The 57,123-nt window shown below is 36.3% G+C and carries 66 protein-coding genes, 2 pseudogenes, 1 riboswitch and 1 other annotated feature (1 of these 70 running past the window's edge); of the genes and pseudogenes, 34 read left to right on the forward strand and 34 right to left on the reverse strand.

Annotated elements, in window-relative coordinates:
* Window positions 1-780: hypothetical protein (locus FS802_RS23675; protein WP_144525530.1), on the reverse strand; the 780-nt coding region annotated here is incomplete at its 3' end.
* A gap of 149 nt (window positions 781-929) precedes the next feature.
* On the opposite strand from FS802_RS23675, the gene FS802_RS23680 reads away from it, so the two are divergent.
* The gene (locus FS802_RS23680; protein ID WP_000800321.1) at window positions 930-1,358 is read left to right on the forward strand and encodes a GNAT family N-acetyltransferase; all 429 of its coding nucleotides are present in this window, start codon (window positions 930-932) and stop codon (window positions 1,356-1,358) included.
* A 27-nt stretch (window positions 1,359-1,385) separates the two neighbouring features.
* On the opposite strand, the gene leuS is transcribed toward FS802_RS23680, so the two are convergent.
* The 10 genes from leuS to FS802_RS23735 all read right to left on the reverse strand — a co-directional run bounded on the left by leuS (window position 1,386) and on the right by FS802_RS23735 (window position 12,786).
* Window positions 1,386-3,794 (reverse strand): leucine--tRNA ligase, encoded by a 2,409-nt coding sequence (gene leuS / locus FS802_RS23685; protein WP_000009480.1) that lies wholly within the window; start codon window positions 3,792-3,794, stop codon window positions 1,386-1,388.
* Between the two features lie 65 nt (window positions 3,795-3,859).
* Window positions 3,860-4,079, reverse strand: a binding site (T-box leader).
* Window positions 4,080-4,267: 188 nt separating this feature from the next.
* Window positions 4,268-5,461: an MDR family MFS transporter gene (locus tag FS802_RS23690; protein WP_088107410.1), complete on the reverse strand. Its 1,194-nt coding sequence runs from the start codon at window positions 5,459-5,461 to the stop codon at window positions 4,268-4,270.
* Between the two features lie 186 nt (window positions 5,462-5,647).
* Window positions 5,648-6,871 (reverse strand): cation:proton antiporter, encoded by a 1,224-nt coding sequence (locus FS802_RS23695; RefSeq protein WP_002167528.1) that lies wholly within the window; start codon window positions 6,869-6,871, stop codon window positions 5,648-5,650.
* 3 nt (window positions 6,872-6,874) lie between these two features.
* Window positions 6,875-7,372 (reverse strand): cation:proton antiporter regulatory subunit, encoded by a 498-nt coding sequence (locus tag FS802_RS23700; RefSeq protein ID WP_098654869.1) that lies wholly within the window; start codon window positions 7,370-7,372, stop codon window positions 6,875-6,877.
* Between the two features lie 34 nt (window positions 7,373-7,406).
* On the reverse strand, window positions 7,407-7,973 hold the full coding sequence (locus FS802_RS23705; protein WP_098654868.1) for a tyrosine-type recombinase/integrase: 567 nt from the start codon (window positions 7,971-7,973) through the stop codon (window positions 7,407-7,409).
* Between the two features lie 346 nt (window positions 7,974-8,319).
* The gene (locus tag FS802_RS23715) at window positions 8,320-10,179 is read right to left on the reverse strand and encodes an FtsX-like permease family protein (protein WP_000897807.1); all 1,860 of its coding nucleotides are present in this window, start codon (window positions 10,177-10,179) and stop codon (window positions 8,320-8,322) included.
* Window positions 10,180-10,195: 16 nt separating this feature from the next.
* Entirely contained in the window at window positions 10,196-10,957 is a 762-nt protein-coding gene (locus FS802_RS23720; protein ID WP_087984865.1) for an ABC transporter ATP-binding protein, read from the reverse strand.
* A 241-nt stretch (window positions 10,958-11,198) separates the two neighbouring features.
* Window positions 11,199-12,221 carry a DUF418 domain-containing protein gene (locus FS802_RS23725; RefSeq protein WP_098654867.1) on the reverse strand — a complete coding sequence of 341 codons (1,023 nt, stop codon included), beginning with the start codon at window positions 12,219-12,221 and terminating at the stop codon, window positions 11,199-11,201.
* A gap of 136 nt (window positions 12,222-12,357) precedes the next feature.
* Window positions 12,358-12,507, reverse strand: coding sequence for a hypothetical protein (locus FS802_RS23730; RefSeq protein WP_001129345.1), 150 nt, complete (start codon window positions 12,505-12,507; stop codon window positions 12,358-12,360).
* A gap of 15 nt (window positions 12,508-12,522) precedes the next feature.
* Window positions 12,523-12,786, reverse strand: coding sequence for a YtzC family protein (locus FS802_RS23735; RefSeq protein ID WP_000840865.1), 264 nt, complete (start codon window positions 12,784-12,786; stop codon window positions 12,523-12,525).
* Between the two features lie 111 nt (window positions 12,787-12,897).
* Here FS802_RS23735 and mnmL point away from each other — a divergent pair, with 111 nt between their 5' ends.
* From mnmL to FS802_RS23780, 7 genes and pseudogenes are all read left to right on the forward strand, one after another.
* Complete coding sequence (gene mnmL / locus FS802_RS23740; protein WP_000868026.1) at window positions 12,898-13,857, forward strand: tRNA modification radical SAM protein MnmL/YtqA; 960 nt, start codon at window positions 12,898-12,900, stop codon at window positions 13,855-13,857.
* Window positions 13,854-14,426, forward strand: a complete 573-nt coding sequence (mnmM, locus tag FS802_RS23745; protein WP_000764504.1) for a tRNA 5-(aminomethyl)-2-thiouridylate-methyltransferase MnmM — start codon at window positions 13,854-13,856, stop codon at window positions 14,424-14,426. Before mnmL ends, mnmM begins: the two co-directional genes overlap by 4 nt.
* A 264-nt stretch (window positions 14,427-14,690) precedes the next feature.
* Window positions 14,691-15,524, forward strand: coding sequence for an ABC transporter ATP-binding protein (locus tag FS802_RS23755; protein WP_098654866.1), 834 nt, complete (start codon window positions 14,691-14,693; stop codon window positions 15,522-15,524).
* Between the two features lie 18 nt (window positions 15,525-15,542).
* A complete protein-coding gene (locus tag FS802_RS23760; protein WP_098654865.1) occupies window positions 15,543-16,223 on the forward strand; it encodes an ABC transporter permease in 681 nt (226 codons plus the stop codon).
* 24 nt (window positions 16,224-16,247) lie between these two features.
* Entirely contained in the window at window positions 16,248-16,916 is a 669-nt protein-coding gene (locus tag FS802_RS23765) for an aspartate/glutamate racemase family protein (RefSeq protein WP_098654864.1), read from the forward strand.
* A 2-nt stretch (window positions 16,917-16,918) separates the two neighbouring features.
* Window positions 16,919-17,444, forward strand: a pseudogene (locus tag FS802_RS23770) (hypothetical protein).
* Window positions 17,445-17,559: 115 nt separating this feature from the next.
* Window positions 17,560-18,861 carry a PepSY-associated TM helix domain-containing protein gene (locus FS802_RS23780; RefSeq protein ID WP_000867818.1) on the forward strand — a complete coding sequence of 434 codons (1,302 nt, stop codon included), beginning with the start codon at window positions 17,560-17,562 and terminating at the stop codon, window positions 18,859-18,861.
* Between the two features lie 35 nt (window positions 18,862-18,896).
* Here the strand turns inward: FS802_RS23780 and FS802_RS23785 are convergent, their stop codons facing one another.
* The 3 genes from FS802_RS23785 to FS802_RS23795 all read right to left on the reverse strand — a co-directional run bounded on the left by FS802_RS23785 (window position 18,897) and on the right by FS802_RS23795 (window position 21,076).
* Window positions 18,897-19,109 carry a hypothetical protein gene (locus FS802_RS23785; protein ID WP_000811315.1) on the reverse strand — a complete coding sequence of 71 codons (213 nt, stop codon included), beginning with the start codon at window positions 19,107-19,109 and terminating at the stop codon, window positions 18,897-18,899.
* Window positions 19,110-19,170: 61 nt separating this feature from the next.
* Window positions 19,171-20,235: a tetraprenyl-beta-curcumene synthase family protein gene (locus FS802_RS23790; RefSeq protein WP_001102481.1), complete on the reverse strand. Its 1,065-nt coding sequence runs from the start codon at window positions 20,233-20,235 to the stop codon at window positions 19,171-19,173.
* A 37-nt stretch (window positions 20,236-20,272) separates the two neighbouring features.
* Window positions 20,273-21,076 (reverse strand): alpha/beta hydrolase, encoded by an 804-nt coding sequence (locus FS802_RS23795; protein ID WP_000267433.1) that lies wholly within the window; start codon window positions 21,074-21,076, stop codon window positions 20,273-20,275.
* Between the two features lie 74 nt (window positions 21,077-21,150).
* Here FS802_RS23795 and FS802_RS23800 point away from each other — a divergent pair, with 74 nt between their 5' ends.
* The 3 genes from FS802_RS23800 to FS802_RS23810 all read left to right on the forward strand — a co-directional run bounded on the left by FS802_RS23800 (window position 21,151) and on the right by FS802_RS23810 (window position 23,493).
* The gene (locus FS802_RS23800; protein ID WP_098654863.1) at window positions 21,151-21,663 is read left to right on the forward strand and encodes a gamma carbonic anhydrase; all 513 of its coding nucleotides are present in this window, start codon (window positions 21,151-21,153) and stop codon (window positions 21,661-21,663) included.
* Window positions 21,664-21,804: 141 nt separating this feature from the next.
* Window positions 21,805-22,338 (forward strand): phosphatase PAP2 family protein, encoded by a 534-nt coding sequence (locus FS802_RS23805; RefSeq protein ID WP_000868584.1) that lies wholly within the window; start codon window positions 21,805-21,807, stop codon window positions 22,336-22,338.
* A 12-nt stretch (window positions 22,339-22,350) separates the two neighbouring features.
* Window positions 22,351-23,493 (forward strand): glycosyltransferase family 4 protein, encoded by a 1,143-nt coding sequence (locus FS802_RS23810; protein WP_001261611.1) that lies wholly within the window; start codon window positions 22,351-22,353, stop codon window positions 23,491-23,493.
* Window positions 23,494-23,775: 282 nt separating this feature from the next.
* Here FS802_RS23810 and FS802_RS23815 read toward each other — a convergent pair whose 3' ends face one another.
* Window positions 23,776-24,378: a molybdenum cofactor guanylyltransferase gene (locus tag FS802_RS23815; RefSeq protein ID WP_097860436.1), complete on the reverse strand. Its 603-nt coding sequence runs from the start codon at window positions 24,376-24,378 to the stop codon at window positions 23,776-23,778.
* On the reverse strand, window positions 24,375-24,884 hold the full coding sequence (locus FS802_RS23820) for a MogA/MoaB family molybdenum cofactor biosynthesis protein (protein WP_000115584.1): 510 nt from the start codon (window positions 24,882-24,884) through the stop codon (window positions 24,375-24,377). Before FS802_RS23820 ends, FS802_RS23815 begins: the two co-directional genes overlap by 4 nt.
* Before the next feature lie 331 nt (window positions 24,885-25,215).
* Between FS802_RS23820 and FS802_RS23830 the strand changes: the two genes are divergently transcribed.
* Together FS802_RS23830 and FS802_RS23835 are read left to right on the forward strand one after the other, a co-directional pair.
* Window positions 25,216-25,395: a hypothetical protein gene (locus FS802_RS23830; RefSeq protein WP_098654861.1), complete on the forward strand. Its 180-nt coding sequence runs from the start codon at window positions 25,216-25,218 to the stop codon at window positions 25,393-25,395.
* A 6-nt stretch (window positions 25,396-25,401) separates the two neighbouring features.
* The gene (locus FS802_RS23835; RefSeq protein WP_088107412.1) at window positions 25,402-25,581 is read left to right on the forward strand and encodes a hypothetical protein; all 180 of its coding nucleotides are present in this window, start codon (window positions 25,402-25,404) and stop codon (window positions 25,579-25,581) included.
* 41 nt (window positions 25,582-25,622) lie between these two features.
* Here the strand turns inward: FS802_RS23835 and metK are convergent, their stop codons facing one another.
* Window positions 25,623-26,822 carry a methionine adenosyltransferase gene (gene metK / locus FS802_RS23840; RefSeq protein ID WP_000163111.1) on the reverse strand — a complete coding sequence of 400 codons (1,200 nt, stop codon included), beginning with the start codon at window positions 26,820-26,822 and terminating at the stop codon, window positions 25,623-25,625.
* A 169-nt stretch (window positions 26,823-26,991) separates the two neighbouring features.
* Window positions 26,992-27,113, reverse strand: a riboswitch (SAM riboswitch).
* Window positions 27,114-27,341: 228 nt separating this feature from the next.
* Between metK and pckA the strand changes: the two genes are divergently transcribed.
* Entirely contained in the window at window positions 27,342-28,928 is a 1,587-nt protein-coding gene (gene pckA / locus FS802_RS23845) for a phosphoenolpyruvate carboxykinase (ATP) (RefSeq protein ID WP_000108819.1), read from the forward strand.
* Window positions 28,929-29,242: 314 nt separating this feature from the next.
* Window positions 29,243-29,440 carry a hypothetical protein gene (locus FS802_RS23850; RefSeq protein ID WP_078182819.1) on the forward strand — a complete coding sequence of 66 codons (198 nt, stop codon included), beginning with the start codon at window positions 29,243-29,245 and terminating at the stop codon, window positions 29,438-29,440.
* Window positions 29,441-29,554: 114 nt separating this feature from the next.
* Here the strand turns inward: FS802_RS23850 and FS802_RS23855 are convergent, their stop codons facing one another.
* A complete protein-coding gene (locus FS802_RS23855; RefSeq protein WP_000624934.1) occupies window positions 29,555-29,938 on the reverse strand; it encodes an ATP synthase subunit I in 384 nt (127 codons plus the stop codon).
* A 291-nt stretch (window positions 29,939-30,229) separates the two neighbouring features.
* Here FS802_RS23855 and FS802_RS23860 point away from each other — a divergent pair, with 291 nt between their 5' ends.
* The gene (locus FS802_RS23860; protein WP_000639042.1) at window positions 30,230-30,451 is read left to right on the forward strand and encodes a hypothetical protein; all 222 of its coding nucleotides are present in this window, start codon (window positions 30,230-30,232) and stop codon (window positions 30,449-30,451) included.
* 28 nt (window positions 30,452-30,479) lie between these two features.
* Here FS802_RS23860 and FS802_RS23865 read toward each other — a convergent pair whose 3' ends face one another.
* Entirely contained in the window at window positions 30,480-31,385 is a 906-nt protein-coding gene (locus tag FS802_RS23865; protein ID WP_001255388.1) for a DMT family transporter, read from the reverse strand.
* Window positions 31,386-31,581: 196 nt separating this feature from the next.
* Complete coding sequence (locus tag FS802_RS23870) at window positions 31,582-31,905, reverse strand: iron-sulfur cluster biosynthesis family protein (RefSeq protein ID WP_000289559.1); 324 nt, start codon at window positions 31,903-31,905, stop codon at window positions 31,582-31,584.
* A 123-nt stretch (window positions 31,906-32,028) separates the two neighbouring features.
* Between FS802_RS23870 and FS802_RS31255 the strand changes: the two genes are divergently transcribed.
* Complete coding sequence (locus FS802_RS31255) at window positions 32,029-32,193, forward strand: hypothetical protein (protein WP_088610036.1); 165 nt, start codon at window positions 32,029-32,031, stop codon at window positions 32,191-32,193.
* A gap of 215 nt (window positions 32,194-32,408) precedes the next feature.
* Complete coding sequence (locus tag FS802_RS23875; RefSeq protein ID WP_098251601.1) at window positions 32,409-33,578, forward strand: collagen-like domain-containing protein; 1,170 nt, start codon at window positions 32,409-32,411, stop codon at window positions 33,576-33,578.
* A gap of 263 nt (window positions 33,579-33,841) precedes the next feature.
* Here FS802_RS23875 and FS802_RS23880 read toward each other — a convergent pair whose 3' ends face one another.
* The gene (locus FS802_RS23880; protein WP_001030580.1) at window positions 33,842-35,062 is read right to left on the reverse strand and encodes an ATP-binding protein; all 1,221 of its coding nucleotides are present in this window, start codon (window positions 35,060-35,062) and stop codon (window positions 33,842-33,844) included.
* Window positions 35,059-36,315: an ATP-binding protein gene (locus FS802_RS23885; protein ID WP_000678737.1), complete on the reverse strand. Its 1,257-nt coding sequence runs from the start codon at window positions 36,313-36,315 to the stop codon at window positions 35,059-35,061. The genes FS802_RS23880 and FS802_RS23885 overlap by 4 nt, the downstream gene beginning before the upstream one ends.
* Window positions 36,316-36,499: 184 nt before the next feature.
* Between FS802_RS23885 and FS802_RS23890 the strand changes: the two genes are divergently transcribed.
* The gene (locus FS802_RS23890) at window positions 36,500-38,530 is read left to right on the forward strand and encodes a catalase (RefSeq protein WP_098654860.1); all 2,031 of its coding nucleotides are present in this window, start codon (window positions 36,500-36,502) and stop codon (window positions 38,528-38,530) included.
* A gap of 16 nt (window positions 38,531-38,546) precedes the next feature.
* On the forward strand, window positions 38,547-39,356 hold the full coding sequence (locus FS802_RS23895) for an alpha/beta fold hydrolase (RefSeq protein ID WP_098654859.1): 810 nt from the start codon (window positions 38,547-38,549) through the stop codon (window positions 39,354-39,356).
* Window positions 39,357-39,563: 207 nt separating this feature from the next.
* Here FS802_RS23895 and FS802_RS23900 read toward each other — a convergent pair whose 3' ends face one another.
* The 3 genes from FS802_RS23900 to FS802_RS23910 all read right to left on the reverse strand — a co-directional run bounded on the left by FS802_RS23900 (window position 39,564) and on the right by FS802_RS23910 (window position 42,519).
* Entirely contained in the window at window positions 39,564-41,708 is a 2,145-nt protein-coding gene (locus FS802_RS23900) for an LTA synthase family protein (protein WP_141546057.1), read from the reverse strand.
* Between the two features lie 272 nt (window positions 41,709-41,980).
* Complete coding sequence (locus FS802_RS23905) at window positions 41,981-42,211, reverse strand: hypothetical protein (protein WP_000227436.1); 231 nt, start codon at window positions 42,209-42,211, stop codon at window positions 41,981-41,983.
* An 11-nt stretch (window positions 42,212-42,222) separates the two neighbouring features.
* Complete coding sequence (locus tag FS802_RS23910; RefSeq protein ID WP_000384368.1) at window positions 42,223-42,519, reverse strand: DUF3986 family protein; 297 nt, start codon at window positions 42,517-42,519, stop codon at window positions 42,223-42,225.
* 120 nt (window positions 42,520-42,639) lie between these two features.
* Between FS802_RS23910 and FS802_RS23915 the strand changes: the two genes are divergently transcribed.
* The 3 genes from FS802_RS23915 to FS802_RS23925 are packed head-to-tail and all read left to right on the forward strand — an operon-like array spanning window position 42,640 to window position 45,222.
* On the forward strand, window positions 42,640-43,647 hold the full coding sequence (locus FS802_RS23915) for an ABC transporter substrate-binding protein (protein ID WP_141546056.1): 1,008 nt from the start codon (window positions 42,640-42,642) through the stop codon (window positions 43,645-43,647).
* An 11-nt stretch (window positions 43,648-43,658) separates the two neighbouring features.
* On the forward strand, window positions 43,659-44,423 hold the full coding sequence (locus FS802_RS23920; protein WP_098654857.1) for an ABC transporter ATP-binding protein: 765 nt from the start codon (window positions 43,659-43,661) through the stop codon (window positions 44,421-44,423).
* The gene (locus FS802_RS23925) at window positions 44,416-45,222 is read left to right on the forward strand and encodes an ABC transporter permease (protein ID WP_098654856.1); all 807 of its coding nucleotides are present in this window, start codon (window positions 44,416-44,418) and stop codon (window positions 45,220-45,222) included. Before FS802_RS23920 ends, FS802_RS23925 begins: the two co-directional genes overlap by 8 nt.
* Before the next feature lie 33 nt (window positions 45,223-45,255).
* On the opposite strand, the gene FS802_RS23930 is transcribed toward FS802_RS23925, so the two are convergent.
* Together FS802_RS23930 and FS802_RS23935 are read right to left on the reverse strand one after the other, a co-directional pair.
* Complete coding sequence (locus FS802_RS23930; RefSeq protein ID WP_000849118.1) at window positions 45,256-45,483, reverse strand: hypothetical protein; 228 nt, start codon at window positions 45,481-45,483, stop codon at window positions 45,256-45,258.
* 213 nt (window positions 45,484-45,696) lie between these two features.
* Window positions 45,697-46,809, reverse strand: a complete 1,113-nt coding sequence (locus tag FS802_RS23935) for a recombinase family protein (protein ID WP_144525517.1) — start codon at window positions 46,807-46,809, stop codon at window positions 45,697-45,699.
* Window positions 46,810-46,902: 93 nt separating this feature from the next.
* On the opposite strand from FS802_RS23935, the gene FS802_RS23940 reads away from it, so the two are divergent.
* Complete coding sequence (locus FS802_RS23940) at window positions 46,903-47,574, forward strand: HAD family hydrolase (RefSeq protein WP_098098282.1); 672 nt, start codon at window positions 46,903-46,905, stop codon at window positions 47,572-47,574.
* A 103-nt stretch (window positions 47,575-47,677) separates the two neighbouring features.
* Here the strand turns inward: FS802_RS23940 and FS802_RS23945 are convergent, their stop codons facing one another.
* The 3 genes from FS802_RS23945 to FS802_RS23955 all read right to left on the reverse strand — a co-directional run bounded on the left by FS802_RS23945 (window position 47,678) and on the right by FS802_RS23955 (window position 49,208).
* Window positions 47,678-48,214: a DUF3267 domain-containing protein gene (locus FS802_RS23945; protein ID WP_098098284.1), complete on the reverse strand. Its 537-nt coding sequence runs from the start codon at window positions 48,212-48,214 to the stop codon at window positions 47,678-47,680.
* Window positions 48,215-48,326: 112 nt separating this feature from the next.
* Window positions 48,327-48,806 (reverse strand): antimutator 8-oxo-(dGTP/GTP)ase, encoded by a 480-nt coding sequence (mutTA, locus tag FS802_RS23950; protein ID WP_000276386.1) that lies wholly within the window; start codon window positions 48,804-48,806, stop codon window positions 48,327-48,329.
* An 84-nt stretch (window positions 48,807-48,890) separates the two neighbouring features.
* Window positions 48,891-49,208, reverse strand: coding sequence for a hypothetical protein (locus tag FS802_RS23955; RefSeq protein WP_000448410.1), 318 nt, complete (start codon window positions 49,206-49,208; stop codon window positions 48,891-48,893).
* Window positions 49,209-49,291: 83 nt separating this feature from the next.
* On the opposite strand from FS802_RS23955, the gene ytzI reads away from it, so the two are divergent.
* From ytzI to FS802_RS23985, 6 genes and pseudogenes are all read left to right on the forward strand, one after another.
* Window positions 49,292-49,441: a YtzI protein gene (gene ytzI, locus FS802_RS23960; RefSeq protein ID WP_000472802.1), complete on the forward strand. Its 150-nt coding sequence runs from the start codon at window positions 49,292-49,294 to the stop codon at window positions 49,439-49,441.
* Window positions 49,434-49,631, forward strand: a complete 198-nt coding sequence (locus tag FS802_RS23965) for a DUF3953 domain-containing protein (protein WP_098096243.1) — start codon at window positions 49,434-49,436, stop codon at window positions 49,629-49,631. Before ytzI ends, FS802_RS23965 begins: the two co-directional genes overlap by 8 nt.
* A 43-nt stretch (window positions 49,632-49,674) precedes the next feature.
* Window positions 49,675-49,905 carry a YczI family protein gene (locus FS802_RS23970; RefSeq protein ID WP_144525518.1) on the forward strand — a complete coding sequence of 77 codons (231 nt, stop codon included), beginning with the start codon at window positions 49,675-49,677 and terminating at the stop codon, window positions 49,903-49,905.
* 28 nt (window positions 49,906-49,933) lie between these two features.
* Window positions 49,934-50,167 (forward strand): annotated as a pseudogene (locus FS802_RS23975) (DUF3953 domain-containing protein).
* Window positions 50,168-50,191: 24 nt separating this feature from the next.
* Complete coding sequence (locus tag FS802_RS23980; RefSeq protein ID WP_000548100.1) at window positions 50,192-50,431, forward strand: hypothetical protein; 240 nt, start codon at window positions 50,192-50,194, stop codon at window positions 50,429-50,431.
* Between the two features lie 11 nt (window positions 50,432-50,442).
* Window positions 50,443-50,673 (forward strand): YczI family protein, encoded by a 231-nt coding sequence (locus tag FS802_RS23985; RefSeq protein ID WP_000475806.1) that lies wholly within the window; start codon window positions 50,443-50,445, stop codon window positions 50,671-50,673.
* Window positions 50,674-50,858: 185 nt separating this feature from the next.
* Here the strand turns inward: FS802_RS23985 and luxS are convergent, their stop codons facing one another.
* Window positions 50,859-51,332 carry an S-ribosylhomocysteine lyase LuxS gene (luxS, locus tag FS802_RS23990; protein ID WP_001141371.1) on the reverse strand — a complete coding sequence of 158 codons (474 nt, stop codon included), beginning with the start codon at window positions 51,330-51,332 and terminating at the stop codon, window positions 50,859-50,861.
* Window positions 51,333-51,460: 128 nt separating this feature from the next.
* On the opposite strand from luxS, the gene yidD reads away from it, so the two are divergent.
* The gene (yidD, locus tag FS802_RS23995; RefSeq protein ID WP_000809334.1) at window positions 51,461-51,697 is read left to right on the forward strand and encodes a membrane protein insertion efficiency factor YidD; all 237 of its coding nucleotides are present in this window, start codon (window positions 51,461-51,463) and stop codon (window positions 51,695-51,697) included.
* On the opposite strand, the gene FS802_RS24000 is transcribed toward yidD, so the two are convergent.
* Window positions 51,694-52,257: a beta-class carbonic anhydrase gene (locus FS802_RS24000; protein WP_000838167.1), complete on the reverse strand. Its 564-nt coding sequence runs from the start codon at window positions 52,255-52,257 to the stop codon at window positions 51,694-51,696. The genes yidD and FS802_RS24000 overlap by 4 nt on opposite strands.
* 224 nt (window positions 52,258-52,481) lie before the next feature.
* Between FS802_RS24000 and cydA the strand changes: the two genes are divergently transcribed.
* The gene (gene cydA, locus FS802_RS24005) at window positions 52,482-53,831 is read left to right on the forward strand and encodes a cytochrome ubiquinol oxidase subunit I (RefSeq protein ID WP_098654854.1); all 1,350 of its coding nucleotides are present in this window, start codon (window positions 52,482-52,484) and stop codon (window positions 53,829-53,831) included.
* Complete coding sequence (cydB, locus tag FS802_RS24010) at window positions 53,821-54,849, forward strand: cytochrome d ubiquinol oxidase subunit II (RefSeq protein WP_000017650.1); 1,029 nt, start codon at window positions 53,821-53,823, stop codon at window positions 54,847-54,849. The genes cydA and cydB overlap by 11 nt, the downstream gene beginning before the upstream one ends.
* Before the next feature lie 166 nt (window positions 54,850-55,015).
* On the opposite strand, the gene FS802_RS24015 is transcribed toward cydB, so the two are convergent.
* Complete coding sequence (locus FS802_RS24015; RefSeq protein ID WP_141546055.1) at window positions 55,016-55,249, reverse strand: spore germination protein; 234 nt, start codon at window positions 55,247-55,249, stop codon at window positions 55,016-55,018.
* Window positions 55,250-55,331: 82 nt separating this feature from the next.
* On the reverse strand, window positions 55,332-56,105 hold the full coding sequence (locus FS802_RS24020) for an S-layer homology domain-containing protein (RefSeq protein WP_001049554.1): 774 nt from the start codon (window positions 56,103-56,105) through the stop codon (window positions 55,332-55,334).
* A 710-nt stretch (window positions 56,106-56,815) separates the two neighbouring features.
* Between FS802_RS24020 and FS802_RS24025 the strand changes: the two genes are divergently transcribed.
* Window positions 56,816-57,123 carry the start of a YdcF family protein gene (locus tag FS802_RS24025; protein ID WP_000273522.1) on the forward strand. The gene runs 727 nt beyond the window's last position, so only the first 308 of its 1,035 coding nucleotides appear in the window; its start codon is at window positions 56,816-56,818; its stop codon lies beyond the right edge, outside the window.

Below are 57,123 nucleotides of genomic sequence, written 5' to 3' on the forward strand. Positions count from 1 at the left end.
CTGGCCTTGATGCGTTTGATAAAGAACAGCTTGCGGATGAATGTGGTGTTGACCGTGGTGATGTACTTGTTGTTGGTGATGGCCATGTTGGCCTTGGTGGTGATGATGACCATGGTGGCCGTGTTGGCCTTGGTGGTGATGATGACCATGGTGACCGTGCTGGCCTTGATGCGTTTGATAAAGAACAGCTTGCGGATGAATGTGGTGTTGACCGTGGTGATGTACTTGTTGTTGGTGGTGGCCGTGTTGGCCTTGGTGATGACCATGGTGGCCGTGCTGGCCTTGATGGTGGTGATGACCTTGATGACCTTGATGACCTTGATGACCTTGGTGATGATGGTGTACATGATGGCCATGTTGTCCCTGGTGATGATGATGTACATGATGACCGTGAACACCTTGCGGATACCCACCTATTCCTCCAGCTACAACACCTACTCCCGGTACCGGAAATCCTGTCTGTACTCCTCCAACGAAAGAAGGAAATGTAGTTGGTGCTCCTACTGGAATTCCTGTCTGTACGCCAGCTACTGATGTTGGAAATCCTCCTGTTACTGTAGGCATTCCAGCCCCTGATGTCGAAAACCCTCCCATTAATGTAGGCATTCCAGTTTGCATGCCAGCTACCGATGTTGGAAATCCTCCTGCTGCTCCACCCATCCAGCTCGGAATTCCACCGTACCCTTGTTGGTCAGCTCCTCCCATTAACATCATTTGTTCATAACTACCCGATCCACCTCCGAAGAAGCCATGTGGTGCATTATTGTCCATCCCTTTCATTCCTTTCACCTCTTCTACTCAATTTAGCCTACCTTTTTTATCATATTTCCTATAGAAGAATAGGTGTTTGTCTTTATTGGAATTCCGCTCCTTTTTCTTCATTCATGATAAAATTAATTAACTGAATATTTTTCTAGGAGGTGTTTCTATTGAAAAACGTAACAAAGGCTTCTATCAATGATTTAGATGCAATCTTACATATTGATATTGATGTAATCGGAGACGATAGTAGACGAGATTATATTAAACACACTATTGATAAGGGCAGATGCATCATTGTAAAAGAAAACAATTCTATTTTGGGTTTTCTAACATATGATACAAATTTCTTTGGTTGTACTTTCCTCTCATTAATCATTGTTTCGCCAGCCAAAAGAAGGCGAGGCTATGCAAGCTCGCTAATCGCATATATGTTAAGTCATTCTCCTACTCAAAAAATCTTTTCTTCAACGAACAAATCGAATAAAAGTATGCAGAAAGTATTTAACGCGAACGGTTTTATACGCAGTGGAATGATTGAAAACTTAGATGAAGGTGATCCTGAGATTATTTTTCACACAAAAAAGCTCAGAGTATAAATACTCTGAGCTTTTATTTAGAATGAATTAGTTTGCAACAACGTTAACAAGTTTTCCAGGAACTACAATTACTTTACGAACTGTTTTTCCTTCGATTTGGTCTTGAATTGCTTCAAGTGCAAGTTGTTCCATTTCTTCTTTTGATGCGTCTTTACTCATTGTTAGTTTTGCGCGAACTTTGCCCATAACTTGAACAACGATTTCAACTTCATCTTCTACAAGTTTAGACTCATCAAATGTTGGCCAGCTTGCATATGTGATTGTTTCATTGTAACCAAGTTTGCTCCATAGTTCTTCCCCGATGTGAGGTGCAACTGGTGCAATCATTTTTACGAAACCTTCTACATATTCTTTCGGAAGTGTTTCAGCTTTGTATGCATCGTTGATGAATACCATCATTTGAGAAATCGCTGTGTTGAAGCGAAGCTCTGCATAGTCTTCTGTTACTTTCTTCACTGTTTGGTGGTAAGCTTTTTCAAGCTCTTTATTTGGTGCATCAGTAATTTTCTCACTTAATTCACCGTTATCTTGAATGAATAGGCGCCATACACGGTCTAGGAAACGACGAGCTCCATCAAGACCATTTTCAGACCAAGCGATTGAAGCATCTAATGGTCCCATGAACATTTCATATAGACGAAGTGTATCTGCACCGTGGCTTGCTACGATATCATCAGGGTTTACAACGTTACCTTTTGATTTACTCATTTTCTCGTTGTTTTCACCTAGAATCATACCTTGGTTGAATAATTGTTGGAACGGCTCTTTCGTTGGAACTACACCGATATCATATAATACTTTATGCCAGAAACGAGCATATAGTAAGTGAAGTACAGCGTGCTCTGCTCCGCCGATATAAATATCAACTGGAAGCCATTGTTTTACTTTTTCAGGATCTACAAGTGCTTCGCTATTGTTTGGATCGATGTAACGTAGGTAATACCAGCAGCTACCAGCCCATTGTGGCATTGTATTCGTTTCACGACGACCTTTTTTACCAGTTTCAGGATCAACAACGTTTACCCACTCTTCAATGTTAGCAAGTGGTGATTCACCTGTACCTGAAGGACGGATGTTTTCTGTTTTCGGAAGAACTAATGGTAATTCTTCTTCTTTCACAGCTGTCATTGTGCCATCTTCCCAATGGATTACTGGAATTGGCTCACCCCAGTAACGTTGACGGCTAAATAACCAGTCACGTAGACGGTACGTTACTTTTTGATTTCCTGCGCTTGTTACTTCAAGCCACTCGATCATTTTTGCGATTGCTTCTTCTTTATTTAAACCATCAAGGAATGCTGAGTTTACGTGTGCACCATCACCTGTGTACACTTCTTTCGTAATATCTCCGCCTTTTACAACTTCCTTCATTGGAAGATTGAATACTGATGCGAATTCATAGTCACGCTCATCGTGAGCTGGAACTGCCATTACAGCACCTGTTCCGTAAGTTGCAAGAACATAATCAGCAATCCAGATTGGTAATTTCTCACCATTTACTGGGTTAACTGCGTAAGCACCAGTGAATACACCAGTTTTCTCTTTCGCAAGTTCTGTACGCTCTAAATCGCTCTTCATTTTAACAGAGTTAATGTAAGCTTCTACAGCTTCTTTTTGATCTGCTGTTGTAATTTCTGCAACAAGTGCATGTTCCGGAGCAAGTACACAATATGTTGCACCAAATAGTGTATCAGGACGCGTTGTGAAAACTGTGAACTTCTCATCTGTACCATCGATGTTGAAGTGTACTTCTGCACCTTCAGAACGACCGATCCAGTTACGCTGCATGTCTTTTAAGCTTTCTGGCCAATCAAGCTCATCTAGATCTTCTAATAGACGATCTCCATAAGCTGTAATTTTTAACATCCACTGTCTCATCGGACGACGCTCAACTGGATGGCCACCGCGCTCACTCTTACCGTCAATGATTTCTTCATTTGCAAGTACTGTACCAAGTGCTGGGCACCAGTTTACAGGTACTTCATCAACGTAAGCTAAACCTTTTTCAAATAGTTTTAGGAAGATCCATTGTGTCCACTTATAGTAGTTTGGATCTGTTGTATTTACTTCACGATCCCAATCGTAAGAGAAGCCTAATGCTTTAATTTGATTACGGAACGTATTAATATTAAGCTCTGTAAATTCTGCCGGGCTGTTTCCAGTATCAAGTGCATATTGCTCTGCTGGAAGACCGAACGCATCCCATCCCATTGGATGAAGAACGTTATATCCTTGCATACGCTTCATACGAGATAAAATATCTGTCGCTGTATAACCTTCTGGATGTCCTACGTGTAGACCTGCACCTGATGGATATGGGAACATATCTAGTGCATAAAATTTTGGTTTTTCTGTCTCATCTGGCGTACGGAATGTTTTATTCTCTTCCCAGTACCCTTGCCACTTCTTCTCAATATTTTGATGATTAAAGCTCATGAGATACCCTCCTTGAAATTCTATTTATTTTCACCGCCCAAAATACAAAAAACCTCTCATCCCCAAAAAGGGACGAGAGGTTATAGATTCCCGCGGTACCACCCTAAATTAATGTACATATATACATTCGCTTAGATCCGTAACGTGGATTAACGGCAATTGCTACTATTAGTTTCACAACTGCAACTCAAAGGCGAGTTCATAACGAAACGTGGATTGACTTGCACCGACCGTCAACTCTCTAAACCAGCTTCTATTACTACTACTCCTTCTCACTGTTATTACAAATATAAGTTAATGTGAACTACCCACCACTTCGTATCTCTAAAGAGCTTACTTGAAGCTAAGGCTTCTCGGTTAATCGTTACTCTTACTAACTAACGAATTCGTCTTAGGACAGCCGAGCTATCTCCCTTGTTCCAAAGGTTGTTTTATTTAAATATATTCTAAAACATGTTACATGTTCCGTCAAACTAAACTGCAATTTTTTCTTCTACTGTTTCTTCTACTTTTACTCGTTTATCATACATGCTCGTTGCAATAATCGCTACTACAAGCATTACCATGATTGCTATAAACAATACTTCCATATTGTATAAATCAACAATTGCTCCGCCAACGACCGGTCCGAACATTTTCCCTACAGTCGCTGCGCTATTTACAACCCCTTGATAAAACCCTAACTTATCTTTTGGTGCAAGTATATTTGCAATGGTCGGAACTGCTGGCCATACGAATAACTCACCGATTGTTAACGTCACCATCGCAACGAGGAACATCGTAAATTGCTGCGCTTGACTTAACACAATAAATGACGCCGCAAAAATGACGATTCCTATCATAATTTGTTGTTTTAAAGAACGCTTCATCCAGCGAATTAACATACTAACAAGTGGCTGCGCACAAACAATCATCGCTCCGTTTATCGTCCATAATAAACTATAATGGCGGAGGCTAATATCTAATTCCCGCATATGAGTCGCAATCGCCCCTTGCCACTGTACATATGTAACCCAGCATAAAGCATATGCTACACATATGATAAGAAGTGCTTTGAATCCTGGTGTAAGTGTCCAGCCTTTTTTCGTTTCGACTTCTTTTTGCACTCCTGGCTCTTTCTTGTCTTCCATACCACGGAATCCAATAAAAGCAATTAAGAAGAAAACAAAGTACAGAACAAAATTGGCTAAGAAAATATAATCAAAACGGTAAGATGCAACTAAACCACCGCACGCTGTTCCGATCGCAATACCAACGTTTTGCCCAACATACATCGCATTAAATGCTCGTCTTCCGCCCTCTGGCCAAACCGTACCGACCATCGCATACATCGATGGGAAGACCATTCCAGAACCAAAGCCGATTAATGCTAACCACACAACATATAACGGCCAACCGTGGAAGAACACAAGACCTAAAATCGATACGAGTGTAATGACAATCCCTACTAAAGTTGATTTGTAACCGCCCCATTTATCAAACAAAACACCGCCGAGCAAGTTTCCGATTACACCAGTAAGCGAGTTGATCATTAATACCATTCCGGCCACAGATAAAGATTTTCCTAGGTGATCATGCAAATAAATTGTATTAAAAGGCCATAAAAAAGAAGCACCCGTGACATTAATAATCATCCCAGCTACTAATAGCCATACTTTCCTTGGCATAGTCTCCCCTCCTATTCTATTTTTCGTTCATCTATAACAGTAAAATTGTAGTCGTTTTTAAATAGGAAGGCAACTGATTAATAGTTGATGAAATTCAGATAATAGCACAAAGACGATTAGAATGTATTCTAATCGTCTTTGTAAAATATTAATCTATAAATAATGGAATCGTTCCCTCGCGAAAGGTTATCCAACTTCCTTTTTACGTTTTGCACTTTCTTTCGCACTCCATTTAAATATTTTGTCTAGTAGAGAGTATATTCTCCCAGACTCCTTCGTTAATAATGGCCCTAGCGACGCCAATATTAAAACATATAAAGCTGAGAATGGTTTAATCGTTGCCATTAAGCCACCCGCTATTCCGAGATTCGCGACAATAATGGAGAATTCCCCACGTGATATAAGTGTTAAACCGATATTCGTAGAAGCCTTATGCGATAACCCGGCTTTACGCCCTGCAATCATTCCAGCTGTAAAATTACCGATGAGAGTAATGAAAACTGCTCCTAATGCCAACCATACTGCTCCTCCAAGCGAAAACGGATCTATACTTAAACCGAAGCTGAAGAAAAATATAGCTCCAAAGAAATCACGAAACGGGACGACGAGATGCTCGATCCGGTCACTATGCTCTGTTTCTGAAAAGACGAGTCCTAACAATAAAGCCCCAATCGCTTCCGCAACATGAATTGTTTCTGAAAATCCTGCTACAAAGAATAAAATAGCGAATATTACGATAATAAAAATTTCGTTTGACGAAATATCTAATACTTTATTTAGGAACGGCGTAGCTTTTCTAGCGATTACAAAGAATAGTAACATATATCCTACTGCGATTAGTACGGATGTAAGAGCACCTACAAATGATGTTGCACCTCCGAGTACTAATCCTGAAACAACTGATAAATATACAGCTAAAAAGATATCATCAAACATAATGATTCCTAAAATTAGCTCTGTCTCTTTATTACCAGATCTTCTTAAATCAACGATTACTTTCGCTACAATTGCACTCGATGAGATTGTAATAATTCCAGCAATAATTAATGTTTCTAGTAAGGGGAAGCCCATGACATATCCATAAAGTAAACCTAATATGAAATTAAGCGATATATGAACACTACCCCCAAAAGCAATCGACTTTCCTGATTTAATTAATTTTTTTATTGAGAATTCTAAGCCTAAATAGAATAGGAGGAATATGACGCCTACACGGCCGAGGAAGGAAATAACTTCTCCGCTTTCAATAAACCTTAAATCGATAAGTCCTAAATCTGGGGCATGAGGCCCCACTAACATACCGAGTATAATGAGAAACGGAATAATCGAGAACTTTAACTTCGCAGCGAGGATAGCTGCAAAAGCTACTAATACTAACGCAGTTCCAACTTCAAAAATTAAAGTATCCATCGATTAGGAATCACCTCCTGCTGAAAGCAATTCATTAATAATTCTTTTCACTTCATGTCTTTCACCCGACAATACGAGCATATCGCCAGCTTCAATAATAGAGTCTGGACCTGGATTAAAGAATTTCTTCATATTCTTTTTCAAAATAGCAATAATCGTTACGTTATACGTTTTTCTGACATGTAAGCTACCAATTGTTTGTTGTACTACTGGTGCACTATTCTCCACCTTAAACCATTCAATTGATAATCCTTCAAAAGCCATCTCAATTGTGTCTAGCGCTTGCGGCCTATATACCATTCCGCCTAATATAGCCGCAATTTGTCTCGCTTCAGAATCACGAAGAGAAATGCTTGAAATACTCTCATCGTGATCCGCATCAAAATGATACATTTCTCTTCGACCATCATCATGAATAACGATAACCATTTTTTCATTACCTTTTGTTATCACTTCGAATTTACATCCAATGCCCGGTAGTTCACTCTCTCTAATATTCATATTTTCCGCCTCCTAAAGTTTTTAGTTACGGCTTTTACAAATCTACATCAATCTCTGTTTTAAACTTCTCATCTTTTGAGATTCCTAAATACTTGAGCGTCTCTGATGGAGTTGCGTGATGAAAATGCTTTTGCAATAGCGCAATCGCTATTCCTCTTTTGTACGCATGAAATCCAAATGTTTTTCGCATTGAATTCGTTCCAATCTTTCCAACAATCCCAACCGCTTCAGCTGCGCTATGGATAACACGATACGCTTGTTGGCGCGAGATTGAATTTGTCGTTTTATTAGATTGAAATACGTAGTTTTCTCTTTGAGCATCAATAGATTGTACGTACTCTAAAAGCGCTTCTTTTACTTTTGTATTTAAATAAATATCTTGTTTAAATTTTTCATCTTTTACAGGAAGAGAATAAAACTCTTTAACAGTTCCATCTTCATTTAATACCTCTTCAAATTTCATACTAAGTAGCTCAGTAATCTTTAATCCAGTGTTGATCCCAATAACAAATAAAAGATAATCTCGCTGCGAGTGCTCTTTTAAATACTTTTTCATATCCTCAATTTGGCTTATATCTTTTAATGCCTCTACAACTTCCATACATGTATCTCCTCATCTTATGAACGGTAATTTTCTCATTATCCTGTCCATTTTACCTTATCATGCTATGAGATTTCCATGTATTATCCATTATTTTCACAATATACTCTTACGACAATTTTTCATTTAGAAATTTATGATTGTACAAATACGGTGTGGGTAGAAAAAATAGGGGGGTACAAATTCAGCTTCTTCCTATAGATCGGATTCCTCCTTTCACTTTTCGGTTACTGATACTCTCATACTATGTTACTTATTTACATTATATTATATATTTCAGTAACATTAAAGTGTTTTTTTTCTGAAAATACAAAAAGCCGAGCACTTTCACTCGACTTTTTCCCTATTAATCTTCTTTTGGAAGAACAATTCCTTTATACAATTGAACTGTAATGAAGTAATAAATCGCATAAATAACTACAAAAATTACGATTGGTACCCAAATACGGAAGTACGGATCAACTAGAATAAATCCGAAAATATTCATACCAACTAATACGTGAGCGATACCTAGAATTGCTGGGAATAAGAATACTAAGAATAGCTCTTTATAAATCGATTTCGTTAATAACTCACGGCGCACACCGATTTTACGAAGCATTTGATAACGCGTAATATCTTTTGATGCACCAGAAAGAATTTTAAACATTAAACAACTTGCCATCATTGCTAAGAATGCAATACCAAGGAAGAACCCCATAAATACTGTTCCACTCGCAATCCCATAGAACATATCGTAAGTTTGATATTTACTGCTCATTCTTTCAGCTGTTACATTTTTATATTTATCTAGCTGCAACTCGTCAAGTTTTTTCCATTCTTTTGTATATGTTAAAAAGTCTTCTGTTTTTCCGATAAATGCTATACCTTCTTTACCATTTATCCCATCGTACATTTTTTGATCTACAATTTTAATTGCATGATCTTCGCTTATATAATAGGGATGAATTGTACTAAAAGCATCTACCCATTCTACTGAAAGCTCTTTAGTATTCGCATCTTTTTCATTCATTTCTCTAGAAACTGCACCTACTGGTAGTTCCGCTGAAACGTTCTTTGTATTCACTAAATCCTTCATCGACTTCATATTCGCCATATCTTTTATTAAAGGACGATTTTTCTCTAAATCTTCTTTTACGTAATAAACATATTTATCATCAACTTTGTAACGATATTCATTTTTCTCTTTAAATGTAATACCATCTAAAATTTTCTTTTCTTCAGCTGTTGGATTATGAACTACTGAATCATATATTACTAAACCATCAACCATTTTTATAACGTTATTTTTAAACGCCATACCACCTGAAATCGCACCAGCTCCAAGCGCTACTAACATCGCTACTGTCGCAAGTACTTTCGTTAAACTATTAATGCGGAAATTTAATTGAGCAAATGTAAAAGCGTTAAGCCCTTTTTCACTACGCTTTTTATTACTTTTTAACTTTTTAATAATAACTGGAAGAAGTGATCCAAATAGCATGTAAGTACCAGTTGTTGTTGTAATTAATGCAATAAGAATTCCCATTTCTCTTAGTTTTTCCATGTAAATCATTGATGCATAGCCAATTCCTAATAAAATAACAGCAAGGATTGCAACGACACCTGTCATTTTTCCTTTTACTGCAACACGCTCTGTTTGTGCATCTGCATGTACAAGTTGCAGTACAGAAATACGTGATAACTTAATACTGTTCATAATTGCTGATAATACAAATAGTGCGAAGAAGAAAATGCAAGTAACAGTCATAGATGGTAGATAAAATGCTTTATAGCCTTCACCAGCGAATTCCAATTGTTTCATTAATAATTGACCGATACCTTCTGCAAGTCCTACACCAACTGTAATACCAATTGCAAGAGACGCAGCACCTAATACAATCGTTTCAATAAACATAAGCAATGTAACTTTATGTTTTTTTGCTCCTAACATCATATACATACCAAACTCTTTTTGACGAAGAGATAATAAGAAAGAGTTCGCATATAAAATATAGAAGAACGTTATAATGGCTAGTAAAAATGAACCTGCTTGGAATACGAATCCAATTGATTGAATAACTGAGTTAGATTCGATAAACGTTTTATTCAGCGCTAACGTTTGGAACATATAAAAAATTGAGATAGACATGACAAGACCAACAAGTAAGACGATATAATCTTTCAGCTTACTTTTCAGCCCCGACATGGAAAGTTTAAATAACATACTGGAACCTCCTTTCTTACGCTTTTTGTGTACCTAAATCTGCAAGTACATCTAAAATTTCTTTGTAGAACTCTTCACGCGTACCACCGCGATGAATTTCTTTATACAGTTCACCGTCTTGAATGAACAAAATACGCTGACAGTAACTTGCACTATACGGATCATGCGTAACCATCATAATCGATACGCCTTGATCTTTATTTAAGTTTGTCATCGCATCAAGTAAGCTCGTTGCATTTTTAGAATCAAGAGCTCCTGTTGGCTCGTCCCCTAAAATAATTGCTGGCTCATGCACAAGCGCGCGCGCTGCTGCTGAACGCTGCTTTTGTCCACCAGATACTTCAGATGGATACTTTTGAAGAATTTCTGTAATCCCTAGCATATTCGCTACTTTCTCTACTTTCGGTCCAATATTACGTGATGAAACACCTTGAAGGGAAAGTGGAAGTGCGATGTTTTCATAAATAGATAAGTTCTCTAATAAGTTAAAGTCTTGGAAAATGAATCCTAACTTTTGTGAACGGAAATCAGAAAGCTCACCTTGTTTCATTTTCGTAATGTCCGTACCCGCAATTTCAACAACGCCGCCCGTTGCTTTATCAAGCGTTGAAATTACATTTAATAATGTCGTTTTACCAGAACCAGATGGTCCCATAATTCCAACAAATTCACCCTCTTGAATTGAGAATGAAACACCTTTTAATGCGTGTGATTGGTTCTCACCTTTTTTACCGTACACTTTTTGAACGTTTTTCACGTCTACAACTGGTTTCGTCATATATATCCTCCTACGCTTGTTTTTCCATTACCTATTTTGCGCCTTTTGGAAGCGAACTGCTATTTGTTAACATTACAATTACCTTACACTTTTGTAATATAAAAAAGGCGTGCTTGTAAGGTTCGTTTTCTTTTGGATCAACCTCATTGATAAATGAAATTTTATCGGCGATTCTCAAAGGAATATCGACTTATCGAAAAAAGATGACAATAAAAATAGACTGTTCCACAAAAGGAACAGTCTATTTCTTTAAAGGTGTTACCGTCCAGTACGTAATAACACGCCAAATCCATTCTAGAGGACCCATCTTAAAGATTTTCATCCAAATTACGCTAAACACAATTTGAATTGCATAAATTGCGATACACACATATAACGTCTGAATATACGTTAAGTTTTCTGCAAAGTTAAATACACTACCAGCAATTAAAATCATTGCAGTTTGTCCGATATAATTCGTTAAAGCCATACGACCGTAGTATTTCAATGGTGCTAACAATGTTTGAACTGGTTTTAACTGAAGTAATAAAATTAATGCTCCTACATAGAAAGCTGAAATAATTGGTCCAACTGTAACACCAATTTTTAAGAATTGACCTGCAGCGTCCATTGTTCCATCTTCATTCATAATTATCATATTTACAAATGGATTAGCAGGAACATGCCCATATTGATACCATATAGCTACTACACTTAAAACAAACATAATGCCTGTAAAAATAGCGACTTGTTTGATTTTCACTGAAAGATTTTCAAACACTTTATACTGCCCTGCAGCAAGACCTAATAAAATTAAACCTAATGGTAATAATTCCTTAGCTGCCATAATACTAAAAGCTATCGTAAGAATAAGACCAATTACTAAATTCACTTCTTTTTTCGCTTTATAAAACGGTAAAACGACTAATCCACAAATTGCGTATAAGGCTAGTGCTTCTCCAGGCTGAAACATTTGATGAATTAAACCAAAAATAAATAGTGCAACTACGCGGCGTAGAAATAGAACGTACCCATTCTTCCCTTTCGCAATTGCTCTTGTAATGAATATATAAAATCCTACTCCAAATAAGAATGAGAAAATCGAGAAGAAACGACCTTCTACAAATAAGTATAGAAACCTTTGATAACTAGCATCTACTGTATTAGGATCTGGCACTTTAATATTCAGTAGCGCTAGAATATTTACTAAAATAATCCCCAGTAATGCGAAGCCACGAATGTAATCTAACTCATCAATTCGTTTGTTTGTAATGTTGTTCCCCATAAAGCAACTCCTTGTCCAAAATTTAATCCTCCCTTACTCTACTGGAAAAGTAAGTTTACAACTATCAGCAAACCTTACAGAAATCTTACATTATTGTCATATAGCAAAATAAAACCAGGTCATATTGCGACCTGGTTTACTCTGATTGTTTTGATCTTTGAGGTTGTCCTTTTTTACTATTACGCTGCTTCACTTGCACAACCGGATCAAGCTCATTTGAAAACTCAGCGTTATGTCCATTTTGCGTTTTTTGCTCTGGATTATTTTGATCTGAACGTTTCGCCATTACATTCACTCCTTATTAGTGCGGTGTAATAATCATTTGATGTTGCAGTTGGCGAATTGCCATGCGTGCTCTATTTAACTGCTCACGTTGCTCATCATTCGCATGTTGCTGCATCGTTTGTAAATCGTTATATGCTTGTTCTAATTGTAACTGCGCATCTGAATACTCCATCGTATTGTAATGCTCTTGTCTCATACCAAGATCTAATTGTTCTTTCGCATATTCCACAGCTTGCTCCGCTTGTGTAATATACGATTCAAGTGATTGACGCTCTGCCATAATTGTCCCTCCTTGCTTCAATTCCCCTTTAGTGTGTCCCTTCCATCTCTACCTTATGAGTATGTTATAATGGATTTTGTTTCATTTTGACTCGGCTTAGGAGGGAAAATAATGAAGGTTCAAAACCCTTTTCCATATACAAACGACAATAAACGTTATCATACATGGAATTACCATTTACGAAATGAATTTGGTGAAAAAATCTTTAAAGTTTCATTAGATGCTGGCTTCGATTGCCCGAACCGTGACGGTACAGTTGCTTATGGCGGTTGTACATTTTGCAGCGCTGCTGGATCTGGTGACTTCGCTGGCGATCGCCGCGATGATGTTATAACGCAATATCATGAAATGAAAGAAAAAATGCGCTCGAAGTGGAAAGATGGCAAATGTATCGCTTATTTCCAAGCATACACAAATACACACGCACCACTTGAAGTGTTAAAAGAAAAATTCGAACCGCTTCTAGCAGAAAAAGACGTTGTCGGTCTTTCTATTGCGACTCGTCCAGATTGTTTACCTGACGATGTCGTTGAATATTTAGCGGCCTTAAATAAACGCACGTATCTTTGGGTTGAACTTGGACTACAAACCGTTCATGAACGAACTGCAAACCTTATTAATCGCGCTCATGACTACCCATCTTACGTGGAAGGCGTAAATAAATTACGTAAGCATGGTATTAGAGTTTGCTCTCATATTATTAACGGTCTTCCCCTTGAAGATTACGACATGATGATGGAAACAGCTCGTGAAGTAGCGAAGCTTGATGTACAAGGAATTAAAATTCATTTACTTCATTTATTAAAAGGAACACCAATGGTGAAGCAATATGAAAAAGGACAACTAGAATTCCTTTCTCTTGAGGATTACGTAAGTCTCGTTGTTGACCAACTTGAAATGATTCCAGAAGACGTAATTGTGCACCGCATCACAGGTGACGGCCCACCTGATTTAATGATTGGTCCCATGTGGAGCTTAAATAAATGGGAAGTATTAAATTCCATCGATGCAGAATTTGTACGCCGCGGAAGCTGGCAAGGGAAATATGCAAATGAGGAGAAACAAAAATGAAATTAGAACGTGTATTACCGTTTGCTCGCACACTCTTGCAAACGACTGTTAAAGAAGGCGATTACGCTGTAGATGCAACACTTGGAAATGGTCATGATACTTGCTTCCTAGCTGAAATTGTTGGAGATAACGGAAAAGTATTTGGATTTGATATTCAAAAAGAAGCAATTGAAAGTTCTACTATCCGTCTAAAAGAAAAAAAACTTTTCGAGCGTACTGTTTTAGTTCACGATAGTCACGATACACTTGCATCCATATTGCCAGAAGATGCGAAAGGAAAAGTAACAGGCGCAATCTTCAACTTAGGTTACCTTCCAGGCGGAGACAAACACATCGTTACAAAGCCGAACTCAACAATCTCGGCAATTGAACAATTACTAGAAGTAATGGCACCTGAAGGAATCATCGTCCTTGTCATTTACCACGGACACCCAGAAGGACAAGTAGAACGCGACGCTGTTCTCAAATTTGCAGAAGAACTAGACCAAAAACAAGCTCACGTACTGCGATATGGCTTCATTAACCAGCAAAATAACCCGCCATTTATTGTAGCGATTGAGAAGCGATAAAGTGAAACTTTAATCAGCCCTCACCAATCGGGAATTTGCTTGAGAATTATATCAACGATTTTTCAATTATATCTATCGTAACTCCCAATATATCAACGATTTTTTCGATATATCTATCATAACTTACAAAATATCAACGATTTTTCAGATATATCGATCGTTCGACAAAACATAACAAAAAAAGACGTGCACTCATTGCACGTCTTTTTCTTATTCTCCTATATAATGGATGTATACAATATTTGAAGAAAGAAGGATAGAACTTTGCTAGTAGAACTAAGGGGAATTCAAAAGAAGTATGGCAAATCACTTATACTAGACAACATTGATTTATCCATTCCAGAAGGAGAAGCACTCGCTATTATTGGCAGGAACGGGACTGGAAAAAGTACTCTACTCAAAATAATTGCAGGATTTATTTCACCTGCGGCAGGGACACTTCAAAAAAAAGAACATATACAAATCGGTTATGTACCTGAACATTTTCCTGAAGGGATTCGTTTTACATTAGAAGATTATCTATATCATCTCGGTCACATTCACGGTTTATCAACAAAATATTTAAAAGATAAAATTCCGATGCTTCTTGAATCTTTTCATTTACATCATGCAAGACATTCCGTTGTACGAAACTTTTCAAAAGGTATGAAACAAAAAACTGGTATTATGCAAGCATTGCTTACGGACGTCCATTTATTAATTTTAGATGAACCTCTTTCGGGGCTCGATCCTAACTCTCAGCAAGAATTAGAACATATTTTACTCTCATTAAAACGACAAGGCATATCTATACTCTTCACATGTCACGAAAAGCAACTACTAGAAAACTTCGCCGATAGAATTGTGACGTTAGCAAATCATACAATCACGGAAAATATCTCTGTGCAAAAATCAGCAGAACAAGTCTATATTGAAGCAATTGTTCACGAAACATTTTCAGCGATAGAACTACGGAAACAATTAGGATTTATACACGTTGTACACAATTCAAATCAAAACCTTATTCAATTACAAATCGAAAAAGAATATACAAACGAAATGCTTCAGTTTTTATTACATAAAAAAGCATCTATCACACTGCTACAACCTAACTTTTAAATCGAAAGAAGGTTTATTATGTTCGCGCTTATTCGTTACCATTTTCTCGACTATACAAAATCGTATAAGTACGTCCCTCCTATTGCGATGTACTTTGTGAGCTTACTTTTTGTATATACATATAAACCGACTCCTATTGTACCGACATACTTAGAAACAACTCTCGCCCTTTATTTATTATCTGCCTGGATTACAGTCACAATTTTTCATACTGAAGACCCTGTACAAGAACAAATTACTATTTCTCATACAAATAATATTTCAGCATTATACGTTGGTAAATATATTACAGCTCTTCTCATTTGTACTGTTTTATCTTTTATATCCGTAATCTATCCAATTTTTTTACAAATGTTTAATGAAGAAATGACAGTTTCTTTATTTTTAGTCGGATTTCTCGCTCACATGTCTTTCTCTATACTAGGAATTTCAATTGCAACTTTATTTACTAGAAATATGATTCAAAAAGCAAGCACAGCTTGGCTTAGCCTGACATTTATATTACTTATAACGATCGCCTCAATCCGGTTTAAGAAAGAGTTTCTATGGTTTTTACCACCTGTCGAAAGCTTCCTAATGCTTGGACAATACAAATATAATATACTGACTCACACGCTATGGCTCACAGCTTGGGCTATCGTATATTCATTTTTATTACTTACTTTATTTCTTTTTGTCATTCGCAAAAAACGTTTTTAATTACATATTAAAGGAGACAAACCAATGATCGGAATACTAGCAGGAATGGGACCAAAATCAACTGGACCATTCGTCGATACAGTTGTAGCAGGGTGCCAAACAATATACGGAGCAAAGCATGATATGGACTTTCCTCATATGATGATTTATTCTTGCCCAACACCGTTTTACATGGATCGCCCTATTAATCACGAAGCAATGAAAAAAGCGATTATTGAAGGGGCACAAAAACTTGAAAGTACTGGCGTAGAATTTATCGCTATGCCTTGTAATACGGCGCATCTTTATTTTGAAGAATTACAACGTTCTATTTCTATTCCTATTTTGAATATAGTCGACGAGACGTTACAAGCTATTCCTGAAACTGCAAAAAGAGTCGCTCTTCTTGCAACAGAAGCGACAATTCAAACTGGTATTTACCAAGACGGGATTGCAAAGCGTAATATAGAGTACATTCATCATGAAAAATGGCAAGAAATGATTAATCAAATTATTACTTATATTAAATCTGGAGAAATTAAAGAAGCTCGCAAATTGTGGAATGCGCTCATTTTACAGTTGGAAGATGAAGTAGATACCGCTATTATCGCATGTACTGATTTGAATGTTGTGGCGAGTGAGGATTTTGTTGATTCCTCCCAATGTCTTGCTGAGGCGGTTGTGAAGATGTATGCAGAAACTATAAGGAGGTAACAATGAACATACCTTTTGAAATGGGATACACATTTGATGAAAACCTTAGAGAAAAACCTATATCCCTTGCTGAAATGAAGCAAGGGATATAGGTTTTTGAAAGAGCATTTACATAAAAGATCGTTATATGGAAAAAACTGCGGCTTAATTGGCGTTTATGAACGAATCGCTGGCAACCTTTCTGAATGTAAGTATTACGTACAGGAAGCAATTGCATATTATACAAATTTAAATAATAAAGAAGGACTCTTTGTTAACAAACTACGTCTCGCACACACATACCATTGGGAACAAAATTTCCATACGGCAAATACACTATTTACCGAACTTCAACATATGTTGCCGAACGTTCCTACTTATGAAGACTTCTTCTACCAACATTACGGAAAAAGTAAATTAGATGAGGGTGACTTCCACACCGCCCTTACTTATTTTCAAAAGGCACTTCAAATTAGGCTACAAAAAGGAAATGAAGAGCTAATTCATTCAACTAAGCTTTGCATTGCGTATTGTATGTCTTGCCGATAAAATCTGCCCTAAAAACTTTTAACTTTCTTCACAATTCTTTCAAAGTAATCACACTTAATCTCGCTATATTAAATAAGTAGTTATTCATATAGGGAAGGTTAGGGGAACTGAAAGTATGAAAGTAAATCGTTCGCTTCATTACATTTTTTGGCGTTGGCATTTTTATGCCGGGCTTTTTATTACGCCGCTTCTTATTACATTGTCACTGAGCGGAATTGGGTATTTATTTCGGGAAGAGGTTGAAGATTTCATCTATAAAGATTTATATTTTGGGAAGAGTGCCCAAACAGAGTCTATTTCGATGGCTGATTCGCTTTTCTTAACAGAGAAAAAATATCCACATTATAGTGTGGCGAAAATTAGTGAGTTTAATGGGGATTATAATACGAGGCTTACTATTGCAAATGAATATACTGGGCAACAAAAATATGTGTATTTAGATAGCAATAATCAAATTGTTGGAGATCAAAATGCAAGTGAAACGTTTGCCAATATAATGAGGGAATTACATAGTTCTCTTTTAGTTGGTGGTACTGTCATTAACTACATTGTAGAGCTTGCGGCATGCTGGACAATCTTTTTAATTTTTACTGGGTTGTATATGAGTATACGCCAGTTCAAAAACACACCAGCATCCAATAGGCGAGAAAAAGCAAAACGACGTCATTCTATTATCGGTATTATATTTACAATTCCACTCATTCTGCTAGTCGCATCTGGATTACCTTGGTCAGGATTTATGGGTAACCAAATTTATAAAATCGCATCGTCGAATGAATCGATTGGATATCCAAAGTTGTATATGGCACCGCCTGAATCGAAGGTAAAAGAATTGCCGTGGGCAACAAGAAAAGAAGCTCCTCCTGAATCGAATTCAAATGAGCCAAAAGCCATTTCAATTGATGAGTTACAAAAAGGAATTGAAATAAAGAAGCCATATGTTATCTCACTACCGGCTGATCCGAAAGGTGTATTCACCGTTTCGAAATCAAGCGGTTCCGGTATTACGGGTATGCATGTCGCACCAAATGAAGAAATAACAGCTTATTTTGATCAATATAGCGGAGAGCTTATTTCCAAAACGGACTATCGTGATTATGGCTTATTTGCACAATGGTTCACTTACGGTATCCCGCTTCACGAAGGACATTTATTCGGATGGCCAAATAAAATATTATGCTTACTAACGACATTATCTTTATTACTTCTCATTTATTACGGAATAAAAATGTGGTTAGCAAGAAAACCAAAAGGAAAATTAGCCGCACCGCCAAAGCAAAGAGATAAGAAAAGCATAATCGTTTTCTTTATCATGATGGTTATACTAGGCGCTGTCATGCCTTTATTCGGACTATCTGTGTTAGTTATTTTCGCGATTGAACTTCTTATATATGTATTTTCAAAAATACGATCATAATAAAAAGCATTTGTACTCCCGTGTACAAATGCTTTTTATTTACTATTTTCTTTTTTTCTACTACTTATTAAAAAGATAATATCTAATATGATAATCAATGCGATGATAATTTGAGCCATATAATCCATTGTAGTAGGACCACCCGCTTTATTCATCATCATATACATTCCAGTTACAAATGAAATGGAAAGTAGGACGAGTAATGTTACTTCAATATTGTCATATAACTTTCGAAACAATTGCTTCATTTTACCACCACCTTTACCATATTATAACAAGAAAACCACTCTACAAGAGTGGTTTTCTTCATCACTGCGCCATTTTCTTTCGGTACATCTTCCCGTTCCAATAGAAGAATCGTGAAGTAAGCCCTCCGTATTTTACAATGCGCCGTGCCATTTTGTGCATATTCTTTTGTGCTGATACTTTTTGATCTGATAAATAAATACCAAGTAACCCTCGGCTTATGAGACGATGAAACTTCGCATGAGGTAAATCACCAATGCTCTTCTCTGCTTCTTCTACAAAATGTTTCATACGATCTAATATCGCTTGCTCGTTTTCATAATAACTACAGAAATTCAAATCCCCGCCTATACGGTCTTCTTCTTGATCGATGAAATAATCAAGTAAAATGTGAAGTCCTTGTACGTAAGGGAAGTATCCTTGTCTAATTTTCGCAATATCTTCATCATGTAATTCATCATGAAATGCATATGCTACAAGACAGAAGATCCCAAGTGTAGAACCGGCACATGCTGAAAATTCAAACCAACTCATCTCTGGTAAGTTTTCTTTATGTGCTTCAAACCATGTTTTTAAGCGTGGTTCTCTTTCTTCTAACTTCACGTGTTTATGAATTTGCAAATCACAATAATAACAAGCAAGTTCATGAAGAACAGGAGCAATTTTGTCATAGTGCTTCGTTTTCTTTAAAACATCTTGGCATGTTTCAACAAGTTCATCTAAATAACCACCATCGTCTTGATCATCACGATAGCGATAATAATTACCGCCACCTTCTACTTCAGGTGATAATGCCATTAACATAGATTCATGCAGTGCGGCAAAATCATTTGGGTCAAGTGATGTACTGCGGTCACATAAATTATCTAAATAATCGCTGATTGTTTGATACGCTACGATAAAACGAATGCATTCCTCTCGGTGCTCATTTGCTAGCAGTGCTAAAATACCACCGCCTTCGCAATGAAACGTTTTATTCTCAATACTTGCGATTGCCTGACTATGAAGCTCATCATTCGGAATATGGTAGGCACGCTCTTTCCACACCGCTAGCTCATGGTGTACTACCGGAAACACATCACGGTATACTTTCGCCATGAGCGTTATGGGATTACTCGGTACGTTCACTTCTTCCTTCATCTCCTCTATTCAATGTACAAATAATTTACTTATTTGTTTCTATTATGTTATTGATGCGTATTTCAGTAAATGACTGAATATAATTCAAAATTTCATCACGCTCATACTCATTTAATAACTCGTGATAACAATTCGGCCATTCTTTAAAAGCCTTATCACTCATTTTAACATTATCAAACCACATGCGGACACGTGTTTTATCTACAAGTTTATCCTCACAAGCCTGCATTAGCAAGAGCGGAACATCTGGAAAATCATCTATTTTTTTATGAGCAATTTCGATAGACTTAATCAATTCACTATACCAACGTACTGATACTTTGCGCAAGAACAATGAATCATTCTCCATCGCGTCCCGAACTTCATGATTACGAGTGGACATTTCCACTGTAAGATTCGTTGCAAATTGCAATTTTGGTGCAACAACATTTAATATTTTTGAGGCAACTTGAAGCGGTGCTGAAGGTCCAGCTACTACGCCTAAACATGGCGAACTTAAAATAATGCCGTCTACATCTTCTCTCTTCGTTTCTTGCATCATACGAATGACAATAAGACCACCCATACTATGACCAAATATAAAAATAGGTAACCTATACTTTCTTGCCTCTTTCACCCACAATTTAACTTCCTCTATGTATTCATCAAATGAATCAATATGTCCTCTATTTCTTGAAGTCGTTCCATGTGACGGAAGGTCCCCCATTACGACGTGGTAGCCGATATGATTCCACATTTCCGCAACGGCTTCGTAACGTCCGTGATATTCCATTGCGCCGTGCACGATAACAACGACAGCTTTCGCTTCCTCTGCTTCATAATTCCACATACGGCTTTCCTCCATTTCACTCTTTCTCATAATTTGATACACTAAAACTAGTCTCTAGGAAAGGAAGGCTTTACATGATATACCCTTACAAAGAAAAAAATCCGAAAATTGCGAGTAGTACTTTTATCGCTGACTATGTTACCATTACAGGCGATGTTTCCATTGGTGAGGAATCAAGTATTTGGTTTAATACAGTCATACGCGGCGATGTGTCACCAACAATCATTGGAGACCGAGTAAATGTACAAGACCAATGTACACTTCATCAAAGCCCGCAGTACCCTCTTATTTTAGAAAACGATGTTACAGTTGGGCATCAAGTTATTTTACATAGCTGTCATATTAAAAAAGATGCTTTAATTGGAATGGGATCTATTATATTAGATGGTGCTGAAATTGGTGAAGGAGCCTTTATCGGTGCTGGAAGCCTCGTTTCTCAAGGAAAGAAAATCCCGCCAAACACGTTAGCGTTCGGTCGCCCAGCGAAAGTCGTTCGTGAGTTAACAGAGGAAGACCGTAAAGACATGGAGCGAATTCGCACACAATATGTTGAAAAAGGTCAATACTATAAATCATTACAGAAATAAATTTCCGCTGCCATAAGATTGGCAGCTTTTTTGATGAAAACTAACTTTTTCTTTACAAAACATTATTACTCCCTCAATAAAATCTTATTAAAATAAAAGCTAATATCTCCATATATATGTAAACGAGGGAGGAGAATTTTCATGAAGGTCAGTGGACTATATAAAATAGAATGTTACATTTTCAAAGGAATTAACCGATACTTTGATCAAAAAACATTAAATATCTTTTTCAGCAATATTACTCATATAGGTGGTGCTACTTTCTCAATCGCACTCACACTTTTCTTTTTAATTTTTGCAAAAGGGACTTTGCATCAAGCTGCAATCGCAACTGCTATTTCTTTAGCAATTAGCCATATTCCTGTGCAAATATTAAAAAGATGGTATCCGCGAAAACGTCCTTATTTAACAATTCAGGATGCGAAATATCCAGTCCATCCATTAAAAGACCACTCTTTCCCGTCTGGTCATACAACAGCCGTTTTCTCTGTCCTTATTCCATTTGTTTGCTATAATCCAAGCTTATTTGCTTTTCTATTACCGTTAGCATTATGCGTTGGTATTTCTCGCATTTATTTAGGGCTTCACTATCCGTCTGATGTATTCGTCGGTATGTGCCTCGGCACTTGCTCTGGCATCATCTCTTTTTATCAATTCATCCCACTTTTCACATAAAGGAGTGATATGATGAGAGTCGCCATTTTTACCGATACTTTTACGCCACAAGTCAACGGGGTTGCGAAAACACTAGAACGATTAACACGTTACTTTCAGAAAGAAAAGATCGCCTATTCTGTTTTCGCCCCTCAGCATACAGCTGAAGATAATTTCGTAGCTAATGTGAACAAGATGAGAAGTATCCCGTTAACAATATTATATCCAGAATGCCGCTTTTCTTTTCCTACTCCGCGCATTAAACGAGAACTTCTTTCCTTTAAACCTGACATTATTCACATTGCCACACCTTTCAACATGGGACTTTGTGGATTGTATTATGCAAAAAAGTTAAACATCCCAGTTGTCGGTTCTTATCATACTGATTTCGATGCTTATTTACGCTATTACAAAATTGAATTTCTCTCTAACATGCTTTGGAACTATTTAAAATGGTTTCATAGTCATATGCAAAAAAATTTCGTTCCTTCTTTTGAAACGTTACACCAACTAAAAAATAAAGGCTTTCAGGCCCTCTCCATATGGGGACGGGGTGTAGATTGCACACTCTTTCATCCATCTTACAATACAGACCTATTCCGAAAAAAATATAATATTACAGCAAAGTATGTCCTTTCCTATGTTGGACGGATTGCCCCTGAAAAAGATATTGATACGTTGCAACACCTTATCGTGCAAACAGCGCGTACTCGAAACGATATTCATTGGCTCATCGCAGGAGACGGTCCTCTAGCAACAAATTTACGTGAATCTGTTCCGAAAACAAATGTCACTTTTACTGGATATTTACAAGGTAAGGATTTAGCTGAAGCATATGCTTGTTCTAACATCATGGTATTTCCATCCGCTACTGAAACGTTCGGAAATGTCGTACTCGAATCACTTGCATGCGGAACACCTGTCATTGGTGCAAATAGTGGCGGGGTTAAAAATATTATTACAGATGGAAAAACGGGAGTTCTTTGCCCCTCCAAACATGCGGATTCATTTCTATCATCCATCCATTCTTTATTGCAAAATGAACAGAAACTAATGCAAATGGGGCTAGCTGCTACGTCTTATGCCAAATCAAAAAGCTGGGATGAAATCTTTCGTGGCTTACTTGACCAATATGAAGAAGTCCTTCAGCATAACGCATCAGAATTACTCGCTTAAACAGAAAAACTCCCTTCAAAAAACGAAGGGAGTTTATTACACAGTTATAAATTTTAGTTTACTAAATGATACATTAGGTGAAATATCTATTTATTTTCATATCCATTATAACAAAAAGATACATAACTAAACATACTTGTAATAAAAACCCATAAAAATTAATATATGGTTATACAGTATTTTTACTGTATGGTGATTTTAAGCGATTCCCCTTAAAATCAACTTACTCACATACCTTTATACAGTAATTGTTCCCCAATTTCTGTATATCAAAAAAACCTTTCATTCATTTGAAAGGTTTTTTTGAGCCTGCACATATTCTTCTTTCGTATTCACATTTATAAACCAATCCGCATTCGCTTGTACATCTTCACCAGCAATATATTTCACATTACATTGCGATAAAAGCTGGCCCATACTTCTTTTTTCTTCCTGAAGCAAAGCATAAATTTTTTCTTTGACACGGTTATGATACGCTGCAAGTAACGGTTGTTTTCTTCCATTAATAATAGGTACAACCGCATCATATTCATAACTCGTTTGCTCTAGCAAAATGGTAAACCATTCATGCGAAACATTCGGCGCATCGCAAGGCATAATAGCGTACCAATCTGCTTCTATATATTCCATTCCTGATACAATTCCAGCAAGTGGTCCATTTCCTTTATAATGCGGAATATCTTCTATAACAGGAACTTGTACGAGTTGCTCTACTCGCTCTTTTATATCGGAGTTACTAATGACCACAACTTCTTGTAACGCAGTTGTCATCACTTTCAAAATATGCTCAATAAAAGTACTACCTTGCCAGCTCGCTAACGCTTTCGGCTCACCGAATCGACTCGACATACCACCTGCCAATACAATTCCAGCATACTTACTCATTGGCGATGCAGCTCAAATGTAATATGACCTAATTCCGGTAAAATTAACTTATTCATCGCAAGACGAACTGCTCCGCTAGACCCTGGCATGGAAAAGACAACTTTGCGCCCAACTGTACCGCCAATCGCTCTACTTAACATTGCGCTGCTTCCGATATCTTCTAAATAACTAATCATGCGGAACAACTCACCAAACCCGACAATTTCTTTATCTAATAACGCTGACACTGCTTCAATCGTCACATCACGTTTCGTAATACCAGTACCTCCATTTGTTAACACGACATCAACATCTTCCCTATGATAACCAGCTAACACTGCTTGCTGAATACTTTCTTTATCATCTTTTACAATTTCATAAGAGGTCACTGTATGGCCTGCTTCTTTTAACAATTCATGTAATAGTTGTCCGCTCTTATCTGTCTCTTCCGTACGTGTATCGGAAATCGTCACGACCTTACAACGCACTTCTTTTGGCGCTTGTTTTTTATGTTCATTGACACTCATTTTTCATCTTCCCTTTCATTTTCTTGTAAAATTATGTATGAAGCAAAGAATTCAACATGATACAATATAAGTACATTTATCCATATAAAGGATCTTATTTATGTTTTATAACATAAAACGATACGTACCCATTATACCATTCCTAATTATTTTATCCCTTTTTCAATGTATCGCTTACGGGTTTGATATTAACTTTTTAAAATTGTATGTGCTTATGACTGATGGTGGTATTCGTTACTATTTGACTAGCACATTAATTCCTCTCGTACTTGCCTATATAGTAGATTTTATTTTTAAACATTCAATCTCTAAATAAGGAGGTCCACATATTATGGAACTTTATAAAAAATTAACAACAACATTTATCCTCTTATTTGTCGCTTCCATTACTGTTGGCTTTTCTCTAAAAGGCGCAATTCCATACGCTACATTAGTAAGCATTCTATTCGCAACACTATTTTTACTAAGCAGTGCCTTTTGCGTGGGTAAAGCACGTCAAATGAAAGGTTGATTACATATGTTCGAGAAGAAACCAATCCTTTGTAAATCATGTGAAAAGGAAATACAAACGTATGAAAAAGCATGGATTCATATGCCCTTTCCAGCAAGTGGTATGACTAATATGAAAAAGTATATTGAGCTAGACGGCGAAGTTTATTGTGGTTCTTGCATCCAAGTAGTAAATAAAACAAAATAAAAAAAGCTTTGCGCTCACGGCGCAAAGCTTTTTTTCATATATTATAGACCAGCTTGCTCTTTTAAAGCTGCAGCTTTGTCTGTACGTTCCCATGATAGATCTACATCAGTACGTCCGAAGTGGCCGTAAGCTGCTGTTTGTTTGTAAATTGGGCGACGTAAGTCTAGCATTTTAATAATACCAGCTGGGCGAAGATCGAAGTTGTTACGAACTAGTTCTACTAGTACGTCTTCAGATACTTTACCAGTGCCGAATGTATCAACTGAAATTGATACTGGTTGTGCTACACCGATTGCGTATGCAAGTTGTACTTCTGCTTTGTCAGCAAGACCAGCTGCTACGATGTTTTTCGCAACATAACGAGCTGCATATGCTGCAGAACGGTCAACTTTCGTTGCATCTTTACCAGAGAATGCACCGCCACCGTGGCGAGCGTATCCACCGTAAGTATCAACGATGATTTTACGTCCTGTTAAACCAGCATCACCTTGTGGTCCACCAATTACGAAGCGGCCAGTTGGATTAATGAAGAATTTCGTTTCTCCATCCATTAATTCTGCTGGAACTACAGCTTTAATTACATGCTCTTTTAAATCGCGATCGATTTCTTCCCATGTAACATCTGGATGATGCTGTGTAGAAATTACGATTGTATCTACACGTACAGGTTTACCATTTTCATCATACTCAACTGTAACTTGCGTTTTTCCATCCGGACGTAAGTATGATAATGTGTCATCTTTACGTACTTCAGTTAAACGGCGAGCTAATTTGTGAGCAAGCGAGATTGGAAGTGGCATTAATTCTTGTGTTTCATTACATGCGAAGCCAAACATTAAACCTTGGTCTCCCGCACCAATTGCCTCAATCTCAGCGTCAGTCATTAGACCTTCGCGTGCTTCTAGCGCTTGGTCAACACCCATAGCGATGTCAGCAGATTGCTCATCGATAGATGTTAAAACTGCACAAGTTTCTGCATCGAATCCATATTTTGCGCGTGTGTAACCAATGCCTTGAATTGTTTCACGAACGATTTTTGGAATATCTACGTAAGTAGAAGTCGTAATTTCCCCCGCTACCAATACTAAACCAGTTGTTACAGTTGTTTCACAAGCTACACGTGCATTTGCGTCCTTTGATAAGATCGCATCTAAAATTGAATCAGAAATTTGGTCACAAATTTTATCTGGATGTCCTTCAGTTACAGACTCAGATGTGAACAGATGACGTTTTTTTGTCATGTGGTAAACCTCCCTACAGTAATTGTATATATTGTACGGAACTCATCCTTAATTTGCCACAAACTGCGACATACATTTATTCTCCCACACAAGCATACAGAAAAACCTTTCCTACTTTACATAGAGGAAAGGTTTAATTTGCTACTTGCATACTGCTTTTTGCCCTTTGCTCTTATCGTTCGAGACCGTTAGCCTCGCACAGGTTTTAGCACCTATTCACCTGTATTTACCACTACAAATGAGGTTGCTGGGCTTCATCGGGCCTGTCCCTCCGCCAGCTCGGGATAAGAGAGTATCCGTCCCAACCTATACTAAAGAAATGATATTCATTTGTCAATTAATATTCACATTTTCCTGAAAGTTTTTCTCAATACGCCTGGAATGAAATATTAATAAGGAAATAATACATTCACACAAACAAAAAGAAATAAATAGTATACATTATTTATATAATTGTGTTATACTCTTGTTGGGGATTACGAGAAATATTTCATTAAATGAAAAGGATGGTATATAAATATGAGTACTGTGAATGTCCAAATTGGTTTACACGAATTATTGAACGGAAGCAATGCACAGATTCAACTAAGTGTTCCGCAATTAGTGGAAAAAGTATTAATGCGAAATGAAGGGAAATTAACTTCTACTGGTGCCGTTTCTGCTTCAACAGGAAAATATACAGGACGTTCTCCTAAAGATAAATTTATTGTGAAAGAAGCATCGGTTGCTGACAAAATTGCTTGGGGAGCAGTGAATCAGCCGATCTCTGAAGAACATTTTAATAAATTATATACTAAAGTTTTAGAATACTTAAAAGAAAAAGAAGAGTTATTCGTCTTCAATGGATTTGCAGGCGCTGACCGCAATTACCGCCTACCAATTCAAGTTATTAACGAATATGCATGGCACAATTTATTTGTACATCAATTATTTATTCGTCCAACTGAAGAAGAATTAACAACTCATGAATCAGAGTTCACAATTGTTTCTGCACCGAATTTCAAAGCTGATCCAGCTGTTGACGGTACAAACTCTGAAGCATTCATTATGGTTTCATTCGAAAAACGTATCGTACTAATTGGTGGTACAGAATACGCTGGAGAAATGAAAAAATCAATCTTCTCTATTATGAACTTCTTACTACCTGAACAAGATATTCTTTCTATGCATTGCTCTGCAAACGTAGGTGAAGAAGGCGACGTAGCACTATTCTTCGGTTTATCTGGAACAGGTAAAACAACATTATCTGCTGATCCACACCGTAAATTAATCGGTGATGATGAGCATGGTTGGTCTGATAACGGTGTATTCAATATTGAAGGCGGTTGCTACGCAAAATGTGTAAACCTTTCTCACGAGAAAGAACCACAAATTTTCGATGCAATCAAATTTGGATCTGTTTTAGAAAACGTTATCATTAATAACCAAACGCGTATCGCAGACTATAACGATACTACTTTAACAGAAAATACTCGTGCTGCATACCCTATGCATGCGATCGACAATATCGTACTGCCAAGTGTTGCTGGACACCCAAATACAATCATTTTCTTAACTGCTGATGCATCTGGCGTATTGCCTCCAATCAGTAAGTTATCAAAAGAACAAGCTATGTATCATTTCTTAAGTGGTTACACTAGTAAACTAGCAGGAACAGAGCGTGGTGTTACATCTCCGCAAGCAACATTCTCAACTTGCTTCGGTTCACCATTCTTACCACTTGATGCATCTCGCTATGCTGAAATGCTTGGTGAAAAAATCGAGAAACACGATGCGAAAGTATTCTTAGTAAACACTGGCTGGACTGGTGGCGAATACGGCATTGGTAAACGTATGAACTTAGGTTACACTCGTGCAATGATTCAAGCAGCATTAAGCGGCGAACTTGCGAAAACTGAAACAGCTAAACATGACATCTTCGGTCTTGAAGTTCCACTTCACGTACCAGGTGTACCTGACGAAGTGTTAATGCCTGAACAAACTTGGGCTGATAAAGCTGCTTATAAAGAGAAAGCAATCGAACTTGCAAGCGAATTCAAAGAGAACTTCAAAAAGTTCGACAGCGTTTCTGAAGATATTATTAACTTAGGCGGTCCAATCGCTTAAGTACAAACTTTCTGTTGGAATAACCCTTTTACTCATATGAATAAGTGTCGTGTAACCGTAAAGTTTCGCGTACTCACCGACAAAACCCAATGCGGCTTAACGGTTACACACACTTACATAAAAAAGAAGCTTACGTTTTTGACGTAAGCTTCTTTCTATATCTTATATAAAGTACAACTTTAATCTCTTCATCTGTGACTTAGCTCATAAAATTGCATACCAACATCTATAAACTTACTGAAAATTCATTTTATAATCATTCGTTTTATAGTTTTTTATGATAAAATTTACATATACAGGAAAGGAAGAGGGCTATGAAAAATTTTTCTCGTACAGGAAAAATATTATTCAGTTATGGAGCCATTCAAATGTTTTGGGGACTTGTGATGCTTAACGTTAATTTATTTGAGCATACAAGTGAAACGATAAAATACATTATTCTAATTACCGGAATATTTTGTTGTATTGTATCTAACTTTTTTAAAGAACCTGAGAGTCATACTACTAAGTGATTTCATGTTAACTTATTGGAAGCGGAAACCTATATTTTATGCAAAGTTACGCTTCCTATTGTACTATCCCCCGCCGGATCCTCTATTTCATCTAAAAAGAGGCTTTTTATCTTTTTAGCTCTTTGTTAATTCTTCCTCATCTTTCATACTATAGTAGCCTAAATTCACAACGATTAAGAAATAGCCACCCAGAATCCCTACTGCAAATGCCCACATAACCATATGATGTTCAATTTCGTACATAATAACAGCACCTAAAATAGCAGCTGCAAACCGATTAAACATACCGAGCGTCGGTGCTTTCGTTTTCTTTACGATACTATCTCCAAGCTTCTCAATTCTTCTCCCTAAAAGCCAAACACAATACATACTTACAATCAGTCCAATTCCAGCACCTAGAAAATGAGCTGAAAACGGCGTTAACATCCATCCTAGTAAAAGAAAACCTAGTAAATAATACGATTGAATTTTAAACGATCTTAATGACATACTAATCATGCTGTTCTCCTCTTCAGTAATTTTTATCTATCCAACAAAAGCTGTATAACTCATTTCTTTCGAGTTCATACTACTTAAAATTCATTTCACTCAAATTAAAAACAACATAAACAGTATGTTTATGTTGTTTGAATATTTTCAGGAAATAATATTATACAAGATTTTAAACATCATATTCTCATAATTTGTGACGTTTTTCCAAACATTTTTCGTCCATTTATGAAAAAAGTGATATCAATCTATGAACATACGGATATGATGTAATAAGTACACAAATAAAGGGGGCGTCTAATGATTTATTTTCTAATGGCTCTCATTCACCTCATTATCCCTGCACTTATTGGACTTTCATTGTATTGGTACACGAAGAATCATAGTATTTTCTACGCTGTCCTCGGTGTTCTTCTTCCAGGTATTATTCTTATCACACTCTTCCGTATTCCATTTTTAAACTTAATTCCACTTATTACTGCTATCTTATTTCTCATCTTCTTACCAAAAATAAAAAAATAGGAAAGCAGATCATAGGTGATCTGTTTTCCTATTTTGATATAGGTTCCCCCGCATTAGAATGAATTTTTACTTTCTCTAATTTCACAAACCATAGACCGAAGAAAATAATAATTCCACCGATTATTTGTTGAAATGATACATATTCATTTGCCCATACAGCTGCAAATAAAACAGCTACAAGCGGCGTTATATACATATATACCATCGTATGTGACGCGCCAATTTTTTGAATACCAACATACCACATCACTAAACCAAATACTGTTACAAAGAAAATGGAATATAGTAAAGCGAATAGTGTCATTCCGTGTGTAATGTGAAATGGCATTATAAATACATGTGGTCCACTTAACAATAAAAGCGGAATCGCGCCAACTAACGCTGACCATGCGGTAACACGTAGTGCTGAATATTTTTTAATTAATGGACCTGCTAAAACAGGATAAAGCCCCCAGCATATTGATGTAATAAGTCCAATTCCGTTACCATAAAAAGAACTAGCAAGCGAATGCCCTGCTACTAAAACTAATGCAGCACCACCAAAGGCAATTATAGAACCGATGAGCTTTCGAGAAGAAAACTTTTCTTGTTTCAAGAAAATCGCAAATACAGTTGTAAAAATAGGTGAAATAGAAATGAGTAAAGAGGCATTTGTAGCGGATGTATATTTGACAGTTTCCATAAATAACGTTTGATACAGTACAATACCTACAACGCTAACGATGATTAATCTAGGTATATCCTTTCGTTCCATATAAACCGACTTTTCAATAAAAAATGTAAGGAGTAACATAAGCGGTGCCGCTGATATCATCCGAAGTGCAGTAAACTCAATTGCTGTAAATTCTAAAAGTCCATATTTAGCAATCGTAAAATTAATCCCCCAAATAATAACGACTGCTAAAATTAATAACTCAATCCCCCATCTTCTCATGCGTATCCCCTCCGCAAATACGATTATACAGAAAATTCAATCATATGTACATTTCATTATGTGAAAAAATCTTTGTGTTGTATGGAGAGGTTTTCTTTGTTTAGTACATGAAATTATATCAGCGATTTTTTAAATATAGCGACTTAGACAATAAAAAAAGATGGTCCAAAAATATTTTGGAACCACCTTTTCTTTCTTACACTCGAACGTGTAACTTCATATTTGGATTATAAAATTGGCTTGGGCTCTTCAGCTGAAAAGTTCCTCCAACTTCATGCCAATCAACTGTTAACTTATCATCCATAAATACAAGCTTTGTGCGATCTGCGATAAAATTCATTACGCTAGATTCGATATCCACATCGCGCTCATCTTTTTCTGCTACAGCTACTAAATCGATAATTCCGCTCATGACACAACCACAACCCTCATTATCGTAAAATAACTTTATATATTTCGTTTCATCCGGAATCGTATCCATAATCTTTTTATATGCGGCTTCTGTTACAGTAACATACATACGCTACTCTTCATCCTCTCTTCTCATATCCTTCATATATTGTACCATCATTTTTCTCTAAAATTATATACAGAAAATTAAGACTAATATACAATATATGTAATAAAGGAGGTTGTATCACTCATGTTCAAATTACTGCGATACCCCATCTTCTTAGGCCTACTCGGTAGCTTTTTTATTTCTAGCGGAATGGTATTACAACATATACTTCCCTATTCTCCTTCTATTGGTTGGATTTTAGGCTTTATTTGTTTCCTAACCGCTTCTTATTTTGCTATGAAAAAATAAGAATCACTTTAAAATCTATTTGCAGCTTAATTTTGACTTGGGTGTTACTTTCGGCCCACAAGAGAAACGTTGGCTCTATAACGATTCAACTCTCCTCTCTATTTTGAAATCTATACACAATACGATTGAACACACAAAAATATAGAATTCATAATATGTATATAGTAGTTCTATTTTTAAAACAAATTTTTCAAAATATAGAAAGGAGAACATACATGTACCCACGTAATTGTTTTAGTTGCGATGGCAGACGCAACAGTGGCTCTAACGGAAACACTGGGCCCACTGGTAGCACCGGACCTACTGGAAACAATGGCTCTACCGGCATTACTGGACCTTCCGGGAACACCGGACCCACTGGTAGTACTGGACCTACTGGCTCTGCCGGGCCTTCCGGAGCTGGTTTCCAAAGTACTACCGCCTTTAGTCTAGCAGCCGCTCCCACCTATAAAAAAGGACAAGTTGTCACTTATACGAGCAGCGGCTATGTTGTAAAAAAAGATGCACCTCAAGGGTTTCCGAATATATCTCCAGATTATATCGTATTAGTAGATAGTGGACCTACTGGGAACACTGGATCTACCGGCAATACCGGACCTACGGGTAATACTGGACCTTCTGGTAGTACTGGATCTACTGGTAGCACTGGACCTTCCGGCATCACTGGACCTACGGGTAATACTGGATCTACTGGTAGTACTGGGCCTTTTGGGAACACTGGGTCTACCGGCAGTACCGGACCTACGGGTAATACTGGACCCACTGGGAACACCGGACCTTCTGGTAGTACTGGATCTACTGGGAACACTGGACCTTCCGGCATCACCGGACCCACTGGGAACACTGGGCCTTTTGGAAACACTGGATCTACTGGTAGTACCGGGCCTACTGGAATTGCCGGCAGTGCATCAGCAAAAAGTATTGTTTTTCAAGGAACAAATGCTGGTTTTCAACGTATAGCAGGTTCTCCTGGAATTGACTCCAATGTTATTCCATATGTCACTGCTGGAGCCGGTAATATAGTTGGCTTTGCTGCATCTATAAATGTAAATAACTTACCTGCTGCTGTTTATACGATTAATATTTGCAGGAATGTCCCAACAAACCTCACTGCCCCTACCTCTAGTTACATCCTATCTACTCTTACTTTAACTACCACTGACAAAATTACAGGAACTATAGTATTTTCAATTAAACCAACGGATACTGGATCAGGACAAATTCAAGTGTTTAATCCTAATCCAACAGTAGGTCCCGCTACTGTAACTTGGACTAGCATTACAACTGGAAACTCAGTTTCGAGAGGAGATGCTATTTCCCTTCATATTACCCCTGGCATTACTGCAAGTGCTGTATATTCTATTTTTTTAATCACTGATATATAGCCCTTACTAAAAAATAATTTATTTAACAAAAAAAGACCCGAGATTCGGGTCAGCAAATAGAAATATAAATGAATTAAAACAAATAACAGACAAGTTCAGTATATACTATCATTGCAAATATATCCATATATTGGGTTTTGGAATTATATACACTATGTTAATATAATTAACTTACCTACCTTTATCAGAATGCCTTACTCTCATCCACAATAAAAAAGGGAGATCACTCTCAAATAAGTGATCTCCTTTTTAAAAATAGTTTTTCATGATATCGGCAATATAACCTTCACCGTCGTTCCAACCCCAACTTCACTTTCAAAACTCATTTTACCGTTGTGGTCTTTAATAATTTTTTCTGTAACTACTAAACCTAAACCTGTTCCCGTTTCTTTCGTTGTGTAAAAAGCTTCATTTAACTTCGGAATTTTGTCTTTTGGAATACCGCAACCCTCATCCTTAACTTGGACAATGATTGCATCTTCTACAGTCACTTTAATCGTAATCGTTCCGCCAACTGACATTGCTTCAATCGCATTTTTAATTAAATTAAAAAATACTTGCTTTAATCGTTTTTCATCGCATGTAATCGACGGTATGTCTTTACTATAAATACCTTGTATGTGCACTCCTTGCTTTAAAGCAGGCTTTCCCATAACTCGGATAACATAAGCGATAATTTCTTCTATATTATGAACTTCTGATTCTAGTGATTTAGATTTCTCAAATCCACTAAGTTCTGTAGCGATTGTATGAATTCGTTCTACTTCTTGTTTCATAATATCACTATATATTTTATCCTCTGGATATTTAATCGCTTGCTTATTAACAAATTTATCTAAGTTAGCTAGCGGTCTTCTAATTTTGTAACCAATAACTGTAGCCATTTTCCCAACAGTTGCTAGCTTTTCTGTTTGTTGTATTTCTTTATCCATCATCTCAAGCGTACGAACGTAAGATTGAAACCTTAAAAACATAATCCAACATATGATAGTAAATACACTATATAACGCCATCGGGATTAAAACGAGTGACGAGTGAATAATGATTCCTATAAGAGCGTATTTCCCAACAAGTATGCTCGGAACTAACCAAAAATATCTTTTATTCACAAAGAGTGGGGCAAATAAAATAAAAAATCCTTCTACTATATTCCCACCATCAAACTCAGCATCACTACCGTAGTAAATCATAAAATTATGGATAAAATCTAATAGGTTATATCCAATTAGAATAATATACTTTACTGCAAATGGGTTTTTCCATTTCATAAAGTATATTCCAGTGCAAAATAAGATCACCATTAGAAAATAAAGCCATAAACCTAAACCATCTTCAAATTGTCCTACTCCTTCTTGCTCTCCTCCTATTAAAGGTACAATAAATTCGTAGGCAAGATCGTATACAAAAAATATAATGAAAAATAAACTTAAAAATATTTTCAGTGCCTTCATTTCTTCATTTTTAAATATATCGTCTTTATTCATATCGTAACTCCTAGCTTTTCTCCCTCTTGGATTTCATTATTTCCACGTTGCTTCGGGAGCATGATATCTATTCTAGTTCCAATATCTCTTTCACTTGAAATATGTAATTCACCAAGATGCTGCTCAGTAACAAGCCGATTTGCTACAGTAAGTCCTAAGCCAATTTTATCTTGTTTCGTTGTATAAAAGGCCTCTTTAACACGAGCTAAATTTTCTTTCTTAATACCGTAACCATTATCAATTACACTTAGCATTACATAATCTTGTCCTTTGTTTTCTAACCGTAACTCTAATGTGCCACCTTGCTCCATTGCCTCCAGAGCATTTTTTATGACATATAGAAAGACTCCTCTTATTTTCCGCTCATCACATTCAACTTCTATCGTCTTTTCTTCCACATTAGAAATAAACTGGACGCTCGATTCATTCATTTTTTCGCGAACAATTGTTACTGCTTGTAATGCAATTTCACCTATATTATGTTTCTTATAAACAGAAGGTTTACATGTAGCAACTTCCATTAACTCACTTATCATATTATTCATATTTTCTATTTCAAAAATCATCTGTTTGTAAATAGGGTCCTCCCCATGCTTCTCTCGTTGTAATTGCGTAAACCCTTTTAATGAAGCAAGTGGATTTTTAATTTCATGTCCCACTGTCGCTGCCATTTTTCCAATTACTGCTAATTTTTGCGATTCACTAGCAATCTTAATACTTTCCTTTACCGCTGAAAGGTATTGTATAAATCGATTTAAAATGATGTATGCCGCTATTAATACGAGTGTATACATAATGAGGAACATAAATCCTTTTACTTCCTTTAATACAAATAAATAAATCACATATTTCCCTACAATAGTCGAAAGTACAAACACAAAATATTTTTTATTTAAAAATATAGGTACAAAGAAGATGAAAATAATTTCTATTATATTTACTCCATCAAATGCCGCCTCATTATAAAGCATATACGAAAGTATATTAACGATTTCTATTCCTATGTATGCAAATACACATGCATATTTAACAAGGTTAGCTTTCTCTTTTTTTATTAAATATACATTCACACCGAGTATTGCAGTTCCGCAAATAACTTGCCATAGTATGCTATGTCCCTTATCCGTTAGCAATTTGTTCTCTAATACGATTGCATAGAAAATTTGGTATGAAACAACAATGACATACAGCACCCATAAAAAAATTTGTGCATTCCTTTCTTCTTCTTTATATGATAGAAAACTTCCTTTCACTTCAACACCCCTTCAAAATAATATCTCGAAGAATACCATTTATTATAATAAATGATTTTCATAGACAAACAAAGATAAATCGAACATTTGAGGGAAATCATTCCAATAGAACAAAGTATCTTCAGACTATATATAAGCATAAAAGCTATAAACAATAATACGTTTATTATGGGAGGTGTTTTATATGAACGGCAAAAAAAATAAAAAAACAGAACAACTGGAATCCTTCACGCGTGAGAATGAAGGAAAGAAAATGACAACAAATACAGGTGTTACAATTTCAAATGATGAAAATTCTTTAACTGTTGGTGATCGTGGCCCTACCCTTCTAGAAGATTTCCTGATGCGAGAAAAGCTTTCTCATTTTGACCGTGAACGAATCCCTGAAAGAGTCGTTCACGCACGTGGATACGGTGCACATGGTATTTTTGAGCTATATGAATCTTTAGAAGAGCTAACAATGGCACACTTTTTACAAGACCCTTCCAAAAAAACACCTCTTTTCGTTCGCTTCTCTGAAGTCGCTGGATCAAAAGGTGCGAATGAAACAAATCGAGATGTACGAGGGTTCGCCGTTAAATTTTATACAGAAGAAGGAAATTTTGATTTAGTAGGAAACAATATTCCTATTTTCTTCATTCAGGATGGCATTAAATTCCCTGATCTTATTCATGCCCTTAAACCTGAGCCGCATAATGAGATTCCACAGGGACAAACAGCACATGATACATTTTGGGACTTCATCGCCAATAACCAAGAATCGGCTGCGATGATGATGTGGATTATGTCTGATCGTGCCATTCCAAGAAGTTTTCGAATGATGCAAGGGTTTGGCGTTCATACATTTCGCTTAGTGAATAAAAATGGAAAGTCACGATTCGTAAAATTTCACTGGAAGCCGAAGCTCGGCATTCACTCATTAATTTGGGATGAAGCGCAAAAATTAGGTGGTGCTGATCCAGATTACCATCGCCGTGATTTATGGGAAAATATTAATGCTGGAAACTACCCTGAATACGAACTTGGCATTCAAATTTTAGAAGAAGAGGATGAATTTAAATACGATTTCGATATATTAGATGCGACGAAAATTTGGCCTGAAGAAGATTTCCCCGTTAAAATCATCGGAAAAATGACATTAACTCGCAACGTCGAGAATGTATTCGCTGAAACAGAACAAGTCGCACTTCATCCTGGAAGTATCGTCCGTGGTATTGATTTCACCAATGATCCGCTTTTACAAGGTAGGCTCTTTTCTTATACAGACACTCAATTGGCACGCGTTGGTACAAATTATCAAGAATTACCGATTAATCGTCCAATATGTCCATTTCACAACAATCAAAGAGATGGTGCATCTAAATATATAATTGATAAAGGAAAAATCGCTTACCATAATAATTCCTTAGCAAATAACACTCCTTACACTGTCCCCGGTACAAAGGGTGGGTTCGTTACATATCCTTCCACTGTATCAGGGCATAAAACGAGAGAAACAGCCGCCAGTTTCAAAGATCATTTCTCTCAAGCACGTTTATTTTGGAATAGTATGAGTAACGTCGAAAAAGTTCATATTATGCAAGCCTTCTCCTTTGAATTAGGAAAAGTAAAAAGTAAATCCGTCCGTCAACAAGTCGTAAATATGATTGGGCATATTAGTAGTGAATTAGCTACGTTAGTCGCTGAAGCGGTCGGAGCAAAAGTCCCAAATATTCAAGAATCGGGCGTTACGAAATCATCGCCAGCACTCAGTATGACAAATACGACATTTAGTCCTAATACATTACGAGTAGGTGTCATTGTTGCAAATGGATATGACGGACAAAACGCGCAATATATACTAAATCAATTCAAACAAGTTGGGCTGCAGCCTGTAATTGTTTCCGAACGATTAGGTATTGTACAAGGAACGCAAAATGTACGTTGGGACGTGAATGATACTTTTTTAACAGGATCCTCACTTCTTTATGACGGGCTACTTCTTATTGGAGGAAATCTTGATGAACAGTTTCTTAATAAAGCGAGTTCATTTGTCGTAGAATCATATAATCATTTTAAGCCAATTGGTGCCTTCCAAAATGGATCTACTGTTATTCAATCTTTAAATATTAAAGGAAAGCCTGGTGTCTTAATAGAACAGAACCCTACGCTCCTGGCAAATGAATTTATTAAAGCTATGACGAAACAACGCTTTTGGGATAGAGCATATGAATAGGTTAGGGGGATAATTTATGTTTGTTACTGTCGAGAAAGATGTGCATATTTTTGTGCAAGACGTTAATCCCGGACCCGGTAGTAAAACCGTGTTCTTCGTCCATGGCTGGCCTTTAAATCATCAAATGTACCAATATCAACTCAATGTGTTACCACAACACGGTTTCCGCTGTATCGCTATGGATATACGCGGAAACGGACAATCTGATAAACCGTGGACTGGTTACACATACGATCGTTTAGCAGACGATATCGCCATTGTTCTAGAAGCACTTCAAGTAGAAAATGCTACATTAGTCGGCTTTTCAGTAGGTGGTGCTCTTTCTATTCGGTACATGTCTCGCTACAATGGTCATCGCATTTCTAAACTTGTATTAGTCGATGCTGTTTCCCCCTCTTTCGTTAAAAATCAAGAATCTCCCTATGGTGTCCCAAAAGAACAAGCAGATACCCTCATTAATCAAATGTATGCCAATATGCCTAAATTTTTAAATGATGTATCTTTATCATTTTTCAATAGAAACTTAGGATCTGCTACTTTAGAATGGTTTTCTTATCTCGGCATGCAGTCTGCTTCCTACGCTCTCATCAAAATATTGCAAGCAGCCGCAAATGAAGACGTAACGAAAGATTTAAGTAAAATTAACGTCCCAACAAAAATATTCCACGGTGTTCACGATCAACTGATCCCTTACAAAAGCGCTGAACTCACACAAAAGCGGATTAAAAATTCTAAGTTACATCCTCTTACAAATAGCGGTCACGGCTCGCCAATCGATCAAGCGGATGAATTAAATGAAGAACTTATAAAGTTTTTGCATTCATAAAAATCTATACCAAATCGTTTCGATAGAAACGCAGTTTTTGAAAAGATTAAAATTCACATATTTCTCACAAACCAATCAATAAAACGGTTACATTTTCATTTATACTAAATGTACAGGTAATACTCCCTAAACCCAGCTTGTCTGGTTACCCCGTTAAATACTATAAAAAAAGAACTTGTATCGTTATACAAGTTCTTTTTGTTTGTTCTATTTAAAAAGTATATCTTTACTATACTGCTTTCCAGCAAGTAAATCATATTGGATCATTTTATATTGCTCTAACATTTCTTTTTGTTTCTTTGTTAAATCTGTTATCTCTTCACCATCTTTATTAACCTTTAACTCATCTTTAAGGACTGGTATTTCTTTATGCATTTCCGATAAAAATTGATAAAACGGTGATTTATTTATCCCTGCATAATCAAAAACAAGATTAGAAAAATAAATCGGACTTACTAAACCTAAATTGTCATTTGGCAAATCGAAATTTGCGTACATTAACAATGGTGTTTCTGACATAATTAATCTTTCTCTTACTGTCTCTTCATTTTCTATATATCCTGCTTCTTTATAAATAGACTTATTAGTTCCTAACATAGGTAAATGGTCTCCAAAGAAGACTATTAAAGTAGGTCTATCTAGATCGTCAAGCTGCTCGATTAAATATTGCAGAGCCTCATCCGATAATCTTACCCCTTCTGTATATGCTTCTAATTCCGCCTTCGATTCCTCTTCTGTTAATCCACTAATTTCTATTTTATTTTCTCCAAACATATTTGGCGTATACGGAAAATGATTTTGCATCGTCACCGCATGAATAAATGTAGGTTGTTTTCTCTTATTTAATTCATCTATGATTTCTTTACTCATAGATAAATCACCAATATTGTCTCCCACTACTTCTTTATTTTTCATCGTATCTTCTGCATTAAAATTATCGAATCCCAATGTTTTATATACATCTTCACGTTTATAAAACGATCGATTAAACGCATGAATTGCACTTGCATAATACCCTTGTTTTTTCAACTCACTTGCAATCGATGGAATCTCTTTTTGGCTTGGAACAGCTTGTTGATATGGTATAGAACCTGGCATTAAAAGACTCATCGAGTAACTCGTTAACGCTTCAAATTCTGTATTCGCTGTATTTCCTCCAAATGTAGGAGCTATCGTTTGTCCCCCTGGAAAATTTTCCATATAATGATGTAAATTTGGCACTGGATCTTCACTAAATGACAGATTTGTTAATTTTGTCGGATCCCAAAAAGCTTCACTCATAATAAATATAATATTCGGCTTCTCTGCTTTTTTTTGTCCTTTTATTTTATCGCCATATTGTTTTTCTATATCCTTTGCAATTTGCTGCATATTTTCTTTTGAATATTCTTTCGGCTCTTTAATGACTGTCGTATCTAAGTTGCTTAAAAATCCTATAACAAAACCATTCACCTTATAATTTGCGGCTTGATTCCAGGCGCGGATGTCTACTCCACTTTTTATAAATATATTATTCATAAAGGTAGTAGGGTAGTTACTATATCCATACAACATAAACGCAGAGCCGCATATTAAAATAATCCTCATAATAATATGTGATTTTATAACTGGAATATACTTTCGTATATACATAACTACAAATATAATCAAAACAATGCCCACTATTGCCAGAAACATATTCCAAAAACTAAAATACTCCATGACCATCGGTATAACGGAATTCATATGACCAATCTGTGTAAAATCAGACGGGTAAAATGGCTCTCCTCTAAAAATGAGTTTAAAATGGTTCACCATCACAAAAATAAGTAAGACTAAGCTAGTTATCGTTGTACTTAAAAAAACTCTTCCAAGCAAATTATATGCAAAAACGTATACCATATAAATAAATAACAGGCTTAATATATACTGTCCATATTGTAAATACACCCATGTATTTACTACTATAAGGTTCATATCCTCCTGCACTATGATATACATCCAATTCATTGTATGAGCAATTAAAAATAATACGACATAAACTCGAATAGCCGGCCTAAGCTTATGACTGATGCCTTTATTTAAATGAATGATGTATAGTAGTACACTCCACAAAACAATAATGAGTATACTTAGCTGTATTTTCCCATTAAAAAATTCTTTAGTTCTCTCGAATCCGAAAGATCTTAACATAACAAAAAACAGCGTTTCTAAACAGATTGCCCACATTCCACTAAGAATGATAGAAATTAATAGGTTCTTCCTCGACTGCTGAGGAGAAAAACTAAGATAAAATTCATCTCTTCTTCGTTGTCGTGTTAAAAAATCAAAACGCAATTTATTCCCTCTTTCCTTTGCCCCTTCGTCTCGCATCCACAAACATATTGTCCTATACAAAATACCATATTTGTATGCAGCTAGTCTCCCTATGTGCTTGTAATATACACATGTATCCTTAATTTCCCCTTAAAAATACAGTGAAATTTTAATAAGCCCGAACCATTCAGGATTGAACGGGATAAAACTTCTTCGCTCTATATTCTAACAGCATAAATGAACTATGCTTCACAAAATTGTTACCATAAAAAAAGAACCTACCAACACTGACAGGTTCTCCTTCAGTCTAACAGACATGAGCATATGTATTATATAAGAGAATACATCCATACTTTCCATATAATACACACAAGTACGATAACTACAAAATCAAAAAGATCTAATCTTGGGCCCTTCTTCATATTCATCTCTAGCCACATATGAATCCATTTTCTTTTTGTATATTTTTGAATGTTTTTCTTTGCAAATCGATAAACGAGTACTTGCATAATAAAAAATCCGACTACGAAAATGAACAAGAAAATGAGAAAATCGACCACAAAATTCCTCCCTATTTTTGCAGCGATTTTTCTACTATTTGATTTCTCAAAACCCACTCTTCAAATTGAGCACTTCCAAATTCCCAACTAAGATCACGAGCATGTACAGAAAAAACGTAATGACCAGCATATTCGTCCATAAATCTACCTGTCTCGATCTCATCTTTCTGAAGACCATATGCCCCAAAATTAAAATACACATCCCACACGTCTTCATTCCTCCGCTTATAAGCAATCGATTCCATATCACATTCTGTTCCGAAATAATCAAGATGTAAATGTACGCTATCATCATATTCGTAATCCATTTTATCACCCCTTATATTTGTACTTCTTTATCACCCAAAAAATTCCTGCTATCTACACTCACATATGGGCACTTACCTACATATCATGCTTGTAGAGTGACTTCTAGGAGGTGTCATATAGTGAAAAAATTAATAGCTGTTTTTTGCATCATGTTACTAGCTGTTTTCACATTTGCTGCTTGCAGTAGTAAAAAGGAAGGTACGAAAGAACAAACGCAAAACATTCGCATCGGCGAAGTTACCCATTCTCTCTTCTACGCCCCGTTATATGTCGGGATTGAAAAAGGATTTTTTAAAGATGAAGGATTAAATATTGACCTCCAAACAACAGCTGGCGGAGATAAAACGATGACCGCCCTATTATCTGGCGGAATTGATATTGCTCTCGTCGGTTCTGAAACGTCTATTTACGTTCATCAACAAGGTGCAAAAGACCCTGTCATTAACTTCGCACAACTTACACAAACAGACGGAACATTTTTAGTTTCGCGTAAAAAATTAGACACTTTTAATTGGAATGATGTAAAAGGTGTTACGTTTTTAGGACAGCGTAAAGGCGGCATGCCGCAAATGGTTGGAGAATACGTTTTAAAGAAAAATGGCATTGATCCTCACAAAGATACAAACTTAATTCAAAACATCGAATTTGCTAACATTGCAAGTGCCTTTGCATCTGGTACTGGGGAATTTGTACAGCTCTTTGAACCGACTGCAAGTATATTTGAAAAAGAAGGAAAAGGATTTATCGTCGCTTCGTTCGGAAATGAATCTGGAACTGTTCCGTATACAACGTTCATGGCAAAAGAAAGCTTCTTAAAGAAAGATAAAGATGCTGCTGAAAAGTTCACACGCGCGCTCTATAAATCACAACAATGGGTTGATACACATAGTCCAGAAGAGATTGCTGATGCCGTTTCTCCGTTATTTAAAGACACTTCAAAGGACATTACAGTAAAAGTAATTGAACGTTATAAAAAACAACATTCTTATGCGACAAATCCGCTATTAGATGCTGAAGAATGGAAACAGCTCCAAACGATTATGAAAGAAGCTGGCGAATTACAAAAAGAAGTTCCACATGAAGCGCTCGTCAATACAAAAATTGCCGAAAGCGTTATTAAGAAATAGAGGCGAAGTGTATGAGTTTTTTACAAATACGTAACGTTTCTCACTGCTTTTTCGCAAAAGAGAATGCTAAATTGATTCTCGAAGACATGAGTTTACAAGTGGAAGAAGGCGAATTTATTTCTATACTCGGTCCAAGTGGTTGCGGCAAAACAACACTCCTCTCCATTATTGCCGGGTTACTTGATCCTATTGAAGGTATCGTCTTTTTAGATGGTGAGCCCATTACAACGAAAACTGCATCTATGGGATATATGTTGCAGCAAGATTACTTGTTTCCTTGGAAAACAATCGAAGAAAACATCATGCTTGGGCTTCATACGCGAAAGATTTACGATGAACAGACGAAAGAACACACTTTAAAGCTTTTAAAACAAGTCGGTCTACATGATGTAGAAGAGCAATACCCTCGTGAACTGTCCGGCGGTATGCGTCAACGTGCCGCTCTCGTTCGGACGTTAGCGACCGATCCGAAAATTTTATTGCTAGATGAACCTTTTTCCGCTCTCGATTATCAAACGAAGTTGAAACTAGAAGATCTCGTCTTCACATTATTACGTAACTATAAAAAAACATCACTACTCGTGACACATGATATTGAAGAAGCCATTGCGATGAGTGATCGTATTTATTTACTACAAGCGAACCCTGGAAAAATCGCAAAAATATTTATCGTCCCAGAAAGCATCCGTTCCTTATCACCGTTAGAATCACGCCACCACCATGACTTCCCAAACCTCTTCCAAGATATATGGAAGGAGCTGGAGCGCCTTGGATAATATAAAGCAACTGCATGAACAGTTTCGGAAGAAAGAACGTAGGCGCGCATGGTTAGCACGCTCACTGCAGCTTTTACTACTCATTCTTTTCTTTGCACTATGGGAAATAGCTAGCAAAAAAGAGTGGATTGATCCTTTACTCTTTAGCTCTCCTTCAAGCATTTGGGATCTCTTCCTTAGTAAATGGATTGACGGTTCGCTTTGGGTTCACATATGGACGACATTACTTGAAACAGGAGTAGGCTTCATTCTTGGAACAGTGCTCGGCGCTATTATCGCTACTTTTCTTTGGTGGATGCCACTTCTCGCTCGCGTGCTCGACCCCTATCTCGTCGTCCTAAACGCCATGCCAAAAGTGGCACTTGGACCCATTATTATTGTAATCTTCGGTCCAAATATTTCTTCGTCGATTGCAATGGGGGTAATCATTTCCATCATCATTACCATTCTCGTTATTTACAGCGCATTTCAAGAAGTCGATTCTAACTATATAAAAGTGATGGAAACCTTTGGCGCAAATAAATGGCAATGTTATAAGCAAGTCGTTCTCCCTGCATCCTTCCCAGCAATTATTTCAACGTTAAAAGTGAACGTTGGTTTATCATGGGTCGGTGTTATATTCGGCGAACTTCTCGTCTCTAAACAAGGTCTTGGCTACTTAATTAGCTACGGATTCCAAGTGTTTAATTTCACGCTCGTCTTACTGAGCGTACTACTCACCTGCGTCCTCGCAACACTTATGTATGTGTTTGTTGAGGCATTTGAAAAACTTTTAATTGGAAAACGAAAAAGAAGCTGACTTAGGACGATAGACTATAGTCAGCTTCTTTCTTTACCTTTTATCACACATCTTTGTTTCATTTGTAACGTTTCCATCCGCAACCGTAACTGTATGGAAACAATCTTTCACACGTACTGTAACGACATTTTCTTTTCGATCTATTACATGATAATCATCATACTTTTTATTTAATGCACTACGAATTTGCTCTCCTTCAAAAATCGGAAAACCGTGAGACATTACCCAAATGAGACCAGCAACCGCAAGAATCGTTTTCATACGTTTCATTACCTCCTTGAGAGTAAACTTATAGTCCCTACAATATGCGCATTATAATTGTGTCTAATTTGTGACATTTTTATACTAATTCTCTTTTAAAGCTTCAGTTCCTTCTTCTTTTTTAAAAAAGACAGAATTTTCAATTTTATCAACATAAAAAACGCAAAGAACTAAAATTCTTTACGTTTTCTTGGCTAAAATATATACCTTTCATTATTGTCCGCTTTGTTGTTCTATCGTTTTTGAGATATCATCTAATCCCGACAACACTTCCGCTCTCATTTTTACAAGCTCAGGGAACTGATAGAAGAACGCAATTTTTTTATACTTTAACTCCGATCCTTCTTTCACCTTTTTTGAATCTTGCAACATAAATGCTGTAAACGTATCTGCAATATCTTCCGCTACATTTGTCGTTCCATACTGTGATACAAACTCCTCATGCTTTTCTTTAAAAGATTCAATTTGAGTTTCTTCACTTTCTTCCACTTTCTTTTCTGTCCACTCCTGCTCAATGTCCTTCCAGAAAGAGTTATAAAATTGATAAATATAAGATTTTCCCTTCGCACATCCCTCTTGTAAGAAAAGTGTTTCACAGTTATTTCGGTACGTTGAAATATCTTTATCTTCTTCAAAATCCTTTACATACTTTTCATCTACTGGTATTTGCTTATGCCCGAGCGTCAACACGTGAGCCGTCTCATGAATTAATGTTTTCATCACTTCATCGATATTTACCGCAGAATCAAGCGTATCTAAGCTAAGAATCCAATCTTTCGGATTCTCCATACTAGGCATAACGTGGGCAACAACGCCGTCATAACCGTCCGTTATTAAATCAAATTCTGTTATATTCCCGCGATATTTAGCTGGAATGAGAGTACGGTACATATCCCATAAGTCTTCATGATACCCTCTATCTTGACGCTGTTGTAGCACCTCTTCTTTCGCTTCTTTATCTTCAGCGAATACTTTATTTAAACGTTTTCGTTCTATTTTTTCAAAATAAGGATCTACAATTTCATCACCATCAATATAATAAGAAGCTAAAAAGAAATAATTTTCGTCATCCTCTTTTTTCTGCTCTGCCCCTTTCATATCCGCATTTTCATGCTCTTCTATATCATAATCTTCTACTGCTTCAAGCTCAGATAATCCATCTATTTTTTCATATACTTTTTGAAGTTTATTATCTCCTATTTCCACGCATTCTTCTTCTGTTTTACAAACTTCTTTTTCCTTCACACTCTTCATAGAACTATCGCATCCTGCTATTAAACCAATTGCGACGATACCCCCTACTAACTTGCCATACAGTTCCTTCATATAAACCTCCGTCGTTCCATTCTACAAAAATATCATAATCATTTTTTAACGAATATGCGATAATTAATTATACAAACTGTAAGGAGGTTTCCCATGATTCGAGCAGTCTTATTCGACTTAGATGGAACACTATTAGATCGGCGCCAATCTCTAGAACAATTTATTCATGATCAATATAATCGCTTTGCCTCTCACTTAATGAACATAGAAAAATCAGAGTATTATTCTCGATTTCTTGAGCTAGATAATAATGGCTATACGTGGAAGGATAAAGTATATGCTACTCTCCTTTGCGAATACAACATTACCACTTTAACACCAGAGCAACTGCTGCACGACTACATTACAAATTTTCAACATCATTGTATCCCTTTCCAAAATATGCATGAATTACTCCAACGTTTAACACAGCAAAATATTAAAATTGGCATTATTACAAACGGCTTTACTGACTTTCAAATGAACAATCTTCGTGCACTAAACATACATACGTATACAAATACAATTCTCGTTTCAGAAGCGGAAGGGATTAAAAAACCACATCCTGAAATTTTCGAACGAGCTTTGCAAAAGCTAGACGTTAAGGCCGCAGAGTGTCTTTACGTTGGAGATCATCCAGAAAACGATGTGCTTGGTTCTGAACGAGTAGGGATTCTTGGTGTGTGGAAGAGAGATTTGTTTTGGAGTGACTTTGAACATCCACGTGTAGTGAATGATTTGTTGGAGGTGCTTTCGTTTGTAGAGATAGAGCTGAAAACAAAATAATAGTAAATAAATTACATCAGCGATTTTTGCAATATATCGACTTACCGAAAAAAAGTGACAACAACAAGAGGAGGTCGCTACTCTAGCGCCTCCCCTTCCTTTATTATTCATATACTGTAAACTGCGGTTTACTCGGATGATCTTTAACTTGCGCATCCTCTGGAAACTTTGATACTTTTTGATATAGGGCAATGTCACCTATACAACCTGCTGTTAGTAAAATCCCTAAAAATGAGATGGATTGCACGTTCGTAGCTAACCCAATTACAATTGGCAAAATTCCAGTTGGTAAAAACGGCAGCATTAACACTTTCTTCATTTGTTTTACTGTAATCGCCTGTTTAGAATGAGCATATGCAACACCTAATTTCCAATTAACACCCCATTTCAGTTCACTCCACGGCACACCACCGATATAGCGAAACCCTATTAAATGTATCGCTTCATGAATACAAACAAGAACAATCATTGCGATAATAAAAAGAAACAGGGTTGGTAACGTAATTTCAATTTGAAACCCGCCTGAAAGAAGGGAATGTAAAAAACTAACTCCAATCGCCAGAGCGAATGCTATACAACATGAATAGAAATTTAATTTAACCATCGAAACAGTAACAGTCGTTTCTTTACTTTTATCCATCTTCCCCCTCCTAAAATGTAAATATTTCTTTACAAAATTGTATAATATACCCAAAATGATGTAAATATATATTTACATTTATTCTTGCACACAAAAAAAGAAACCGGCCACTTTACTTCGTAAAACAGCCGATTTCTTCTATATGTTTCATCGTGCGCGCCAATACATCGTCACGCATTATAAAGCTAAATTTTCTATCCGTTTTAATATTGTCAGGAATGTCTGTTAATAAAACAGATCCTTTCGTTTCTTCGTAATGCGTATGTTCTTCTACCGCACTAATTGTTGCAAAATAAATGTTTTTAATGATTATTTTGTCTTTTCCAGATACTTTATATTGTCCTAAGTAAGTTAAATCAGAAACTATGCCGCCAGTTTCTTCATGAACCTCTCGAACTGCCGCTTCTTCCGGTGTTTCCCCTAATTCTACTTTACCACCTGGAAATTCAAGACCGCGACGTAAATGATGCGTTAATAACCATTGATCCCCGTACCGGCATACAACCCAAACATGCTTTGGCTCAGGAGAAAATGGATAACGTTCAAACGATAATTGTACAGTGTTGTGGTAATAATCTTTAAATTTGTACATGCCATTACTCCCCTATTGATGGTTACAAGTTTTTCCTACCACAAATTGTAGCATATTCTCGCTTTTCTGCATAATATTATCCAATTACAATCCATTGATTATTCCCATTTGCGCGACTAATTCTTTCGTCTCATGATTTCCTAAATCGTAAATCATTTTATATGCTTTTTGTAGTTGTTCATCATATCGGTCATTATTCGAATCGTGATGATACTCAACAAATGGAACGTGAGAACGTACAAATGAACCTAAATCCTCTACATATGCTTGATCAAAGTACTCTCTTAACTCCGTAATTTCCTCATCACTTGCGGAAATCTCAAAATTATACGTATCCGCCGTCTTCACTTGTGAAATTTGACCGTTTCCTATTGATATATAATATGTTTTTTTCGTCTCCATGTAACACCCTTCTTTCATCCTTTTAATTTCTATTGTTTTCATCAATTACAAAATTATGTAAAATAAAGAAAAGGAGGGATTCCATGTTCAAAATATTAATTATCGGTATTATAATCGTCCTAGTCATACTAGTACTCTCCGTCATGACGATTAATAAAGGCTACGCCTATAAACATTCTGTTGATAAACCAGAAGATAACCCTTATACAAAAAACAGCAAGAAGAATTCATAATACACTTCATATACTACTTATTTTAGCCCACATCATATTCAGTATTCGTTTACTGTCAGGTCAACATAACTTTCTACCACTTTCACAATCTCTATTAGGAGTTTTACTGCTTCTTATTACCATTGAACAAATAAGGAAAAAGGATTCAGGAACTAGATTTATTTGTATTGTTGCAGGTGCTTTCATTTAGATTGTTCTCATCATTACCTACATAAACTAGAAGGAGGGCTTTTATGTTAAAAGGCGTTCGAATTACTTTTGCACTTATCGCCTTATCTATAGCAATCTATGGATTTATTAGTGGTAACAGAGACATTATGCCTTACATGTTCATTTTCTTAGGGGCTATGGCTTTCACTATAGGTTTAGAGGAAATAAAAAAACAGAAACAATCTAGCAGCATACTTGCTTTCATGGCTGGAGCTGGTGCTTTACTGCTTGGCTTCTCACAGATATTCCGGTAAATCATCTATTTAAAAGGTGGAGATTTGTATGCTAAAAACATTACGAATTGTATCGGCTCTTATCGTCATCGTTCTCGCTCTATCCGTAATATTTACAAACGCACTTGTTACAATGCCTTATATGCTCATCGCCTTATCTGTTATGACCTTCATCATGAGCGCAGAAGAAAAATAGAAACAAAAGAAAGTACATAGTACACTCTCCTTCCTTGCTGGCGTATTCACTTTAATCGTTGCTATTATAATTTTTGTCTCTCAATAACTATCTTTCCACTAGGAGGTTAAAATGCATATAAGAAAATTACAGCTAACCATCGTTTTTATTACTTTGATCTTATGTTTATACAGCACATTTACAATGAACTTTCAAACCTTTTCACCTATCATTTTGTTCCTCTTTAGTTTATATGGCATTTTAGTAGGAATTGAGACGATTCAAAAACAACAAAAACAAATTGGAGCTATTAGCATCGGTTTAAGTCTTTTTACGATTGTTTTTATTATTCCATTTATAATGTTCTTTTAAAGGAGGATTATATGTTTAAAAACATTCGAATTATAATAGCTACTATCGCACTTATTCTCGCCCTATTTAGCTTCTTCGCAAACCTCTCTATGCTTTTACCATACGTTTTTATCCTTTTGAGTATTATGTTTATCCTTTTTGGAATCGATGAAATAAAAGAGCGGCAAAAAGCAAAAGCATTTGTTTATTTTCTCGGTTCTGCCTTTATTTTATATGTTGGGGTGTCTAGTATACTTTCATAAAAAAGAGGCCGTCCAACACATATTTTAGACGGCCTCTTCTTTATATTTGATTCATACTATTGTCAGTTTTTATCGGTAAGTCGATATATTCGAAAAATCGTTGATATATTTCAAGTTGTGGTCGATATAATTCCATTTATCATCGTGCTACAAAAAAACTGCCCTTTCACAGGCAGTTTTTCTTTCTATCCAAATACTTTCTCAAGTTCATCTTTATCTTGGCTTAACCAGAAGTTCATTAAGCGTTGTGCTCCTTCTAAGTCGTGAAGCTTCGCTTGGCCACATTGTGTTTCATTTGCAGCTGGAATTTCTGTAATTTGAACCGCATCTTTTAATGTTAGTTCTAATAAATCAATAATTTCTCGAACTGTTGGTGTTCCGCTTACTACAAGATAATATCCTGTTTGGCAGCCCATTGGTGAAATATCGATAATATCAAAATGCGGATAACGATCAATATATTTACGTAAATTGAATGCTAATAAATGTTCTAACGTATGAATAACATCTGGTTTCATTGCTTGTTTATTCGGTTGGCAAAAACGAATATCGAATTTATTTACAATACCGTCACTACCTACGTTGTGAACTCCGCAATGTCTTACATAAGGCGCCTTTACAATCGTATGATCTAATTCAAAGCTTTCTACTGATGGCATACAACATCTCTCCCGCTTTTAATTTAATTCCGTTATATCCAATATGATATAACGGAAATCGACATTAGTAAAGTATTATGTACAGTCGTGCTATAATACTTTAAGACTATGCTGAAAAGGAGACCATTATGAAACAGATTTTTATTGGGATTATACGCTTTTATCAAAAATTCATTTCTCCAATGACACCACCAACATGCCGCTTTTATCCAACTTGTTCTCATTACGGATTAGAAGCATTTCAAAAACATGGTGCTCTGAAAGGATTTTGGCTTACATGCAAGCGTATATTAAAATGTCACCCTTTCCACCCGGGAGGATTTGATCCTGTCCCAGATAAAAAGGATGACAAAGTAAATTCTTAATTATCGTAGCCATTCACAACTAAATCTAACTTTCCTGTATCAGGATCTATAACAAGACCGTGAACAGGTACTTCTTCAGGAAGTAACGGATGGTTGCGAAGTATTGATACGCTATGTTCTACACTTTCTTCTACACTAGAGAATCCTTGTAGGAATCTTTCTAAATCGATTCCAGAATAACGAAGTGTATCTAATTTCTCTTCTGTTATACCGCGCTCTTTCATCTTCTCAATTGTACTGCTTGCTTGAATTTTTGCCATACCACAATCATGGTGACCAACTACACAAACTTCATCAGCACCAAGCTCATATACAGCAACTAAAATACTACGCATAATACTTCCAAACGGATGTGAAATAACAGCGCCTGCTACTTTAATAATTTTCACATCACCGTTACGCATATTCATCGCTTTCGGTAATAATTCGACAAGACGAGTATCCATACAAGAGATAATTACCATCTTTTTGTTTGGAAATTTACCTGTTTCGTACTCTTCGTATTTTTTTTCTTCAACGAATTTTTCATTGTATTGTAAAATCTCTTCTAATGACTTCATAGTAAAGAACCCTCTTTTCTCTCATTTACATTACTTATATAGTGTACCAAAATTTAAAAAACTCAAAAAGGATATTGCTTTATAGTAAAAATAAGATATTTTCAGATAACCGACATAATTCTTTCAAAATATACACACACCTTTGTAACAAGTCCCCCCTATTTAAAACGTATTTTCACTATAAACTGATTGTAGATAATGTAAAAAAGGAGTGAATATTCATTATGTCCGACGTTCTGTTACTGAGTCGTTTTCAATTTGCAATTACTATTTTTTATCACTTTTTATTTGTACCTTTGACAATCGGACTTGTTATTTTAGTAGCATGTATGGAAACTCAATACGCCCGCACATTGAATCCAACATACCGCAAAATGGCAAATTTCTGGGGTAAATTATTTACAATTAACTTCGTAATGGGGATTATAACCGGGATTACGATGGAGTTCCAATTTGGAACAAACTGGTCTGAGTACTCCAAATATATGGGAGATATTTTTGGATCACCTCTCGCAATCGAAGCACTCGTTGCCTTCTTCTTAGAATCTACTTTCATGGGAATATGGTTATTCGGTAAAGACAAAATTTCACCAAAGTTCCGTGCCTTCTGTATGTGGATGGTTGCACTTGGAACAAATATTTCCGCCCTTTGGATTATTACAGCAAACGGCTTTATGCAAAACCCAGTTGGCTACGTCGTACGTAACGGCCGCGCTGAATTAAATGATTTCTGGGCACTTGTTACAAATCCATATGCGTGGAACATGTTCTTCCATACGGTAATTAGTTGTTATATCGTTGGTGCTTTCTTCGTTATGGCAATTAGTGCCTATCATTTATTACGTAAAAACGAAGTTGAATTCTTCAAAAAATCATTTAAGTTTGGTTTAATGTTAGGTTTATTCGCTGCAACTGTTACACCGTTTATGGGGCATCAGTCTGGTGTATCAGCAGCTAAATACCAGCCAGCTAAAGGTGCTGCGATGGAAGCTGTTTGGGAAACTGGAAAAGGACAAGGATTCTCGATTGTTCAAATTCCTGATGTAAAAAACGAAAAAAACTTTGAATTCCTTACTATTCCGAAACTAGGAAGCTTCTTCTACACAAACTCATTTGATGGCGAAATTGTTGGTTTAAAAGATATCCCGAAAGATGAACGTCCAAATGTTAACCTCGTGTACTATAGCTTCCGCTTAATGGTTGCACTTGGTATGTTCTTTATGGCATTAACTTGGTACGGTTTCTACTTAAACCGAAAAGGAAAACTAGAAAACTCAAAACGTTATTTAAAAATCACAATGTGGTCTGTTTTACTACCATATATCGCAATTAACGCTGGGTGGATTGTTGCCGAAGTAGGTCGTCAACCATGGACAGTATATAAACTGATGCGTACAGCGGAATCTGTATCACCTATATCTGTTCCACAAATTTGGTTCTCCTTAATTAGTTTAATCTTGTTCTACACATTACTTTTAATCGCAGATGTATACTTAATGCTAAAGTTCGCGAAAAAAGGACCTGCTGCATTAGAAGAGCCTGCTACTGAAGGAGGTGCGGCTCATGTCTCATGATATGCTCGCAATCATCTGGTTTGGTTTATGGGGCGTAATTTGGACAGTTTACTTCATTCTTGATGGCTACGCACTCGGTAACGGGATGATTTTCCCATTCGTTGCGAAAGACCGACAAGAACGAAATCAATTACAAGAAGCAATCGGCCCATTCTGGGGTGGTAATGAAGTATGGTTAATTACAGCTGGTGGCGCAACATTTGCTGCCTTTCCAGTCACATATGCAAATATGTTTAGTTATTTATATACACCACTATTTTTAGTATTACTTGCACTGTTTGCTCGTGCTGCCGGACTTGAATTTATGCATAAAGACGATTCACCAATTTGGCAAAAAACTTGTAAATGGGCATTTACAATTGGTAGTTTCCTAATCGCCTTCTTATTCGGTGTTACATTCGCTAACCTTTATTACGGACTACAAATCGGAAAAAATGGGTACGAAGGAAATTTACTTAGCTTACTAAATCATTATGGTATTTTAGGAGGTCTGTTCTTCACTGCTATATTCGTCGTATCTGGTGCCCTTTGGGTTATGATTAAAACGACTGGTGAAGTATCGGATCGTGCTTATAAAATCGCAAGACCATTTTCAATGGCAGCTGCTATCATTTTAGCTATCTTCTATGTAGCAACTGCAAATCGTACAAATTTATTCCAAAACTTCACAGAATATCCGGTACTATTCATTCTTCCGGTACTTGCCATGTTAATGAGTGTACTCGCACTTATTATGGTGTACAAACATAAAATCGGTCTTGCATTCACATTCGTTTGCTTAACAATCGCAATGTTTATGACAACTGGCTTTGCAGGTATGTTCCCAAGAATGTTACCGTCACGTATTAACGACGCATATAGCACAACGTTATACAACGCAGCAGGTAGTCAATTAAATTTAAAAATTATGTTCTTCGTGGCAATGGTTATGGTACCGATTGTTATTGGATATCAACTTTGGAGCTACAGTATCTTTAAAAATAAAATTCATAAAGACTCTGCTAAAGGGTATCACTAAAATGAAAAAAGACACTTCGTTTGAAGTGTCTTTTTTGTACGTATGATTTTTGATAAGATGTTATATTTCCAATCTAACAACTATAATACAGAAGAATCATTAACAGCTCACAGCTAGATTGTAGCACAGGGCAAGTTCATCATTTTATGCAATTTTACATATTTATCTATAAAGTAAACTGTATTCCTTGATCGTTCACATCGCTATCCGTTACATCTGCTGTACTAATACCACTAAATGTTTGTACTTTTTTTCCTGTATTCGATGATCCTGAACCATTATAAGCTTTCGTTTTTTCAATCGGCTGCACGTTATATTTATCTCCTAAATTAATCGTTCCGTTACAGTTTTCAATAATAACGCCTTCCACAACTGACGGCATTTTGTCACCTACTTTCATTTCCTTACTTTTATTTTATGAGAATCGCCTAAAGAAATAGCATGTTTCCATAAGAAAAAGCACTCAGGGTGAGTGCTTTTTTTTATTTACCGCTCTTCTCTCTCTCACAAGCAATTCCATCGCCATCACGATCTAAATGCTTACCGTAGTATGGACTATCTCTTGTAATATCATAAAATCCAGCATCGTTTGCTTCTTTACAATTAGCAAAGCGCTTTGGCTCTTGATTCGCGCCTGGTCTTTCCTCATATGGTAATGTCGCATTATATAAGAACTGTACATATTGTTCACGAGTTACATTCATCTTAGGTGAAAACATATTATCACCTGTTCCAGCAGCAATTTTATTAGATTGTACAGCGCTAATCGCTTTATTCGACCATGATTTTCTATCTACATCTACAAATGTATGCTCTGATTTTGCCACTAATTTATATGCATTTGTTAACACTTGAGCCATTTCTTCACGAGTCAAAGAAGCTTTTGGTCTAAAGTTCCCTTTTTCATCCCCTGCAAAAATCCCCATTTCTGTTAATGCTAAAATTTCCTTTTTAAAATTTGTTGAATGATCATTAATATCATTATACGGATTATTGTAATTCTCTTTCGATTCCGGCTTTAGCTGAAGATACATAAGTCTAGCAACTTGCTCACGAGTCACATCATCACCAAACCCAAAAATTCCATTTCCGTACCCACTAACGATATTTTTACTTGTTAAATCTAAAATTGCTTTATAAGACCAATGCCCTGTTGGAACATCTTTGAAGATAATACTTGCTTGTGCCGTTCCAATAGATGTAAAGGCAGTTGTTACGACAATTGCGCCTGTTAAAAATATTTTCTTTAAATTCATTCTAAGATCCCCTTTTACTTTTCTTAATAACCATTTAACATAATAACAAATTATAAGAATACAATTTGTCATATCATGTCGAACACAAAAAAGAATCCTGCTGGATTCTTTTTTGCTAAGCATGAATGGCAATTTTGGAGACAGTTGACTTCTTCAAAAATTTATTAGGGGTAATATTTTGAAAAAGAAAGCCTTTCATATGTAGGTTAACACCACTGGAATATATAGTAAATTGATAATATTTATACGGAAGATTGCTAATGTTTAGTATAGATACTTTCCACTATATCAACAGTGAAAAGTATCTACATGAAACAACAAAAAGGTGCCTTCAAAGAGGGCACCTTTCATAAACAGACGCTATAAAACAGAATTATTTATTGTTATACGATTGTTAGATACAAAAAGTAGAGGGAAATGTTTGTAAGAAATTCTGCTTTATATAGTCTGCCTACCACTTATATTTTAATCCTCTTCACTTGAAAATAAATATAATATGCATAATTACATATCAAAAAGAAAAGACACTCCATAGAGTGCCCTTTCAACCATTTTACTTCTAATAAATCACCTTACATACATTTTAACATATGTATCCATACATTTTATTGAGAAAATTCGGAATCATTTTTCCTTTCATTTTCAATTATAAAATCATGTAATATAGAAGGTATGTCAAATTATTATACAAATTGAGGTGTACTATATTTATGTATTTCGGAATTATTCCTCTTATATTGTTTATTATTTTTCTTATCTCATATTTAAAAGATCCACGAAAAATAATAAATGGCTTTTTATTTAATGCCTTTTTCTGTTCATTTCTATTATTTTGCGCTATAGCCTCATATGAGTCTGGTAGTAACTCTTTACATTTTATCGTTATTATTCCCATGTTAGCGCTAATTGTAATGATACCTTTTGCTATAGTCGCTTTAATGTTTGGACTATTTCTTAATGCAAAAATTTTAATGCAACGTGAAGGAAGACGCTTCACAAACTCTTTAACTTTAATTGC

The sequence above is a fragment of the Bacillus sp. DE0042 genome, assembly GCF_007680225.1.
Lineage (GTDB): Bacteria > Bacillota > Bacilli > Bacillales > Bacillaceae_G > Bacillus_A > Bacillus_A wiedmannii.

Bases quoted from the DNA above. Each gene is read 5' to 3' on its own strand.
- leuS (WP_000009480.1), bottom strand. From the start codon at position 3,794: ATGAGCTTTAATCATCAAAATATTGAGAAGAAGTGGCAAGGGTACTGG.
- FS802_RS23690 (WP_088107410.1), bottom strand. From the start codon at position 5,461: ATGCCAAGGAAAGTATGGCTATTAGTAGCTGGGATGATTATTAATGTC.
- FS802_RS23695 (WP_002167528.1), bottom strand. From the start codon at position 6,871: ATGGATACTTTAATTTTTGAAGTTGGAACTGCGTTAGTATTAGTAGCT.
- FS802_RS23700 (WP_098654869.1), bottom strand. From the start codon at position 7,372: ATGAATATTAGAGAGAGTGAACTACCGGGCATTGGATGTAAATTCGAA.
- FS802_RS23705 (WP_098654868.1), bottom strand. From the start codon at position 7,973: ATGGAAGTTGTAGAGGCATTAAAAGATATAAGCCAAATTGAGGATATG.
- FS802_RS23715 (WP_000897807.1), bottom strand. From the start codon at position 10,179: ATGTTATTTAAACTTTCCATGTCGGGGCTGAAAAGTAAGCTGAAAGAT.
- FS802_RS23720 (WP_087984865.1), bottom strand. From the start codon at position 10,957: ATGACGAAACCAGTTGTAGACGTGAAAAACGTTCAAAAAGTGTACGGT.
- FS802_RS23725 (WP_098654867.1), bottom strand. From the start codon at position 12,221: ATGGGGAACAACATTACAAACAAACGAATTGATGAGTTAGATTACATT.
- FS802_RS23730 (WP_001129345.1), bottom strand. From the start codon at position 12,507: ATGGCGAAACGTTCAGATCAAAATAATCCAGAGCAAAAAACGCAAAAT.
- FS802_RS23735 (WP_000840865.1), bottom strand. From the start codon at position 12,786: ATGGCAGAGCGTCAATCACTTGAATCGTATATTACACAAGCGGAGCAA.
- mnmL (WP_000868026.1), top strand. From the start codon at position 12,898: ATGAAGGTTCAAAACCCTTTTCCATATACAAACGACAATAAACGTTAT.
- mnmM (WP_000764504.1), top strand. From the start codon at position 13,854: ATGAAATTAGAACGTGTATTACCGTTTGCTCGCACACTCTTGCAAACG.
- FS802_RS23760 (WP_098654865.1), top strand. From the start codon at position 15,543: ATGTTCGCGCTTATTCGTTACCATTTTCTCGACTATACAAAATCGTAT.
- FS802_RS23765 (WP_098654864.1), top strand. From the start codon at position 16,248: ATGATCGGAATACTAGCAGGAATGGGACCAAAATCAACTGGACCATTC.
- FS802_RS23780 (WP_000867818.1), top strand. From the start codon at position 17,560: ATGAAAGTAAATCGTTCGCTTCATTACATTTTTTGGCGTTGGCATTTT.
- FS802_RS23785 (WP_000811315.1), bottom strand. From the start codon at position 19,109: ATGAAGCAATTGTTTCGAAAGTTATATGACAATATTGAAGTAACATTA.
- FS802_RS23795 (WP_000267433.1), bottom strand. From the start codon at position 21,076: ATGTGGAATTATGAAGCAGAGGAAGCGAAAGCTGTCGTTGTTATCGTG.
- FS802_RS23800 (WP_098654863.1), top strand. From the start codon at position 21,151: ATGATATACCCTTACAAAGAAAAAAATCCGAAAATTGCGAGTAGTACT.
- FS802_RS23805 (WP_000868584.1), top strand. From the start codon at position 21,805: ATGAAGGTCAGTGGACTATATAAAATAGAATGTTACATTTTCAAAGGA.
- FS802_RS23810 (WP_001261611.1), top strand. From the start codon at position 22,351: ATGAGAGTCGCCATTTTTACCGATACTTTTACGCCACAAGTCAACGGG.
- FS802_RS23815 (WP_097860436.1), bottom strand. From the start codon at position 24,378: ATGAGTAAGTATGCTGGAATTGTATTGGCAGGTGGTATGTCGAGTCGA.
- FS802_RS23820 (WP_000115584.1), bottom strand. From the start codon at position 24,884: ATGAGTGTCAATGAACATAAAAAACAAGCGCCAAAAGAAGTGCGTTGT.
- FS802_RS23830 (WP_098654861.1), top strand. From the start codon at position 25,216: ATGGAACTTTATAAAAAATTAACAACAACATTTATCCTCTTATTTGTC.
- FS802_RS23835 (WP_088107412.1), top strand. From the start codon at position 25,402: ATGTTCGAGAAGAAACCAATCCTTTGTAAATCATGTGAAAAGGAAATA.
- metK (WP_000163111.1), bottom strand. From the start codon at position 26,822: ATGACAAAAAAACGTCATCTGTTCACATCTGAGTCTGTAACTGAAGGA.
- pckA (WP_000108819.1), top strand. From the start codon at position 27,342: ATGAGTACTGTGAATGTCCAAATTGGTTTACACGAATTATTGAACGGA.
- FS802_RS23850 (WP_078182819.1), top strand. From the start codon at position 29,243: ATGAAAAATTTTTCTCGTACAGGAAAAATATTATTCAGTTATGGAGCC.
- FS802_RS23855 (WP_000624934.1), bottom strand. From the start codon at position 29,938: ATGATTAGTATGTCATTAAGATCGTTTAAAATTCAATCGTATTATTTA.
- FS802_RS23860 (WP_000639042.1), top strand. From the start codon at position 30,230: ATGATTTATTTTCTAATGGCTCTCATTCACCTCATTATCCCTGCACTT.
- FS802_RS23865 (WP_001255388.1), bottom strand. From the start codon at position 31,385: ATGAGAAGATGGGGGATTGAGTTATTAATTTTAGCAGTCGTTATTATT.
- FS802_RS23870 (WP_000289559.1), bottom strand. From the start codon at position 31,905: ATGTATGTTACTGTAACAGAAGCCGCATATAAAAAGATTATGGATACG.
- FS802_RS31255 (WP_088610036.1), top strand. From the start codon at position 32,029: ATGTTCAAATTACTGCGATACCCCATCTTCTTAGGCCTACTCGGTAGC.
- FS802_RS23875 (WP_098251601.1), top strand. From the start codon at position 32,409: ATGTACCCACGTAATTGTTTTAGTTGCGATGGCAGACGCAACAGTGGC.
- FS802_RS23880 (WP_001030580.1), bottom strand. From the start codon at position 35,062: ATGAATAAAGACGATATATTTAAAAATGAAGAAATGAAGGCACTGAAA.
- FS802_RS23890 (WP_098654860.1), top strand. From the start codon at position 36,500: ATGAACGGCAAAAAAAATAAAAAAACAGAACAACTGGAATCCTTCACG.
- FS802_RS23895 (WP_098654859.1), top strand. From the start codon at position 38,547: ATGTTTGTTACTGTCGAGAAAGATGTGCATATTTTTGTGCAAGACGTT.
- FS802_RS23900 (WP_141546057.1), bottom strand. From the start codon at position 41,708: ATGCGAGACGAAGGGGCAAAGGAAAGAGGGAATAAATTGCGTTTTGAT.
- FS802_RS23910 (WP_000384368.1), bottom strand. From the start codon at position 42,519: ATGGATTACGAATATGATGATAGCGTACATTTACATCTTGATTATTTC.
- FS802_RS23920 (WP_098654857.1), top strand. From the start codon at position 43,659: ATGAGTTTTTTACAAATACGTAACGTTTCTCACTGCTTTTTCGCAAAA.
- FS802_RS23930 (WP_000849118.1), bottom strand. From the start codon at position 45,483: ATGAAAACGATTCTTGCGGTTGCTGGTCTCATTTGGGTAATGTCTCAC.
- FS802_RS23935 (WP_144525517.1), bottom strand. From the start codon at position 46,809: ATGAAGGAACTGTATGGCAAGTTAGTAGGGGGTATCGTCGCAATTGGT.
- FS802_RS23940 (WP_098098282.1), top strand. From the start codon at position 46,903: ATGATTCGAGCAGTCTTATTCGACTTAGATGGAACACTATTAGATCGG.
- FS802_RS23945 (WP_098098284.1), bottom strand. From the start codon at position 48,214: ATGGATAAAAGTAAAGAAACGACTGTTACTGTTTCGATGGTTAAATTA.
- mutTA (WP_000276386.1), bottom strand. From the start codon at position 48,806: ATGTACAAATTTAAAGATTATTACCACAACACTGTACAATTATCGTTT.
- FS802_RS23955 (WP_000448410.1), bottom strand. From the start codon at position 49,208: ATGGAGACGAAAAAAACATATTATATATCAATAGGAAACGGTCAAATT.
- ytzI (WP_000472802.1), top strand. From the start codon at position 49,292: ATGTTCAAAATATTAATTATCGGTATTATAATCGTCCTAGTCATACTA.
- FS802_RS23970 (WP_144525518.1), top strand. From the start codon at position 49,675: ATGTTAAAAGGCGTTCGAATTACTTTTGCACTTATCGCCTTATCTATA.
- FS802_RS23980 (WP_000548100.1), top strand. From the start codon at position 50,192: ATGCATATAAGAAAATTACAGCTAACCATCGTTTTTATTACTTTGATC.
- FS802_RS23985 (WP_000475806.1), top strand. From the start codon at position 50,443: ATGTTTAAAAACATTCGAATTATAATAGCTACTATCGCACTTATTCTC.
- luxS (WP_001141371.1), bottom strand. From the start codon at position 51,332: ATGCCATCAGTAGAAAGCTTTGAATTAGATCATACGATTGTAAAGGCG.
- yidD (WP_000809334.1), top strand. From the start codon at position 51,461: ATGAAACAGATTTTTATTGGGATTATACGCTTTTATCAAAAATTCATT.
- FS802_RS24000 (WP_000838167.1), bottom strand. From the start codon at position 52,257: ATGAAGTCATTAGAAGAGATTTTACAATACAATGAAAAATTCGTTGAA.
- cydA (WP_098654854.1), top strand. From the start codon at position 52,482: ATGTCCGACGTTCTGTTACTGAGTCGTTTTCAATTTGCAATTACTATT.
- cydB (WP_000017650.1), top strand. From the start codon at position 53,821: ATGTCTCATGATATGCTCGCAATCATCTGGTTTGGTTTATGGGGCGTA.
- FS802_RS24015 (WP_141546055.1), bottom strand. From the start codon at position 55,249: ATGAAAGTAGGTGACAAAATGCCGTCAGTTGTGGAAGGCGTTATTATT.
- FS802_RS24020 (WP_001049554.1), bottom strand. From the start codon at position 56,105: ATGAATTTAAAGAAAATATTTTTAACAGGCGCAATTGTCGTAACAACT.